Source organism: Castellaniella sp. (assembly GCF_034674885.1).
Classification (GTDB): domain Bacteria; phylum Pseudomonadota; class Gammaproteobacteria; order Burkholderiales; family Burkholderiaceae_B; genus Castellaniella.
Map to the genome: position 1 here is coordinate 1 of NZ_JAUCDS010000027.1, position 41,101 is coordinate 41,101.

Genomic DNA, 41,101 nt, shown 5'->3' on the forward strand with positions numbered 1-41,101 from the left:
CGTATGCTCTATCGGATGCCGGATGGGCTCAAGGTGCGTTCACCGGACAGATACGGCCTATCCCCCCTCACCCACGCCTTACCCTCTGACGAGGGCCGCCGCCAATGTCCCTTCGAAGCCCCTCTGGTGTCCCTTCGATGTCCCTGATCTTGCCGCCGGTGTCCTGCACCTGGGCATCCACAAAATCCGCCCACCATTGCAGCATGTCGCGCCGCTGGCTGGCGTACTGGGCCCGGTTGTAGACACCCAGCACGCCCTTCTGTTCATGCACCAGGCACTTTTCTACCCAGTCGGAATTGAAGCCCGCCTCATTCAGGCAGGTGGAGGCCGTGCGCCGGAAGTCGTGAATCACGAAGTCGCGCACGTCCACATCCAGGGACCGCACCGCTACATTCAGCGTGCTGTGCGCAATGGGGCGGTTCAGGTGGTGTGTGCTGGGGAACACATAGGCCGACCCGCTGGCCAGGCCCTGCAGTTCTTCCAGCATCGCCACCGCCTGCCGAGACAGGGGCACGAAATGGGAGCGGTCTTTCTTCATCCGTTCAGCGGGAATCGACCATTCAGCCTTCGCCAGGTCAAATTCATCCCATTGCGCCTCGATCAGTTCGGACTTGCGCACCATGCAGAGAATCAGCAAATGCAGGGCCAGTTTCTGCGCCCGCTTCATGCTGGATCGGTAGATGGCCTGCAGCAGTCGCCCCACCTCATCGGGGGTCAGCGCCATTTGATCTGCGCCTCAGTTCTTGATGCGATCGGTAATAACCAGCACATCAGTTACTGTGACCTCGGACATCAGCTTGTCCCCGATGGTCGGTATTACGTCCTTGTCTAGCACCCGGCGAATGCTGCGCGGGTTGCTGTTCGCCGGCTCCACCATCTCCAAATGCCAGACCTCAGCAAATGCCCGACTGTGCTGGCGGCCCGGGTCTTGGCTTCCTCTGCCCGTTCGCGGGCCATGACATCACCGCACCAAGCGGCCCGGAAAGCGCGCGCCATTTCCAAAACTGCCGGGGTGATGTCTGGCGGGGTGATGTCGCCGCGCCGTAGGGCCATGGGGGACAGGCCGCGCTGCACCAAGCCCCGGCAATCGTCACGCCATGCACGGGCATCAGCCAAGGGAAAATCTGGATAGTTGCCCAGCGTCACCTTTTCTTGCTTAGCCCCGCGCTCGCCGATCCTGTACCGATACTGCCATGTCTTGGTACCGCCAGGATGGATGACCAGCGACAGGCCGCCTTCATCAGCAGCCTAATAGATTTTGCTAGCAGGTTTCAGCGCCCGCAGCTTTGCATCAGATAGTGCCATGTCGCCGCCCCTGGGTAATAGCGGGTGTGCCCACTGCCTGCCTCAGGCAGCGGCATTTCCCCCCTATGGATGTGCCCACTCTGGCTCCCTATCGTGTGCCTTTCTGCGCCTTTGTGTGCCCATAAAATAGCCGTAAAACAGAGCACACAGGCGCAGAGGGCACACACATGGGCACACATTCCGCCTGATCTACGCGGAATCTATCAGAATCCCGCAGATCATAAATCCAGATTCTACGAGAGCTTCCGTGGGTTTTGTGGACTTCAGTGGAACATGACGGGAGTGTTCCTACTTTCCGATGCAAAACCGGGAAAAAATTTCGCCCAGCAGATCATCGCTGGTGAACTGTCCTGTGATTTCGCACAGGGCTTCGTGCGCCAGGCGCAGTTCTTCGGCGAACAGGTCCAGTACCTGATCGCTGTGCGACGCGTGTTCGCGGGCCAGCAGCAGGTGTTCGCGAGCAGCGTCCAGCGCCTGCACGTGGCGCTCTCGCGCCAGCCAGGGGGATTCCGCCCCCGGCGTCCAGCCGGCGATATGCAGCAGGCGGGCGCGCAAGGTGTCCAGGCCGGCGCCCGTGCGGGCCGAAATACGGATCTCCCCGTGGTCTCCGGGCACAGCTTCGCCCCCGCCAGACCCCGGCACAGCACCCTGGCCGCCCCCGCTGCCGCGGTCCGGTCGCACTGCTTCGCCGGACGTGAGATCCACCTTGTTCAGCACCCGCAGCACCGGCGTGCCCGCCGGCAGGCGGCGCACGATGTCCGCATCCAGCGGATCGTCCGGATGCCGCGCGTCCTGCAGATGCAGGATCACCTGGGCGCGGGCGATTTCCGCCCAGGTGCGCTCGATGCCGATCCGTTCCACCGTGTCGTCGGTGTCGCGCAACCCCGCCGTGTCCACGATGTGCAGCGGGATGCCGTCGATATGGATCTGCTGGATCACGCGGTCGCGGGTCGTCCCGGCGATCGGCGTCACGATGGCGACATCCTCGCCCGCCAGCGCATTCAGCAGACTGGATTTGCCCACGTTCGGCTGACCTGCCAGCACCACGTGCAGGCCCTCGCGCAGCACCAGCCCCTGGCGGGCCGTGCGCAACACCCCATCCAGCGTCGCCGTCACCGCATCCAGGCGCTCCGCCGCCTGGTATTTTTCCAGGAAGTCGATTTCTTCCTCTGGGAAATCCAGGGTCGCCTCGACCAGCATGCGCAACTGCACGATGCGTTCGCTCAGCGCATCGATCTCCGCCGAAAACACCCCAGACAGCGACGCCATCGCGCTGCGAGCCGCCGCCGTGGAACTGGCCTCGATCAGATCCGCGACGGCTTCCGCCTGTGCCAGGTCCAGCCGATCATTCAGAAACGCCCGCTGCGTGAATTCCCCCGGCTGCGCCAGCCGCAAGCCGATCGCCGCACCGCGCGCCAGACAATCGTCCAACACCCGCCGCAACACCGCCGGCCCGCCATGCCCCTGCAGTTCCAGCACGTCCTCGCCCGTATACGAATGCGGCCCCGGGAAAAACAGCGCCAGCCCCTCGTCCATCACATCGCCATCCCGATGGCGAAACGGCAGGTAATGCGCATGCCGAGACTGCAACGCCTGACCGCACAACGATTCCGCCCAGGCCCGCAGGTCCGGCCCCGACACCCGGATCACCCCGATCCCACCCCGCCCGGGGGCGGTGGCAATGGCGATGATGGGGTCGGAAGGTAGTGCGTTCATGGCGGGAAGGTCTGAAAATCTGGTGAACGGGGTGATGCGGCACGGTCAATGCGCCACAAAAGCAACTCATTCGCATGATATCGGGAAACCGATAGCAGGGAATCACGTGAGACAAGGCACAGCCATCACCGCCACCATCAAAAAAACTTGTAGCGCGCCAGGCCTGCTCCCACCGACATAGCCCTCAAGAACTCAAAACAAAACGGCGCCCCCAAAAGAGCGCCGCTTCATCATACCGACATCCGAAACATCAACTGGACGCCGACGCTGCCTTCTCGCGATCCAGGCGATTCATGATCACCCGCTGCTGAATGATCGACACCGTATTGTTCACGCACCAGTACAGCACCAGGCCCGCCGGGAACAGGAACATCATCCCGCCGAACACCAGCGGCATGATCATCATGATCCGCGCCTGCATCGGATCCGGAGGCGTCGGATTCAGCTTGATCTGCAGGAACATCGTCAGCATCATGAACGCCGGCAGAATGAACCACGGATCGCTCACCGACAGATCGTGGATCCACAACAGCCACGGCGCACCGCGCATCTCCACACTGCCCAGCAACACCCAGTACAGCGCGATGAACACCGGGATCTGCACCACCATCGGCAGACACCCGCCCAGCGGATTGATCTTTTCCGTGCGGTACATCTCCATCATCGCCGCATTCAGCTTCGCCTTGTCGTCGCCGAATTTTTCCTTCAGGTGCTTCATGCGCGGCGCGACCAGCTTCATCTTGGCCATCGAACGATAGCTGGCGGCCGACAGCGGATAGAACACCAGCTTGATCAGCAGCGTCAGCAGCACGATCGTCCAGCCCCAGTTGCCCACCAGGCTGTGCAGCCAGATCATGAACTTGAACATCGGCTTGGCGATGATCGTCACCCAGCCGTAGTCCACGACCAGATCCAGCCCGGGCGCAACCTCGCCCATCGCCCGCTGATCCTGGGGGCCGACCCACAGCTGGGAGTCCACGGACTTGCTGGCCCCCGGAGCGATCGAACCCAAGGATTCAATCGTGCGGATCGCAAACAGATTGCCCGGCAGCGCCAGCGCCTGGTTCGTGCGCACTACGCCTTGCTGCGGCACCCAGGCCGTTGCGAAGTAGTGCTGCACCATGCCAACCCAGCCATTGTCCGCCTGCTTGATGTAGCTGGCCTTGTTCTTGGTGATGTCCTCGAACGTCACCTTCTGGAACTTGTCTTCTGTCGAATAGACGGCCGGGCCCGTAAACGTGCTGTAGAAACCCGTCGTATTGGAAGGCTCGTGGCCATCGCGCGTCAGCTGCAGGTACAGCGACGGATCGATCGGCTGATCCCCCAGATTGGTGACGTCGTTGCGTACGCGGATATCGTAGCCGTCGTTCGACAACGTGTAGGTCTTGACCACCCGGACCTGGCCGGCCGTGGCTTCGAACGAGATCTCGGTCGTGTCACCCTTGACCACCGGCCCGTCGCCCACCAGAGCGAACGGCGTCAGGTGCGTCGGGTAGGTCTGCCCCTGCGGCGCGCCCACCAGCCCCGTCTGGGCCACGTACATGTCGCCCGGCTGATCGTTCAGCAGATACATGGCATCGCCCGCATCCTGCGGCGGCTTTTTCCCCATCAGCCCCTTGAACCAGGGGATGATCCCCGTCGTGGCTTCCTGGTTCTTGTAGTCCAGCAGTTCCGCGCGCACCAGTTGCGCACCCAGCGTGTCGAACGTCAGGTTGTACACACCGGTCTTCACGTGCACTGCCTGGCCCTCGGGCGCAGCATCGGATGCAGGAATCGTGGCCTGGCCGGCAGAGCCCTGTGCGGCAGCCGGTGGCACGTCCTTCGAACCTGTCGACGCAGCCGCATCAGCCGTCTTGGCCGTCTCTGCGGCCGGCGGCGTCATGGAAAACAGGGACGGCTGACCCTGATACACCTGCCAGTTGTTCCACAACAGCAGGAGCGAAAAAGAAAAGATCATCCAGAGGATGGTGCGTCGAATGTCCATTGGCGCCTGTTTTCGAATAGGGTCAGAGCAAAAAGCTCACCAGTTTAACGTAGGGTGGCTGACAGGGACTTGATCATATGCCCTTCGACCGTGCATTTCATCCATGACCGCCCGCCGGGTACCGTGCCGGCGGTACCGGATCGTGTCCGCCCGGACACCCGGGATGGCAGCGCGCAATGCGGCGCGCGCCCAGCCAGATGCCGCGCAGCACGCCGTGGGTCTCGATAGCCTCGATCGCATAGGCCGAACACGTCGGCGTGAAGCGGCATTGCTGCCCCACCCACGGGCTCAGAAAGTACCGATAGAACCGGATCGGCGCAATGAACAGGGATCGAATCAACATTTCTCGATCTTGCCCAGCAGTGCATCGGCCTCTGTGCGGACCTGGCGTTTCAGGGCCGTCAGGCTGGCCGGGGCGGGCCGGGTGACCAGTCGGAACACCAGGTCGCCCGCAGGCAAGGCAGACCGGCGCAGGCGAAAGGCCTCGCGCAGAACGCGTTTGATGGCATTGCGCGTCACCGCCAGGGGCGCGTGGCGCTTAGGCACGACCAGCCCCAGGCGAGCAGCCCCCGGAGCAGATTCCCGAGGACTGGAGACGATGAACAAAGCCCCTCGGGCGATACGCCGGCCCTTCAGGGCCGCCGCGTATTCCGAGGGGCGATGCAGCCGGGCCGCCGAAGGGAAATCGGTAGGCATGGCAGTCAATTCCGAAGCCGGCCAGAACCGGCGTGGGGACGACGAATCAGACGGCCAGGCGCTTGCGGCCCTTGGCGCGGCGGGCGCTGAGGACGGCACGGCCTGCACGCGTCTTCATGCGGACGCGAAACCCGTGGGTGCGCTTGCGGCGGGTAACAGAAGGCTGGAAGGTGCGTTTCATGGCGAATCCAAAAGAGCTCGGGTTGTGTTGAATTGTGGCTTATAAGGCTCGATCGCCTGGGCACCATCGACAGGCACATACGTAGCCAGTTCACCCAAAGCATCGAAAAGCCCATTATTTCAACAAATTTTTAACGTCCCGTCAATCACTTGTGGACTTATCCCCCGCAGCACCGCGCAAGCCGCCGGGCGGTCTGTGGATAACTCACCACAGGAAAGGGTAGAATCGAGGTTTCGCACGATGACCCTTATGAATGAATTCTGGCAGGCCTGTCTCCAGCAGCTGGAACAGGAACTTCCCCCCCAACAGATCAGCGCCTGGATCAAACCCCTGGTTCCGCTCGGCTACGACGAGGAACTCGCGATCCTGAGGCTTGGTGTGCCCAATCGCATGAAACTCGACTGGGTACGCAAGAACTATTCCACGCGCATCGAAACGCTGGCCAGCGACTGGTTCTCCCAGGCCGTGCAGGTGCAGCTCGAAATCCACGCCAGCCCGGCGCGATCCGCCCCGGCCGTGCGCGTGCCGGCGCCGCCCGCCCCGGCCGCCGGCCCGGCTGGCCAGGCGCCCGCTGCCGCACCGGCCCCGGCGCACGTCGCCGCCGACGAGGCCATGAAAGACCGGTCCCGACTGAACCTGGACCTGACCTTTGACAACTTCGTCATCGGCAAGGCCAACCAGCTGGCGCGCGCGGCCGCCTTGCAGGTCGCCGAAAACCCCGGCGTGTCCTATAACCCGCTGTTCCTGTACGGCGGCGTGGGCCTGGGCAAAACCCACCTGATCCACGCCATCGGCAACGCCCTGCTGACCGGCGGCAACAATCCGCGCATCCGCTACGTGCATGCCGACCAATACGTGTCCGACGTGGTCAAGGCCTACCAGCGCCGCGCCTTTGATGACTTCAAGCGCTACTACCATTCGCTGGATCTGCTGCTGATCGACGATATCCAGTTCTTCGCCGGCAAGAACCGCACCCAGGAAGAATTCTTCTACGCCTTCGAGGCCATGGTGGCCCAGCGCAAGCAGATCATCATCACGTCCGACACCTACCCGAAGGAACTGGCCAACATCGACAGCCGGCTGATCTCGCGCTTCGATTCGGGGCTGACGGTCGCCATCGAACCGCCCGAACTGGAAATGCGCGTGGCCATCCTGCTGCGCAAGGCCCAGACCGAAGGCATCACCATGCCCGAAGAGGTCGCGTTCTTCATCGCCAAACATCTGCGCAGCAACGTGCGCGAACTGGAAGGCGCCCTGCGCAAGGTTTCCGCCTACGCCCGCTTCCACGGCCGCGAAGTCCTGACCGTCGAGGTCTGCAAAGAAGCCCTGAAAGATCTGCTGTCGGTCTCCAACAGCCAGATCACGGTGGAAAACATCCAAAAAACCGTCGCCGACTTCTATAAAATCAAGGTCGCCGACATGTATTCGAAACGCCGGCCTGCCAATATTGCGCTGCCGCGTCAGATTGCCATGTATCTGGCAAAAGAACTGACCCAGAAGAGTCTGCCTGAAATCGGCGATCTGTTCGGCGGGCGCGATCACACCACGGTGCTGCACGCAGTCCGCAAGATCACCGATCTGCGGGGCAAACAGACCGAATTGAATCACGCACTTCACGTACTCGAGCAAACCCTCAAAGGATAATGACATGCTACTGATACAAGCAAGCCGCGATGCCATCCTCAAGCCCCTGACGACCGTGGTGGGGATCGTCGAACGGCGCAACACCTTGCCGATCCTGGCCAATGTCCTGATCCGCAAGCAAGGCAATCAGGTTGCTTTCCTGGCCAATGACCTGGAAGTCCAGATCACCACGCAGGCCGATTTCGGGGTGGGCGACGAAGCCCAATCCACCACCGTGGCAGCGCGCAAGTTCCTCGACATCCTGCGCGCCCTGCCGGATACCGGCGACGTCCGCCTGTCGCTGGACGACACGAAACTATCGGTCCAGGCGCGCCGCAGCCGTTTTGCCCTGCAGACGCTGAACGCCGCCGACTACCCCACCGTGTCCCAGGCAGACCAATGGACGGCATCGTTCTCCGTGCCCCAAAAGGCCCTGAAGCAGCTCTTCAATCAGGTGCACTTTTCCATGGCGCAACAGGACATCCGCTACTACCTGAACGGCTTGCTGATGGTGCTGGAACCCGGCCGGGTCCGTGCCGTGTCCACCGACGGCCACCGCCTGGCGCACGGCAGCATCGCCGTCGAGGGCCTGGAAGCCCAGATGGACGCCATCATCCCGCGCAAGACCGTGCACGAAATGCAGCGCCTGCTGGCCGATGATGAATCGCCGGTGGACATCGACCTGGCCGCCGGCCAGATCCGCTTCCGCTTCGACCAGATCGAATTGGTGTCCAAGCTCGTGGAAGGCAAATTCCCCGACTACAAACGCGTCATCCCGACCGGCTACACGCGCCATATCCTGATTCCCCGCGATGCCCTGCAGGCCAGCCTGCAACGCGCCGCCATCCTCACGACCGACAAACTGAAAGGCGTGCGGATGCAGCTGGGCGAGAACCTGCTGCGCATTTCCTCGTCGAACGCCGAACAGGAAGAAGCCCGCGAAGAACTCGAAGTCGACTATGCCCAGGAACCCCTGGACGTGGCCTTCAACGTCACCTACCTGCTCGATGTGCTGGCCAACATCAAGACCGAGAAGGTCTGCTGGTCGGTGCAGCCGGACGTCAACGCCTCAGTGCTGATCACGGTGCCCGAAGACGACGAATTCAAATACGTCGTCATGCCGATGCGCATCTGATCGCCACAGGCGCCCGACTGATTCAATCACAGGATTTCCATGTCAGAACCCACTACCCCGAACACGCCATCCACCGGTTACGGTGCCGACTCGATCAAGATGCTCAAGGGCCTGGAAGCCGTCCGCAAACGGCCAGGCATGTACATCGGCGACACCTCGGACGGCACCGGCCTGCACCACATGGTCTTCGAGGTGGTGGACAACGCCATCGACGAGGCCCTGGCCGGCTACTGCGACGACATCGTCGTGGCCATCCACGCCGACAACAGCATTTCGGTCACGGACAACGGCCGGGGCATCCCCACGGCCATCCACAAAGACGACGAACACCACCGCAGCGCGGCTGAAATCGTCATGACCGAACTGCACGCCGGCGGTAAGTTCGACCAGAATTCCTACAAGGTGTCCGGGGGCCTGCACGGCGTGGGCGTGTCCTGCGTCAACGCACTGTCCGAATGGCTGCGCCTGACCATCTGGCGCAACGGCCACGAACACCAGATGGAATTCCGCCGGGGCGAACGCGTGGCCCCGCTGGCCGTGGTCGGCGATGCCGATCGCACCGGCACCCGGGTGCAGTACCTGGCGGATTCGGAAATCTTCAGCAACATCGACTACACCTACGAAATCCTGGCGCGCCGGCTGCGCGAACTGTCCTTCCTGAACAACGGCGTGAAAATCCGCCTGGTGGATGAGCGCACCGGACAGGACGAAAACCTGGCCTTCCTGGGCGGGGTCAAGGGCTTCGTCCAGTACATCAACCGCGCCAAGACCGTCCTGCACGACAACATCTTCGCCGTGACGACCGAATCCGACGCCGGGGGCATGCGCGTGGGCGTCGAAGTCGCCATGCAATGGAACGACAGCTACGCCGAAACCGTGCTGTGCTTCACCAACAACATCCCGCAGCGCGACGGCGGCACCCACCTGACCGGCCTGCGCGCCGCCATGACCCGGGTGCTGAACAAATACATCACCGACAACGAACTGGCCAAGAAGGCCAAGGTCGACACCACCGGCGACGACATGCGCGAAGGCCTGGCCTGCGTGCTGTCGGTCAAGGTGCCGGAACCCAAGTTCAGCAGCCAGACCAAGGACAAGCTCGTCTCCAGCGAAGTCCGCCCCGCCGTCGAAGACGCCGTCAGCCGCACCCTGGAAACCTGGCTGCTGGAAAACCCCAACGACGCCCGCGCCCTGTGCTCCAAGATCGTCGAGGCCGCCCGCGCCCGCGAAGCCGCCCGCAAGGCGCGCGAAATGACACGCCGCAAGAGCATCCTGGAAGGCGCCGGCCTGCCGGGCAAGCTGGCGGACTGCCAGGAAAAAGACCCCGCCCTGTGCGAACTGTACATCGTGGAAGGGGACTCGGCCGGAGGTTCCGCCAAACAGGGCCGCGACCGCAAGTTCCAGGCGATCCTGCCGCTGCGCGGCAAGGTGCTGAACGTCGAAAAGGCCCGCTTCGACCGCCTGCTGTCCAGCGAGCAGATCACCACGCTGATCACGGCCCTGGGCACCAGCATCGGGCCGGATTTCAACATCGACAAGCTCCGCTATCACCGCATCATCATCATGACTGACGCGGACGTGGACGGCGCCCACATCCGTACCCTGCTGCTGACCCTGTTCTACCGCCAGATGCCGGCGCTGATCGAGAACGGCTACGTCTACATCGCCCAGCCGCCGCTCTACAAGGTCAAGGTCGGCCGCGAAGAACGCTACCTGAAGGATGACGGCGAAGAAGCCCAGTTCATGCTGCAGCTGGCCCTGAAGGACACCGAACTGGTGCCCCGCGCGGATGCCACCCCGATCCGCGACGACGCCCTGCTGGATCTGGCGCGCCAGTACGTCCTGGCCGACCACGTCATTGCCCGCCTGTCACGCATCATGGACGTCGAGGCCCTGTCAGCCATGGCCGAGGGCGTACAGATCAGCCTGATCGACGAAGCCGCCGCCCGCGCCAGCGCCACAGCCCTGGAACAGGCCTTGCACGATCCGGAAGCCCCCCAGGCCGTCCACGTCGAAGCCCAGTACGACGAAACCGAGGACGCCTGGCGCCTGGCCGTCATCCGCCCCCACTTTGGCAACCTGCGCGTCAGCCTGTTCGACCGCAGTTTCGTGCGCGGCGGCGACTACGCCGTCCTGTCCCGCGCAGCCAAGACCTTCCTGGGCCTGCTGGGCGCCGGCGCCGTCGTGCGTCGCGGCACCGGCGACAAGGCGAAGGAAAAATCCGTCTCCGACTTCCGCGAAGTCATGCAGTGGCTGCGCACCGAGGCCGAACGCGGCATCAGCAAACAGCGCTACAAGGGCCTGGGCGAGATGAACCCGGCACAGCTCTGGGAAACCACCATGGACCCGTCCGTGCGCCGCCTGCTGCGCGTGCAGATCGAAGACGCCATCGCCGCCGACGAGATCTTCGTCACCCTGATGGGCGACAACGTGGAACCGCGCCGCGCCTTCATCGAGGCCCATGCCCTGCAGGCGGGGAATATCGACGTCTGACGGTGTAGGATCTCGCGAAAGCTTAGATCCGTCTCATGTAAGTTAGATTTTCTTATTTGAGATTAGATCGGGGGGGCCACCGACAGATGGCCCTTTTTCTGCGGGCCAAAGTCATGCGAAAGCCAGTCGCCTTACACCACCTCGCCAATCATCCGTTGCGGCTGAGCGTCTGCTGGGCAGTAGCTTAGATAGGGTACCGATCATGTAGCGTCGTGCTATAAAGCAACATGGTTGGTTACACTCAGTCTCTAACTATTCGCGCGGCGTCCATGACGTTCCCGACTTCATACGCATCGGCCACGCCAGTACTTGATCCGCTCGAGTTTGCTCGCGGCGCGATTTGTGCCGCGACGTTCGTGGCCGCTGATACGGCGAGCGAAACGCACGTCACGAAGCTTCGCCTTTTATTCGAGCGAGCCGGCTTGGCGTCGTCAATGAAAGAAGCCCTCAAAACCATGCAACTCCTACGCGAGGCTGAGCCGCTGGGCGGCGGATATTGGACTGCTGCGCCCCTCCGTGTTGTTGAGTTGGGCCCTGAATGCCTCCTCTTGGTAGGCCCGCACCCGACATCGGAATTGCAACGGCACTTTGCCGGCGTGCTTCGGGCCGGAAAGGGGCGGGTGATGAGTCATGTCGGCACGACTGCGCTGCCCAGGCAATCACAAGCGGCTTGGCGAGGAAGCGACGGAAACGACGCACGCTCTTGGACCCAGAGCACTATCAATTCGGCAATGAAGACACTCGCGCCATCCTTTGTTGCTGATAACCTGCAAGTGTTCGCTGTCCGACAATCTGGCGAGCGGGGTCACGAAGCGGTTTGGCTTCCAGCGGGGAGCAATCTCGCATGTGAGTGGCGTGAAGTCGGGCTATTTCGTGCACGGCGCAGTACGACGTACTACCGCTATTTCCTTGGAAAGTACGAAGCAGGAAGAGAGTTTCTAGAGGGACCTCAGGTCTTCGATGCAGCCCGATTCCAATTCGGCCTTGCTGCCCTGCAGCATAAGCCGTTGGCGACCACCATCACAACCATTTCCGGTACGACTTCGATTTCTCTGGCCGTGGCGCCTCCTCCATCAATAAGGCGCTTACTCGTGGCGCTTTGTACAGAACATCCAAGATCGTTTGGACGCGTCTGGACGTGTTGTGCCCCGACCTGTCTGCCTGTGCTACTAGAATCGCTTCAAGAACTCAGTTGCGAGATAAAACACCATGAGTGACTCCAAGACCTACTCTGCACGCACTGTCTTTGATGGGATGAAGGGGACCCTGCATCGATATCTGGAAGCCCAATACCATATCTGGGATGAAAGCCTGATCGAAGGACGCAAACGGCTGTTGGAGTCCGAAGGCGTAACATTTCAAGAACCCCGTATCGAGGGGACGCCGTTCTATGTCGCAGGGAACACGTATGCCCAGATGAAAATTCCATCGGCAGCTAAGGCCGTGCTTGAGCTTGCTGCTGAGCAAGCTGGAACCGGAATTCCCAAGCGACCCTACAAACACCAGGCGGATGCGCTTGAGTCATTCCTTGGTCGTGGTGAGGAGGTCATCGTCGCCACCGGCACCGGCTCCGGCAAGACAGAGTGTTTCCTTATGCCGATCATCGGATCGCTCGCCATCGAGTCCTCCGAGCGGCCGGATTCTTGGCTAAACCCCGGCTGCCGGGCACTACTGCTGTACCCGATGAATGCGCTGGTCAACGATCAGCTTTCACGGCTGCGGCGCCTGATGGGCCAGCAAAATGTTGCTGAACACATCCGCGGCAGGCGACCTGGCCGCGCAACATTTGGGATGTACACAAGCCGAACGCCGTATCCCGGAGTGGCCAGCAAAGCACGTGATCAATCCCGTCTGCAACCATTAGTGCAACATGCCTATCTCGACCTTCCCGAAGAAGCCAGGGAGCGGCTCGATCGAGAAGGTAAGTGGCCGGCCAAGGATCTTGAGGCCTTCGTAGACTCCTCCTTCGTAACCGGCCCCAACGACTCTGAGCTGCTGTCACGCAGCGAGATGCAGGCACGTTGCCCTGACTTGCTCGTCACTAACTATTCGATGCTGGAATACATGCTGCTGCGGCCGATCGAACGAAGCATCTTCGATCAAACGGCGGCCTGGCTGGCTGCCGACCAATCAAACTATTTCACTGTCGTGCTTGATGAGGCCCACATGTATCGCGGCTCGGGGGGCGCCGAAGTTGCATACCTCCTCCGAAGGCTTCATGCACGCCTGGGGGTCAGCCGGGATCGAGTGCGGTACATTTTGACCAGTGCAAGCCTTGGCAAGACAGCCGAGGCTACTACACGTATGCAGGCTTTCGCTGCAGATCTAAGTGGCCTTACCAAGGGTCAACGCGAATTCACGCTCATCCGAGGCGAGCAACTGAAGAAGTCAGGGGAGAGACCCGCGACAAAGTCAGAGGCAGCCGCATTAGCTCGTTTCGACATCTCAGCACTGCACGAGTCTGCACTCGACCCGGACAAGGCCACAACCGAATTTAGTACGCTGCTAAAAGCGCTAGGCCAAAAATCAGACCGGAGTGCCGGATGTGATCAGGCTGCACTTCAACAGGCAGTCTATCAATGGCTTCAATCATTTGGTCCCGCAGCGCTCGTTGCGAACCTGGTGACGGAACATCCGCAAAAACTCCGTGCCATCGCAACTTTGGCCTTCCCTGGATCAGGCGATGCCGAGGCAGCAATGGAGGCAACCCTGGCACTCATGTCGTTCGCTAAGGAGCAGCATAGCGGACGCGTGTACGCACCAGTACGCTCGCATTTGTTCTTCCGCGGTATTACAGGCATCTACGCCTGCACCAATGCTAGTTGCAGTGCCAAAGACCCTTCAGTCCCTTCGGGGAGGCTTGGAAAGCTTTACTCGGAGCCGATGCTTCGATGCAAGTGCGGCGCACGCGTGTACGAAGTGCTGACGCATCGCGATTGCGGAACTGCATTCATACGAGGATACGTTGAGGATCAATTCGGAACGTTCCTCTGGCACCAGCCATCCAACGGCCTGTGGGGATCGGGCGGCCTGATGGAGGCGCATTTCCTGGTAGAGCTCGACCGTCGTGCGACCGAGGCCCATGGGCGGATGGAAGGCTCTCACGTTTGGCTCCACACAACCACAGGAAGACTTGTTGTTCAGGCACCGCCCGCTGCAGAGGAACTGGACCAATACCTCGCGCTTATCCGACCTGATAGTCCTGTGGCGATTTCAGGACAACAGACGCTGTCCTTCAAACAAGAGTGCCCCGTGTGCACACGGCGGTGGCAGGCCGGTTCGACCAAGATCATGGATTTGGCCACAAAGGGTGAAGCACCATTCGCCCAGTTAATCCGGACACAGGTCGAACTGCAACCCATTACGCAACAAAAAACAGACCGTTCCCCGAATGGCGGCCGTAAATCGCTACTCTTCTCCGACGGTCGCCAGAAAGCGGCACGTCTAGCAAGAGACATTCCGCGCGAGATTGAGAACGATGTCTTCCGACAATTATTACTCCTGGCTTCGAGAGAACTGCACGAACTCCAGCGCGAGGCCACACTCGGTGATCATATGTACGTTGCTTTGCTGCATGTGCTAGCAAAGAACGCCCTATTGCTGTTTGACGGCGCTGACCGGGAACGACTACAGCGAGATGTACTCGACCATCGCCGCCACTACCAGGGCGAATTGCGCGATGCGCTTGAAGAGTCGCCCCCAGCCAAACCGCCGCGGTTCTCCTCGCTCCTCCTCCGGCATCTAGGGTCGCCGTTTTACTCATTGAGCGCACTGACGCTGGCACACATTGAGCCTATACGGCGAGTGCGTCGACAAATTCTCGCGGAGTTGCCAGGCATCAACGAAACACATCTCCATGCTGTGTGGGTAGCATGGATTCAAAGCTTTGCCAGCAACTTTGCCGTAGATGCGGATTTGCCCCCTGGCGTCAGATTGCAAGCCGCCGGCTATCCCATCGGGGGAGGCCTGGACCGAAATGGCGGCTTTTCGGCAAGACAACAGGCGTTTTTGCGTGCTCGACTACCAGAACTGGAGCAGGTCTTCGAGACGCTGACTTCAGCCTTGTGCCAAAAACATCCAGGACGCTCTGGCTCTTTTATCGTCCCGGGTAGGCTCGCCCTAAAACTCGCATCAGATCAGCACGATTGGTACCAATGCGGGCAGTGCGCCACAGTGTCGCCGGTCGAATGGTGGGGACATTGTCCAAACTGCCTAGCTGACGGAGTGACTGCCGTTCGCCCTGGAGCGACACAGTACCTACGTGCCCGCAAGGCGTTCTTCCGAGATCCAGTCAACGACATACTGGAGGGAAAGACAAGCCCATTCAACCTATCGGTGGAAGAGCATACGGCCCAACTCACCTATCGAGACGTGGACGACTCTACAACAACGACCGAGGAATTCGAGCGCCGTTTCCGGGATATTCTGGTCGAACGAAACGACACATCGATTGATGTCCTCAGCAGCACGACAACAATGGAAGTCGGTATTGACATCGGCTCCCTAGTCGCCGTGGGGCTACGCAACGTACCACCGCTACGGCAAAACTACCAGCAGCGCGCCGGACGGGCCGGGCGACGAGGATCAGCCGTATCTACGGTCGTCACCTATGCTCAGAACAGTCCTCATGATAATCACTATTTCGAAAATCCAGAGCCAATAATTTCTGGTGAACCGACTCTACCCGGGGTTGATACGACGAATCCAAAGATCGTTGAACGACATATCCGTGCACAACTCATACAGGCGTACTTCCACTCTCAGCAGTTCAACGCAACGAGCGATGACATGTTCTCGGTACTGGGTGAGACGATGGACTTCTACGGTGGTACCGGTCCATTTAGTTTACCTGGATTTATCGAGTGGCTTTCCGGCTCTCAGGCCGCACAAGCCTGCTACACCACCATGGGTAGCTGGTTGCCCGCGTCGTTCAGCAAATCACCTGCCGAGGTAGCTAATGAGTTCGTTGCTGAGCTGGAACGCAAACGACCAAAGAGCGTATCTGAGTTGGATCCTGCTGAAGAAAAGCTTATCGAGTTTCTCTTCGCCAAGGGATTCCTGCCTTCCTACGCCTTTCCACGCGACCTGTGTGCACTACAGATTGAACAGCTAGAGAGACGCGGAAATTTCACGCGGCCAAAGATACTGCAGCGTCCTCAGCAGGGGTTAAACGTCGCACTATCTGAATACGCACCAGGCCGACTCGTCGTAGTCGATAAAAAGACCTATCGTGTTGGAACGGTTGCTGCCAACGGTTCGGCCGCCATTGTTGATCGAGCTGAGCGTCTTTTCGACGATCGCCGTTACTACATACATTGTCCAGAATGCGAATACACATCCGGATTCAGACGCGAAGCACCGAAAAATGAGCAGTGTCCACTTTGTCGTACAACCGTTTTGGAAGCTGCATCGGTTATCGAGCCACAGGTTGTCTTTCCCGAGGGGCGCGGGGAAGTCGATGAGTTCGACGATGAGCAGACCTTTACGAACGCAACAAGTGCACAACTGTCCGTACCTGCCGGAAGTCTCGCGTTCGACTTCCGGAGCCTGGGCGTTCACTGCGACATCGGATTCGCAAGAGATCAACAGCTTGTGATGGTCAACAAGGGCCAGGCTGACTCTGGACAATATTCGGGCTTTCTGATCTGTAATCGCTGCGGGAAGGCAGCATCTAATCCACAACACGTTGGCCCCCACGACCGAGATTACTATCTATCCACGCGCGGGACGGGACGCTGCAATGGTGAGTTCGAACAGGTATATCTGGGCTATAGCTTCTCATCCGACGTTCTCATTGTGCGACTTCCGTTGTCGATGCCTCTACGCTTCGACCCTTTGAAGACAACCGAACGAGAGCCTATTTCAAACGCGCTGCAATCGCTCGCAGAAGCATTCGTCTTGGGTTTAAGCCGAGAACTGGACATTGACATCCGTGAAATCAACGCAGGCTTCCGCTTCGTGCGCGTCGGTGAAGAACACTTCGCTGACATCTTCGTATATGACACGCTTTCTGGCGGTGCCGGCTATGCGACGCAAGCAGGAGAACACTTTGAGGCAGTCCTCGCACAGGCTGAGATTCTACTGAGTCGATGCTCGTGCTCGACCTCGTGCGACAAATGCCTGCGTCATTATGGAAATCGCTTCCATCACTCCATACTGGACCGTCACTTAGCGCTTGACCTGCTCCGCTATGCACGCGACGGTTACATACCAGCAGCGCCATCCTTCGATGAGCAGAGATCCACGCTGCAGCCGCTGAAAGACATGATGCTGCTCGCAGGCTGGTCAGAGGAACCGTCCGCCACAGCCCCCTACGTAGTCACGCATCAGGGAAGGCACGTGCAGCTCTTCTCCTTTCCATCGTTGGTCGATCCGACACACTATGGATTCACATCGGAGACAAATCGCCGTGCATTCTCCTCGTTTGAACTTGCGCGCGATTTGCCTGGTGCTTATAGAGAAGTCGAATGAAGACAGGCCTAGTCATAGCGCTACCGAGTGACGAAGCGCGCCTCAAGCGGAAAGTACGTACCCATTTTAAGCGACTCGGGTTCGTGAAGGCTCCTGACGGTACATTGATACCGCCTAACCTCGACAAGCAAAGTTACCGCGACATGCACGCGCATCAGCGAGACTCACGCCTCGCAGACAACCGTGCCTGGATTGCAGCGCGATCTAATCGCTTGATCCAGCACTTCGCATCTGGGGCCGAACTTGACGTCGAACGCATTTGTCCTCGCATAGAGCTCGTTCGCTCCGGCACCTGGCAAGGTGATCTTTTTAGATTTGCAAGCTACTACTGGAGAATACCAATCTCAGAAGGTTACGGCCGCCGCTTGCGATTCCTTGTGTGGGATGACTACCACGGCAAGCTCATGGGTCTGTTCGCTTTAGGAGACGCCGTATTCAACCTCCGCGCCCGAGATGATTTCATCGGATGGGACCATCATCGTCGAATGGACGCAATGGTTAACCTCATGGATGCCTACGCGCTTGGAGCTGTACCGCCATATAACATGTTGCTCGGAGGCAAGTTGATCGCGTCACTCATCCGTAGCCAGGATGTTGTTGACATCTTCCAGGCAAAGTATCACGACTCTGTTGGTGTGATCTCAGGCAAGTCAAAGCATGCCAAGCTCGTCGCGGTCACGACTACATCAGCGCTCGGGCGCTCGTCCTTGTACAACCGACTGAAGCTTAACGGTCAGCCGATCTTCCAGCCAATCGGCTCGACATCGGGCTGGGGGCATTTCCACGTTTCTGACGAGCTGTTCAATGAATTACGGGAATATCTCCGGTCAGTCGGTCATCACTACGCCGACTCTCACGGCTACGGTCAGGGGCCTAACTATCGGCTTCGACTGATACGTAAGGCGTTTGGTCTGCTGGGCCTGGACCCAGACATGGCAAAACATGGGCTCGTACGAGAGGTGTTCTTTTGCTCACTCGCAACCAACTCCCTCCAGTTTCTCCGGGGGGATCACAAGCACGTCAAGTACGATAACTTACCTACAGCGGCGCAGATGGGGGAAGCGGCCAAAGTGCGTTGGGTCATTCCACGAGCAAAACGAATGCCTGAGTTCCAGACTTGGCGTAGTGAGGAGTTTCTTCGAGAGCTTGACGGTACCAATGTACATATAAAACGCAAACACGGTGAGCGGGTCGCATAATGGACTGGGCACGCGATTACCTGGGCAATGATGTGCCGGCCTGGCAGGGCGGCATATCCGGATTCGGTTTGACGTGCCCATGCTGTGGCGAACGAGTGCTTCGGCGCGCAGGGGGAGAGCGACGGCCGCACTTTGCGCACTACAGCCGCCGTGCCAAGCCTGATTGCGAAAACTACTTCCCTTCTCAAGACAATGCCACCATGTCAGCACTGGGGACAGGCGTCAGGGGAGTGCCAGGTGGACGGCAAAGAGAATCGCTAAGCTGCGGACTTTTTCTGGCCGCAGCAGCGGGTCAGTCATCGCTAACACTGTGGCTACGAATTCCGCCGTGCGATCTTGAAGCACCTGCCACAGGTCGTCTAGAAATCCAGACGGGATTTGGGCTCCGTACCTACCAACTTGCCGAACTCTCCACCACTCGCCTCGTGTCTATGGCGCCGCAATTCCCGCTGGCAACTATCGCTGGGTTTGGAGGCCTTCTACCCTTGGCTGCTGAGCTAGCTGGACAGGTCAGCGCATTTTCCGCCGATAGGAACCTTTTCTACGCAGATGAGAAGGGTGGACGCTTCATCTTTAGCGACGAACCGTTGGAATGGGGAACACGGTATCGGCTTCTCTCGGCACAAGAGATTGCCCCACCGCAGGATCTCGACTCAGTACTACGTTGGAAACCAGAAGGAAGGTTTGGTGGCTGGTACAGCTACGAACTTGAGCTGCCCACCGCCTTTGCTGGATCGAAACCAAACCTTCCTCAAAAAATTTCCGATTTTTTGGAGCATCGCATTCGTAGCCCCCGACCGCGGCTCTATGTAGTTGACCCACTTCCACACCACATTGATTCCGATGGTACATATGTATACCCCGAGCCACCTGAGTCATTGCTTCTTCGCAGAAGCGGTAGCGGTGAGATCTCAGTGACGACAGCAGTTGACACCATAGGATCAGACATCCACGTATATGACGATGAATGGGTCCGAGTGAGTGGGCCGTGGACGAGCGGATACGAGTACGTCCTCGCGGTCGCCAGCGACGATCAAGTAATCTTCCGCATACAAACCTGCGAACTATTTTCCCCCGATGGAATCACTGTTAATAGCACCGATCTATCGTGGGACCTATGCACCGATGCACCGCTTGATGCGCAAGCCCTTGTGGCAACCACTATCGACATAGACTGTAGAAGTGTACGGATTGCGGCGCATCTAGCACGCCGAAACAATGGCTGGTTTCTTAAAGAAACACGGCTTTCGTTACCTAGTGGATTAGCAAAAAAACTGCGCGCTAGCAGCTTCGGGGAGCTTCGCAGCGATACCCCTACTTCGCTGCACTCATCTGAAGACAGCCGCGACGCTAGGCCTGGAGCACAGCAATCGCAAGCAATCGGCGTAAATCGCTGGATCGATTGGTTAGTGATCCGCGACTATGGCGCAGAAGGAGCCAGTAACGTCAAGCGCTACCTCTCTAACCCCAACACCGAAAACTTGTATCGGCTCGGCCCCATTATAACAAGCCGCCTGATGCCATACATCCAGGCAGTGCAGCATCAACAACGTAATCGGACGGGGGGAGGCAAAAACTTATGACTTATTCGGGGATCGAAAAGAAGCGATTCGCTCAGTTACTCGAATGGGGTACTGATGATGACGAGATTCGGCGTTTTTTTGCAGAGACCCGGATACAACTGATCCAGAAGGGAGCCAAAGTACAAAATCCCCCGCATGGCAGGCCCGCACGTATACGAATGCTGGTGCAGGGGATGCCTCAAGCGACCGACCAAGTGGTTCAAAAATGGTTCGGTGAACATCTGAAAATGCTCGACCCAACACCGGTCGGCGATCTGCTGGAAGAACTACGGCTGTACGAGGAAGCCGGTCAAAGCCCTCCAGCGGACGATGCGAAACAGCTCGCCCGTTCCTGCCTTGTACACCTTTTTTCCAGCGATCCCTCTGCCGATCTTTTATCATTTCTCCGTCCCATAAAAGCAGAAGAATCGGTCGAACTTCCCGAAACAAGGGAGGTATCACAGCCCACACCGACCGAGCAGAATTTCGACACTCTCCCGGAGGCTCTTGGCCGGACGATTATCGCGCTAGCCGAAGGACGGGATCCGGATGAATTTCTGTCGTCTTTACCCCCATCCATAGCCGCATTCGTAGCAGGCGTTCAGGCAATTTCCAATAGCCGCGATGACGACGCTCAGGTAGCGATGGAAGCTCTTGATCATCAGCAAGCAGCACGAACCTTACTTACCGAATACTCCACCTGGAAGGCCTCCGCACGATCCAGTGGAGTAGTGAGAGGTCTGCAGATGCTGAGCTTTTCACACCCTGATGATGTCCCTGCCTTCGATTTTGATCGAGATGAGGTTCTCGCGGTCTGCACGCGAGACTCCCCAGAGACGACTGTATTCTTGCATCCTTTCGCCATTCGGACGACAGACGGGTCATGGATCGATCTGTCAAACGACGAACATAGCAAAAAGCTCTTCTATTCTTCCGGCGACCTGATCGCCTTTCCTGGCGGGCGGGATACGCCACGACAACCTAATCGAGGAGAGATTGGCATCTGGCGGGTCGCTGAAAACGAGGGATCGAATACAGGACACCGCACAAACTTTCACATTGCATCTGACAAGACCTTAGTCTATGAGGTACGTGATGTGCCGTTCGACTCCACCAATCACGACGCCATTCGAGAGTACATAAAACACGCAATTGGAGAGCGTAGGACAAACGTCATGCCGCTACTCTTCTTGCTACGTGACCAATTAATCGTTGGTTCTCCCCCAGGCAAGGATTTGTCCCGGAACGAAGGGTTTGACGCCGGATTACCAGCATGGCACATGCTAACAGCATTTCGGCGCGAGGGCCGATCATTTGTTCCAGGACCGCTACCGCCACCACCTGAGATATATGAATGCGAAACACTTGCCTCAAGTCTACGGAAGCTATTTTCTGGTGAATATTGGGATACCGAAAAGCCCACAAAGGCGTTAACGAGAAAGCTGCAGGATTTGATAGCATCGGGCGAGTCCAAACTTAGTGCCAAGCGCGCGGCACGATTGCAAGCAGAACTCAAAACTATCGATGAACATGAAGAGGCGATGTCCGCATTACTGGACGAAGTTATGCGCACCCCTCAGATCAGCGTACGGATTGACAACCTCGTAAAAGAGAAGGCGAGTCTACTCGCTGAGCAGAAGGAGCAACTCCACAAGAGCATTCAGGAGTTGGAGCAAAAGCAGACCGAGTTTCTGGAAACACAGCGGCAAGCAGAAAAGGAACAGAAAGCCGTTGCCCCAGCGATTGCTAAAGCGATTCGCGGGGCTTTCGATCAGGCAAAAGCTGACGCACTAGGAACGCTCGGCGAAGTAGCTGTATTCAAGACACTCATAGACGAACTGATCGAGCGGCCAGGACCGGTGGTCGGAACGTACGAACATCAGCTAGGACCGATGGACTCCCGAGGGGGAACATCCAACATTCGTTCGTCAGTTGTAGTCGGCCAACCAATTGTGAATACGTTACGAGCATTAGAGGTAACGCCGAAGGCCGCATCCGCGATTGAAGCCGTTGGCACGATGGCGCGTGAATGCGGACTCATGTTGATCGTCGAAGGTCTTGCAGGAAGAGTTGCCGCCGAGGCATGGCTGCACGAAGGAGATACGTCTGGCGTAGTGTTTGAGTGCGGCTTTGGAGAAACTGATGACCGTGTAATTCGGGCTGCTCTTGGAGATACACCAGTTTCCCTTGCAATTCTAGATGCAAATCTTTCCCCGTTCGATGTTTATGCGAGACCTCTCATCGATGCCATGCTGCGGCGTTTGGCAGGAATTCAGGATCCATTATTCGAAACCAGAGTGTTACTGTCGACAGTAGAGGGTTCAGCAGCGTTGCCGCTTCCTACCGTGGCTGAATCGTTGTCGTTACGGGTTTACCTCGACCACATCCCCGTTTTTCTTCAAGAGAGCGAGGCTGAAGCCTGGCTCGAAGAGATTGAGGATATGGAAGAACCAACTGAATGGTTTGCTAAACTCTGGAAACCTGCAAAAAACAAAGTACTCAACTACTTAAGGTCGTTGCCAGTAGAAGAAACGGCAACCATCTTGGCTGCGCTTGAAGTAGGAAAATCTAACTAGGTCGAGACTCATTTTTTAATGTTTCTCATACAACGTATGTAACTTATTGATATCTTACTTACCCATGATGGGAAGAAGTGAGATCCTACAGAGTCGTCCCTGAAGAATTTATTTCGCCCACATCATGCCGGATTTCCGGCGATCTGAGGCCACGACTTCTGGCGGGGTAGCTCACCCCACAGGGATAGTTTCTGGATCCGCTGCCAGATCCAGGCCAAAAAATAATGGGTAAAAAAAGGGCGGATGCCCTTTTGGGCAATCTGACGCAGCAGCCATTTCATATTGAAGCCTGCCGCGCACAGCACCGCGTGGATGGCGTCTCCAATTTGCCCTTTCAAATGACAGCGATTCATGCCGTGATCGCTTTTCAGGTGTCCGATGACCGGTTCGATCGCCTGGCGCCGTTTCAGCAACTGCTGCTCTTTGGGCGTCAGGCGTTTGAATTTGCCACGATGCTTCAGGGCGTATTCCGGGATCTCCGCATCGACGCCTCGATACCCCAGATCAGCATAGACTGTCTTGGGTTTGACGCCGGTATCCTGCAGCAGAATGCTGGATTGCTCCAAGGCTTCAACCAGCGTGTGGCCATCGTACGGATTGCCTGGAAAGCTGCGCACGCCCACGATGAGATTTCCCCTCAAGGTGGTGACGATACCCACCTTCACCCCGAACTCATATGGGGTGCGGGCCTTGCCTTTGCCGATGCACTCGACTTCCGGCGCATGCCAGCTGTAGATCTTGTCGCGCCCCTTGGTGGTCTTCTTGCGACGGCTTTGCTCCGCGATCCAATGGGCTCGGGATAGCAACGGATCCAGAGTCTGCTGGATGCTTTGGGCCAGCACCGTCTTGCTGCGTTCGATGTCGCGCGCCAGGCGGCCCAGAATCGTACGCTGGCGGCGGATCGTCTTGTGCATGCGCCGGTACTGCTTGGCGTGCGCATACCGTCCCGCCTTCCTGGCCAGATCCCGGCCCTCCTTCGCATAGCTTTGTTTCAAGCAAATGCCATGGGCCTTTGCCGCTGCGGCCAGCTTCTCCCGGGCGGCCTCCAGCAGGCGACTGTCGGTGGGGTGCGCCACCGCCTTGCTCTGCACCGTGCTGTCCACAATCACCGTTTCCAGCGCCCGGCGCTCGATCAGCCCCAGCTTCATGCCCACCATGATGGTCTGCACCAGCAATTCTTCGACACCCTCCTCACCCAATAAACCCCGGAAGCGGCTGATGGCGCTGGGGTCGCACGGCAGGCGGTCCTCGAAATATTCCTGGCCGGAAAAGTATTGCCAGACCGGCGTCTCGCTCCAGCGTTCGCACACGCCTTCGTCGCTTTCGTTGAAAGTGTGCTTCAGATACAGCAGCGAGATCATCAGCCGCATCGGCAGGCGTGGCCGCCCCGCGTTTGAAATCACGCCACCCACGACAGCCACGGTCGGGCCAAACAAATCAACGTCAGCAATTTCCTTTCCCGTGCGCACTTGGCGAGCAAATCGGTGGGCCACCGAGGCCTCCAGTTCTTGCCAGGGAATATGCGTCGCGAGCACCGCAAGCGGTTTGCGCAGATCGATCATCTGGTCCAGGCGGCTGCGGAAAAAATCGTCGATTTGGTTCATGGGGTATCTGGCATTTCTCCCAGAAAATGACCCGCATCAGAGGTGTTTCTGGGAGATTCATTGGCTTGTATTTCCGATATTATTTCATAATATCAACATGTTATTGATATTTCAGGGCCGACTACAGACGGGTGTTAGTTTTCAGATAAGTTTGAATCGGCCCACGCCTCACTGAACTGCACCCGGGCAAGTCACTGCGTGCGATCCAGCACCAGCAAGGGATCAATACGCATCTCGAACCATGTCATGCCCCAGTGCAGGTGTGGTCCGGTCGCACGCCCGGTCGCGCCCGCCAGCCCAATGACCTGACGCGACCTGCCTGAACGCTACGGAGCCCCATCCATCAATTTCCGGGCAAGCAGGCCGGCATGCGGGGTCAGAGTAGAGAAATCGGATGCGCACAGGTAGATCCGTCGGGTCGCCCAGGCGTCGGACAGCGGCAACATGACCAGTTCGCGGTGCAGCGTTCGAGCCAATCCCTCCGAGAGGATCGAAATTCCGATGCCCGCTTCAACATGCATGGCCACGTGCTCGGTATTCCGCAACTGGATACGGTAGTCGAGCTGGCGGCCCAGCCGCGACGCGCGTTCCGCGAGATGCGCCTCCAACGCCGTGTCTACCGTGCCCACGACCGGTTCATCCAGAAGATCGGCAAAAGCCACATGCGTCTGTCCGGCCGCCCAGTGCGAACGGCCGACGATCACGACGAGCTGGTCGCTTGCGATCAAGTGCGACTGCAGCGCACCAAGATCCGCGATGTCCGCGACGACACCCAGGTCGGCGCGCCTGTCTCCCAAGGCCTGGACGATGTCCGCACTGGTTCGCTCTTCCAGGTCGATGGACAAATCTCGATGAAGCGCCAGAAACTGACAAAGCTGCGCCGGCAGGAACGCGACCATGGCGGCGGTGTTGGACAGCAGCCGGATACGGCCTTTCAGGCCTGTCGCATACGTTCGCAACTCTCCGCGCATCTGCTCGACCTGCCCCAGGATCGAACGAGCATGCCGGACCAAGGCCTCACCCGCAGCGGTGGCGCTTACCCCGCGACGGTTCCGCTCGAGCAGCTGTGCACCCAATGCCGCCTCCATGCCGGCGATGCGTTCACTGACCGATGCCAACGCCAGATGAATCGCCTGGGCGCCCTGCGTCAGGCTGCCACACTCCACCACGGACAGAAAAACCCGCATATCGGTCAGATCGAAGCGCATCGCCCTTCCTCCCCCTTATTCGGAATTTCCGAAGTCTAGCACCGGAACTTCCAGATTGCCGGGGTCCAGGCGGATGACTAACATCACTTCCATGGATATGATAATTCTGGTTTTCTGCGCTGGAATAGTGGCTGGAGGGATGAATGCCCTGGCCGGCGGCGGCTCATTCATCAGCCTGCCAGCATTGATCGCCGCAGGCGTCCCTCCGGTTCAGGCGAACACATCCAGCACGGTTGCGCTGTTCCCGGGCGGGCTGGCCAGCGCCTGGGCCTACAAAGATGGATTGCGGTCAGTCGGCGCCGTGCAGTTGCCTGCCTTGCTGGCGACGACGCTATGCGGCGGCCTGGTCGGCGCGCTGCTGTTGCTGCGCACCTCATCCGCAGCATTCACGTTCGTATTGCCGTGGTTGCTGCTGGTCGCCTCCATCGCGCTCGCATTTGGACGGCGCATTGGCGAAGCCTTGCGCGCACGCTGGCGCATCCATATGCATGCGGTGCTGGCCGTCCAGTTCGCGCTGGGCATCTACGGCGGCTACTTCGGCGGTGCGGTCGGAATCATGATGATCGCAATGTGGAGCTTGCTCGACAACTGCGACCTGAAGAGCCTGAACGCGCCGCGCACACTGCTGGTCAGTGCCGCCAACGTGGTCGCGGTGCTCGCCTTCATCGTGGCCGACGCGGTGAGCTGGCCCGAGACGCTGACCATGCTGACGGGCGCGCTCGTCGGCGGATATGGCGGCGCCTGTATCGGACGGCGCGCGCCGCCGGGCATCATCCGCGCCCTCACACTGCTCGCCACCTCCGGCATCACCTTGGCATTCTTCGTAAAAACTTATGCTCCCGCGCTGGCGGGCCATTGATGAATGGCTCCAGGCCAATTCATTCAAGTACACTGAACACCCATTACATCGCATCGCGCGAAAGCGGCGGCCGCTCCCTCCAGAGCAACATCTTCCTGTGGGTCCGACAACAGCATCCACTGCTTCGCGGCGCCCCATGTCCCGCTCTTCCTCCCCGCCCTTCGTCGTCCTCGATGCCTGCGTGCTGATGTCCACGGTGCAGCGCCGATTGCTGCTGCGCGTGGCCGACCTGGGCGTATTCCAGCCGATCTGGACCGAACGCATCGGCGAGGAATGGCGCCGCAACGCGGCGCGTCTGTGGCAGATTCCGCCTGAAACGCTGGCGGAACAATGGGACGCCATGAACCAGCGCTTCCCCGGCGCCATGGAGGCCAACACCGCCCCCTACGAAGCCGGGTTGCGCTACAGCGACCCGAAGGATTTCCACGTGATCGCTGCCGGCCTGGCGCGAAAAGCGCGCTGCGGCTTGCAGCGCCCCCCCGCCGTGCAGGTGATGACATGGAACCTGAAGGATTTCAATCGATCCGAATTGCGGCGCCAGGGGCTGGATGCGTATTCCCCCGATCAATTGCTGGCCAGCTGGTGGCAAGCAGGATCATCGCGCCTGGACGCGGCCGTGCAGGCCGTGGCCGCCGACGCGGTCGCGCTGGGTCGCGACCCCGAACCGCTGGCCGATACCCTGCAGCGCGAACGGTTGCATCACCTCAGGCGTCTGTCGATCGAGCCTTAGCATCCACGACGGCTTCGCCGTCTTCCTTGTTGAACGCGCCGCGCTGCGGCTGCGGCAGAATGTCCAGCACAGCTTCCGAAGGACGGCACAGGCGCGCGCCCAGCGGGGTGACCACGATCGGCCGGTTCATCAGGATGGGATGCTGCAGCATGAAATCGATCAGTTGATCGTCGCTCCATTTCGGGTCGCTCAGACCCAGCTCGGCGTAAGGCGTGCCCTTTTCGCGCAGCACCGAGCGCACCGGAACCCCCATCGCCGCAATCAGCGCAGTCAGCGTGCTGCGGTCAGGCGGCGTCTTCAAGTATTCGATGATCGTGGGCTCTTCACCACTATTGCGGATCAGCGCGAGCACGTTGCGCGAAGTGCCGCAAGCCGGGTTGTGATAGATGGTGATGGGACTCATAAAACCTCCAGAGACAAAATTCAAAAATCCAATAGCCGTTTTCCTCTGATCACGGCCCGTCGAGCCAGGTCACTTCCAACCGGTCCAGGCTTTCGCGATCCGCCACGGCCTCGATGCGGGCAATACGGTCGCCCTTCAAGGTGACGCGCAGGACCAGCAACATTCGGCCCTCTGCTTCCGGCACCGCGATGCCCAGCGCGCCGTCGAGCATGGCTGGCAAGTTTACGGGTTGCGCCGGTCGTGCGCCCGATGATCGCCGAACCGCCACAGTTCCGGCACCACTTCGCCCTGATGCCGACTCCGGACGAAGGCTGATTGAACAATCCGGTTTATCCTTGCATGAAAAGCACAGGAGTTCCCGATGCGCGTACTGCTGGTCGAAGACGACCCCATGATCGGCCAGGCGATCCACGGCGCCCTGTTGGACGCCGCCTACGCCGCCGACTGGGTGCAGAACGGACAGACCGCGCTCGACACCCTGGCTACGCAGCACTATGACCTGGCTTTGCTGGACCTGGGCCTGCCTGGAAAAGACGGTCTGCAAGTGCTGGACGCCCTGCGCGCACGAGGAAACCCCATCCCCATCCTGATCATTACCGCCCGGGACGCCCTGCACGACCGCCTGCAAGGCCTGGACGCCGGCGCAGACGACTATATCCTCAAGCCTTTCGACATGGCCGAATTGCTGGCCAGAATGCGGGCCGTGGTGCGGCGCCACAACGGACAGACCCAGCCCGTTCTGAGCAATGGCGTGGTGACGCTGGACCCCGCCACGAAACAGGCCAGCGGACCGGACGGCATGCCGGCGCAGCTCTCCAGCCGCGAATTCTCCCTGCTTCAGGCCTTGCTGATCCGACCCGGAGCCATCCTGTCGCGATCCGAACTGGAAGACCGGTTGTATGGCTGGGGCGAGGAAGTCGAAAGCAATGCCGTCGAATTCCTGATTCACGCCCTGCGGCGAAAACTCGGACACGATGTGATCCGCAATGTCAGGGGGGTTGGATGGATGGTCTCAAAAAGCGGCTGAACACCTCGCTGCAGTTCCGCCTGTCCTTCGCACTGTCGATCGCCATCATCGCCGTCGCCGGCATCGCGGGCATCTTTTCCTTTCTCTCGGCCCTGGAAGAAGCCCACGAACTGCAGGACGACGTGCTCTATCAGATCGCCGAACTGATGGATCAACAACACCTGGTGCTGGCGCCGGGCGATACGGCCACCCACCTGGCCGACGGCGACGATGATTCCTACATCATCATCCAGCGCCTGGCGTCATCCACCGCCGGATACCACTCACCACGCGCCGACGGCATCCTGTCGCTGCCCGATGGCCTGGCCGAGGGGCTGCACACCCTGAAGTCGAACGACCACGCGTACCGGGTGCTGATCAAGAGCCGCCCGTCCGGCGAGCGCGTCGCCATTGCCCAGGAAACCGATTTTCGCGACAAGATCGCACACGAAAGCGCCATGCGCACTCTGATGCCTTTCCTGATCCTGGTGCCGATCCTGTTGCTGATCGTCACTCGCCTGGTGCGCACGATGTTCCAACCGATCGCCGGGCTCTCCAGTGAAATCGACCGGCGCTCGTTCGAAGATCTGCGCCCCGTGCGGGATCATCACCTGCCTACGGAAGTGCGCCCCTTCGTCATCGCCATCAACCGCTTGCTGGCCCGGCTGGCGCGTTCGCGTGAAACCCAGCGTCGTTTCGTCGCCGATGCCGCGCACGAACTGCGCTCGCCGATGACCGCGCTGTCGCTGCAGGCCGAACGCCTGAATGAATCCGACCTGCCCGAGGCGGCGCGGGAACGGCTGTCCGCCCTGCGCCAGGGTATCCAGAGGGGTCGCAATCTGCTGGACCAGCTGCTCAGCCTGGCCAGGGCCCAATCGGCCTCGGAGCCAGCGACAAGCCCGGTTTCCATCCCCATGCTGTACCGCCGCGTGCTGGAAGACCTGATTCCGCAAGCCCAGGCAAAATCAGTGGATCTGGGCGTGACTCAGGTGCCCGACATCCAGATCCAGGTCAACGAACTGGATCTGAGCACACTGATCAGGAACCTGGTGGACAACGCCATCCGCTACACACCCGCCGGCGGCCGGGTCGACCTGTCCGCCTACGAACTGGAAGACATTATCGAACTCTGTGTCTCCGATACCGGTCCTGGCATTCCCATCCAGGAAAGAAAGCGGGTATTCGACCCGTTCTACCGGGTGCTGGGCACGGAACAGCTTGGGTCCGGGCTAGGTCTGGCCATCGTCAAGACTATCGTCACCCGCCTGGGAGCCGACATGGATCTGGATTTTTCGGATGCCGGCGCCAGGACGGGGCTGAAGGTCACGATCCGCCTGAAGCGAACGGCACTCGCCTGAAGGTACGCACCCGAGCGGGCGGCATGTTCCTCCAGACGTAGCGACAGGGGGCTTCGGCGAAGCCGGCAAACAGGTCGGTGTTGCGCCCCCACAAGGCATAGGTGAACTGCACCAGACAGCCATCCACCGCAAGGCACCGCCGCCATTGATCGAAAACGGCGCCGACCACATCGTCGGGCAGCGAGCGCAGCGGCAGGCTGGACACCACGGTGTCCACCTTTTTATTGGCCGGCAGCAAGGATTCGAGATCGACCGCATCGCCCCCCACCACGGTCAGCGCCGGAAACCGGTACCGCAGGTGCTGCACAAACGCAGGGGATCGTTCCACGATCCACAAGCGCCGGGCAGGAATGCCGCGATCCAGCAGAGCCTGCGTCACCGCGCCGGTGCCTGCGCCCAATTCCACGATCAGGCCATCCCCCGACAGGGGAACCTGCGCCGCCATCTGGCGGGCCAAGTGCCTGGAACTGGGCCAGACGGCCCCCACCGAACCGGGGCGAGCCACCCATTCCCGCAGAAAAAGCCCTGGCGAGACGGTTTGCACCAGTCCCGCCAGTCTGTGGATGTCCGCCTGATAGCGGGCTTGATACTGACGCAGATTCTGCACCAGTGGAATAGCTCCTGTGTTTCTATTCTTCAGCATGCAGGTCTCCAGTGCCTGGCGATCAAGAGACTACTCGAGCAAACTTGGATACGACGTGAGGTCAGTACAGAAAAAAGTATACATGGACCCATCCTGCTTGTTGAGCCACTTCAATGGCTTCAAAGACAGGAATCGAAAGAAAATACGGCAAGGCGTCACGCACGGTTTTCCAGACGCCTTGCAGATCCACCGTGACGTGCTGGGGCGATTGCCACAAGGACAGCTTGGGCAGAAACCGGGGAGTCCGCTTGCAATACGCATCGTAGCTGGCGCCAAATACCTGACGCAGCAGGACTTCTTCCTCGCTGACGATCCAGTTGAATATCAGGCTGGCCACCGCCGCCAGCACCAATCCGATCACCAGGCTGGCGGTCTGCAGCCCCATGCCGAAGACGGCCAGAATGGAAAATACATACAGGGGGTTACGACTGATGGAGTAGGGTCCTTCGGCCACCAGGTCGGCACCCTTGCGCCCGCCCAGGTACAACATGCAGGCGCAACGCCCAAATATCGCCAGAATCAGCAAAGCCAGTCCCACCCACTCCAGGCCTTCATTCACCCAGCCGGTTTCGGGCCAGGCGGAACTCAGCCAGGGCAGCAGGCAAACGGCAATGACCGCCAGAACTCCCAGCGCCCGACGGCGTCGCACCTGTGCCCGGGCCAGATGTTCCCAGGTTGCATCCAAGGTTGTCGCGTTCCCGATGGGGGCGGCCCTGTCACCGGCCGGATTGTGCACCATGACCAATATCCTGTTCAAACAGTTCTGTAACAACTTAACTGGGCGACAATACACCGCATAACTTAGTCAAGACTTAGGACGTCCCAGATCACATGCCCGATGTGCCATATTGCCTGACAAGCGCCGACTTACCGAGAATCAACGAGATCCAGGCGAACTGCTATCCCGCCGCCATGATCGAGTCTGATTCCGTCATGGCCGCCCGCCTGGCCGCCTCTCCAGGTTGGATCTGGGGCATTCGCGATGATTTCGGCCTGTGCGCCTACCTGTTCTGCCATCCCTGCCATCAGGGGTATCTGGGTCGCCTGAACGCCGCAGCCAGCCCCGTCGCAGGCGGCGATACGCTGTACCTGCACGATCTGGCCATCCACCCGCGAGCCCGTGGACGAAAACTCGCGCAGATCCTGGTCCACCAAGCCTGGGATCGGGCGCGAGCAACCGGACTCGCGCATTCGGCGCTGGTCTCGGTCCAGGGTTCCCAGGCATTCTGGGCGCAGCTGGGATACAGGACCTGCAGCAAGCTCACCCCGGACCAGACCGCCTGCCTGGCCGACTACCCACCGACAGCGCACTACATGGTGCGAATGCTGGATGCCTGAAAGATGTCTCGAAATCCCCGCATCCAAACACCCTGAATACCAAATTTCCATCTGAAATCAGGGGCTTCAAGGCAATGCGCAGTATAATGAAGCATGCTTTCCAGCACCCTTCCAATTCCTGATCTGCTCACTACGGCGCCCGCCGTAGATTTGCGCCGCATCATCCGGGCCGTCGCCAGTTCCACGGCCATCGAAACCGGCCAGGCAATCCAGGAACTCGAAAACCAACTGCAGGCCGACAGCCGTTTCCCCACGCTGGAACTGGCTGGTTCCACCCTGGCCTGATCAGGTGTCATCATCGGGCACGACGCGCCCGACCCATATTTTCATCGGCTGGTAATCCCCCATCAGTCCCATCTGGATCGCCTGAATGTACTCGGACCGATGCGATTCCCATGGGCTGTAGTCCAGCGGGCCCAGACCAGCCTGCACGGCCATCACGTCCGCCAGCAGGCGCGCAATCCGGCCATTACCCTCGCGAAACGGATGGATCAGGATGAATTCCACGTGCGTCAGGGCGACGGCCTCGATCAGGTCCTTGCGCAGTATGCCAAAACACGGCGTGTAGCGCGCCAGGCAGCGCCGGTCGTAGTCATCCAGCAAGGCCGGTATCCGGTCGGCTGCGGCAAAGGGAAACCCGCCCTTGCTCATGTTGACCGAACGTTCGTAGCCCGCCCAGGCATATACATTGCCCAGCCAGCGGCGGTGCCACTCGCGGATCAGGCGCACTGTGACGGGCCCCTGGGGCAGTTGCCCCAGGACATCTACGTACAGCTTGCGCAACAGCATCAATTCAGCATGGTCCATGTCGTCGCGCGTGACGATACCCAGCTTGTTCTTCAGGACGTCACCGTCCGACCCTTCCTGATAGCTGTTCTGCCACCCGCTGACGTGATATCGGCTCATCAGACAGTCTCCCGCAAAACCCACCCCCGGATTCCTCCCATTGTCCTCAATCCCGACAGGAAGGAGAATAGGGGCATGAACCCAACTCTTGTCCACACCCTGCCCGAACAGCCCTTGGCCATCATCGGCGACATCCACGGCGAAATCCAGGCGCTTGACGCCCTGCTGGACCGACTCGATCGCCACCCCGAACTGAAAGACAGAAAGCTGATCTTCATCGGCGACCTCTGCGACCGGGGGCCCGACAGCGTGGCCGTCGTCCACCGTGTACGCGAACTGATCGACCGGGGGCGGGCGCTGGCCATTCTGGGCAATCACGAGATCAATCTGCTGGCCCACGACGCCAAGGACGGTTCGGGCTGGTTCTTCGACAGCCGCGAGGCCTCCGATACCCCGCATTACGCGCCATTCACCCGAGCTTCGGCCACCCAGCGCCCGGAAATCCGCGACTTCTTCTGCGCCCTGCCCCTGGCGATCCGCATGCCGGGCCTCAGGATCGTTCACGCCGCCTGGGACCAGGTCGCCGTGGACGCCGTCTCGCAGGCGCCTCTGGGAAGCATCCTGGAACTGATTCACGAATGGGACCTGCGCATCCAGAAACTGGCGGAAAAAAACGATCTTCGCGCACGCTATATCGCCGAACGCGAACGCTGGGCCCGCGAACTGGAAGACCCAGACAATCCCCCTCCTTATCTGGATGCCGTCGCAGACTTCGAATCCCTGCAGCAGCGTTTCAACCCGATCAAGCGCATGACGTCCGGCATCGAAGCCCGCAGCGCACAGCCCTTCTATTCCGGTCATCGATGGCGCTATTCGGACCGCATCGCATGGTGGGATCAGGACCCTGACCCCACTCCCGTAGTCATCGGCCACTACTGGCGTCTGTTCCAGCCACCCGCCAGCCCGGATGCGTGGCGCTACAGCCGTTTGTTCCAGAACATCGCCCCCACGGCCTGGCATGGATCGCAGCGGCAGGCCTATTGCATCGACTATTCCGTTGGCGCCCGCTGGAGCGAACGCCGCAAACAGGGCCAGCCCGACCCCACCCGCTACCGCCTGGCCGCCCTGATGTGGCCCGAACGGGAACTGGTCTTCGACGATGGCCAGCGACTGGCCACCATGTAGGTCCGCCTGTGGACAAATACGGGGCATCCCGCCCGTGCATTTCCTGGGGATAGCTTGTCAATAAGTCGCCAATTCAACAGGCGACCGGAAAACATCCACAATCCGTCCTCGTCTCGTCCCCACGATAGGCCACAGGGAAAAATCTGCTATGAATTTGAGTTATATGGGATTTTTCACTTGTCCCAGTTACCCACAGGCACCCATCAACTATCTTATAGATTAATAGAAGATTGTTAGAAGAAGATGGGGGTCTTCCGGATGCTGCAGTTTTCTGCCGTCTCTGTGCCACATGCTGATGCAATACCCGGACCGGGCCCTGTGGACAAGCAGAGGGAACCAGGGTTGTGTATTCGCTGTGGATGAGTTCTGCATAAGGCGGCCTGTTTTGTCATCAGGAAAATATGTCCCCAAACAGCCCTACGAAGAGACACAGAGTATTCCACCAGGAAAGTCTTATTAAACCGATGATTTATAACGACAAACCGACTTATTCCACTTATCCACAGTCTTCCATTAGTCTTATCAGTTAGATATAAAAGATAAGAACAAACAGAAGCCCCTGACCTGTCACGACCGACTTGAAGGACTACCTTACAGGTTCGCCAGTTTTTCAATGGCGTCATCCAATGTCGCGTCCTGCTTGGCAAAGCACAGTCGCAGCAGTTGGTGGTTGGCTGCTGGCGCAGCGGGATCGGCGTAGAACGCCGAAACGGGGATGGTTGCGACACCGGCTTCTCGCGTCAGCCGGATGGCCAGGTCTTTTTCCGGCCCCTGCCCCAGTGCTCTGGTATCGACCAGCAGGAAAAACGTACCTTCGGAATGCAGCGGCTGTAGCCTGCTTGCTTTCAAGCCCTGCACCAGGCGATCGCGCTTGCGTTGGTAAAAGGCAGACAGCCCGTGTATGGCCTGGGTCTGTTTCAGATAGCTTGCGATGCCGGTTTGCATGGGGGTGCTCACTGAGTACACGGTAAACTGGTGAACCTTGCGGACCTCTTGCGAAATTGAACTGGGTGCGCAGCAGTAACCAATCTTCCAGCCGGTGGCATGAAACGTCTTTGCAAAGGACGACACCAGTATGCAACGCGAAGCCAAGGCTGGTCTGGACACCGGACTGACGTGGGGGTTTCCGTCGAAAACGATATGCTCGTAGGCTTCATCCGACAGAATCAGGAAATCGTGATGGGCTGCAATGTGTTCCAGCGCATCCAGGTCCTCTTCGCGCAGCGTCAGTCCGCTGGGGTTATGAGGGAAATTCAACATCAGCAGACGTGTTTTCGGCGTGACCGCGTGCGCGATGGCGTCCCAATCCAAAGAAAATCTCGGGGTATCTGCTGTGGGCGGATTCATTGCGACGCGAACCGTCAGACCGCCGGCCAGTGTCACGACGGGGGCATAGAGGTCATAAGACGGGTCGATCAGAATGACTTCATCGCCGGCCTGCACCAGGGCCAGGATGCTGGAGGTCAATGCTTCCGTTGCTCCGGATGTCACAGTGATGTCCGCGTCTGGATCATAGGCGTGACCTTGGTGAGCAATGGTTTTGTCACGGATCGCCTGGCGCAATGCCGGTACCCCGATCATGGGGGCATATTGATTGGGGCCTTGCTGGATTGCCTGGCAGACTGCATTCAGCAATTCGGTATCGGGTTGGTAATCCGGGAATCCCTGCCCCAGGTTGATGGCATTCAGTTGCTGTGCCAGCGTACTCATTTCGCTGAAAATCGTATCGCCTACCAAAGGCAGTTTTGACTTTAGATTGATCATGGATTCGAGAATGTTGGATTTGGAATACGGTCTAGGGAAATTCAACAATTATTTCTGCAGAATGAGGCCTGCACGGATACAATTCTGATTAGGGAAAACTATGATTTGACTTTTAATCAAGCGTGGTTATTCTCCTTGTTGCAATGCAATTCAAGCAGCACGCACGTTTCGCAGTAGGCCTGGCCTGTCGGTCATCGCACTTAGGCACGATCTGTTCCGTTTCAGCGTTCTTGATTCATTGTTGTTATCTTTCTTTTATTAGGACGTACCTGATCATGGCTCAAACGGGCAAAGTCAAATGGTTCAATGCTGAAAAGGGTTTCGGCTTCATCACTCCGGACGCCGGTGGTTCTGACGTGTTTGCGCACTTCTCCGCTATCGAAGGTCGCGGTTATCGCAGCCTGAACGAAGGGCAAGAAGTTCAGTTCGAAGTCAAGGACGGCCCCAAGGGCCCCCAGGCTGCTGAAATCCGCCCGCTGTAAGTTCTAGCGGTTGGTTTCCAAAGGCACCTCCGGGTGCCTTTTTGATTTCCGGCCCAAATAGTTGTACGCGGTTTTCCCGATCTTGTCCACAGCCTTATCCCCAGCCGATATTTTCGGGTGATGTTTCACGTGGAACATCCGACCCGGCGACGTATCGCGAGGCTGTTGGTATGTTTCACGTGAAACATCCATTCAGTTGATCTGATCTTGTTTCACGTGAAACAAGGCTAGATTGTCGAATCGGAGGACGTATAATGTCGCGAACCCCTCCTATCTTTTCCCATGAATTATTCCGAAGAATTTGATGTTCTCGTCATTGGTGGCGGCCATGCGGGAACGGAAGCGGCATTGGCTGCAGCCCGAATGGGGGCGACGACGTTACTGTTGACCCATAATATGGATACCCTGGGTCAGATGTCGTGCAACCCATCGATTGGCGGCATAGGCAAAGGACATCTAGTCAAGGAAGTAGACGCCCTGGGGGGCGCCATGGCCTGGGCAACGGATCTCGCCGGCATACAGTTCCGAATTCTGAATCGCTCCAAAGGCCCGGCAGTCCGCGCGACCCGTGCCCAAGCAGATCGCTCTCTTTATCGACGAGCCATCCGCATGATGTTGCAGACTCAGCAGAACTTGATGGTCTTTCAACAATCCGTCGATGACTTGATTCTGGAAGGGGATCGGGTCGTCGGGGCGAAGACCCAGATCGGTCTGATCTTTCGTGCCAGGACTGTGGTGTTGACTGCCGGCACCTTTTTGAATGGACTGATGCATGTGGGTCTGTCGCACTATGCAGCGGGGCGTGCGGGGGATCCTCCCGCCACCAGCTTGGGACAACGGTTAAAGGAACTGAAGCTACCTCAGGGGCGCCTGAAGACGGGAACACCGCCTCGGATCGATGCAAAGACGATCGATTTCTCAAAGACGGAAGTTCAGCCTGGTGATCTGGATCCCGTTCCCGTGTTCTCGTTCATGGGGCAGGCTGACATGCACCCCGAGCAGGTTCCTTGCTGGATCACGCACACGACAGAGAGATCCCACGAGATCGTTCGTTCAGGCCTGGATCGATCGCCACTGTACAGTGACCAGGGGACCATTGAAGGCGTGGGGCCCCGGTACTGTCCATCCATCGAAGACAAAATCCATCGGTTTGCCGATAAAACCAGTCATCAGGTATTTTTGGAGCCGGAAGGCGAGTCCTCGTGCGAGATCTATCCGAACGGCATTTCCACCAGCCTTCCTTTCGATATCCAGTATGCGTTGGTCCAAAGCCTGCCAGGATTGGAAAATGCCCGAATCATGCGGCCTGGCTATGCGATCGAGTATGACTATTTTGATCCTCGGCATTTGCATGCCTGGCTGGAAACAAAGGCGATTCGAAATCTGTTCTTTGCAGGCCAGATCAATGGCACGACAGGCTACGAAGAGGCAGCCGCGCAGGGCCTGATGGCGGGCGCCAATGCTGCGCTGCGCTGCAGGGGGCAGGATCCCTGGGTCGTTCCGCGCCAGGAAGCCTATCTTGGTGTCCTGGTAGATGATCTTGTAACAAAAGGCGTTACTGAACCTTACAGAATGTTTACGTCACGAGCTGAATACCGCTTGAGCCTGCGTGAGGACAACGCCGATCAACGTCTGACAGAGACCGGCCGGCGCCTGGGGCTGGTGGATGACGCGCGTTGGGATGCCTTCAGCCGCAAACGCGATGCCGTTGCGGCCGAGATTCAGCGTCTGCAAGATACCCGGATCAACCCGGCGGTCCTGAATGCGCATGACCGCGAGCGTCTTTCCTTGCAGCACCAGGACCGCCATCCCAGCCTGCTGGATCTGTTGAAGCGCCCTGACGTGGATTACACGCAGCTGATGGCGCTGCGCGACCTGGACGATGCTCCACTGATCGGCGCAGGCCTGACGCAGGCCGATCAGGTCGAACAACTAGGCATTCAGGTCAAATATGCCGGCTATGTCGAACGCCAGCGCCTGGAAATCGAGCGCCAGCGCGCCCAGGAAGGCCACGCCATCCCCGACGATTTCGACTACGGACATGTCCCGGGGCTGTCCACCGAGGTCCGTCAGCGGCTGGAATCCGCCCGACCGGCGACGATCGGCCAGGCTGGCCGGATTTCCGGTGTGACGCCGGCAGCCATTTCCCTGTTGCTGGTGCATCTGAAAAGGCTCCAGAGAGGGCGAAAAGCCGCATGAGCCGAGATTTCTCCTCGTTCCGCGAACCTTTGGGTGCGGCCCTGCGGTCTCTCGGGATGGCGCAGGATCTGGGCCGCATGGATCAGCTGCTGGCCTACCTGCAGCAGCTTCATCACTGGAACAGGGCCTACAACCTGACGGCCGTGCGCGAACCCGCCGACATGCTGGTGCAGCACGTATTCGACAGCCTGGCCGTCGTGCAGCCGGTGCGCGGCATTCGGGCCGGGCGCGACACCCGGGTCGCGGATATGGGTTCCGGGGCGGGTTTACCGGGTATCATTCTGGGCATCTGCCAGCCCGATTGGACCGTTTTTTGCGTGGATGCAGTAGGCAAGAAAACAGCCTTCGTCCGCCAGGCGGCCGGTGTGCTGGGACTGAAGAACGTGCAGGCCGTTCATGGCCGCATCGAGTCCCTGGACAGCCTGCAGGCCGACGTGGTGATTTCCCGCGCCTTTGCGTCGCTCAGCGATTTCGTCCAGGTCGCGGGACATCACCGGTCGCCCGATGGGGCGATGCTGGCCATGAAAGGCCAGTTCCCAGACGATGAATGCCGGGCGCTGGAATCGGCGACCGACTGGACAGTGAAATCGTGGCAGACTTTGCACGTACCGGACATGGACGCGCACCGCTGCCTGTTGGAACTCGGATTGAAGGAACCTCATGACTGCCGATAGCCCGAAGCCTGCCGCCCGCGTGTTCTGCATCGCCAACCAGAAGGGCGGGGTGGGCAAGACCACCACCGCCATCAATCTGTCGGCCGCCCTGGCGTTGCATGGCCAAAGGGTTCTGCTGGTGGACCTGGATCCGCAAGGCAATGCCACGATGGGCAGCGGCATCGACAAGAACGGCGCTACCGTCAATCTGTATCAGGTGCTGATCGGAGAGGCCCGCGTGGCGGATGCGCGGATCCGCTCGGAATCCGGCGGCTACGACGTGCTGCCCTCCAACCGGGAACTTTCCGGCGCCGAGATCGATCTGGTCGGTATGGAAAACCGTGAAACCCAGCTGAAACTGGCGCTGGAACAGATCAGCACGGACTACGATTTCATCCTGATCGATTGCCCTCCGACCTTGTCCCTGCTGACGCTCAATGGCCTGGCGGGCGCCCATGGCGTGATCATCCCCATGCAGTGCGAATACTTCGCCCTGGAAGGCCTGTCCGATCTGGTCAACACCATCAAACGCGTCTACCGCAACCTGAATCCGGGATTGGAATTGATCGGACTGCTGCGTGTCATGTTTGACACCCGGGTCACGTTGCAGCAGCAGGTGTCCGAACAGCTTGAATCGCACTTCGGCGACAAGGTCTTCAAATCCGTCGTGCCGCGCAACGTCCGCCTGGCCGAAGCCCCCAGCCACGGCATGCCGGGGGTGATCTACGACAAATCTTCACGCGGAGCCAAGGCCTATCTCGCTTTTGGCGAAGAACTGATCCGCCGCGTAGGCGGTGGCATCCGTCGACGCGCCGCCTGATTGCGCTCCGCACCACTGACAAGGACTTTTCCCGATGGCAACTCGAAAAAAAGGACTGGGCCGTGGCCTGGATGCCCTGTTGGGGGCAGATCACGGCGCCCTGGATGCCGTGGGCAATGCCCCGGCATCAGACGCTCCGCACCAGCTGCCGGTCGCCGTTCTGCGGGCCGGCCGCTATCAGCCGCGCACCCGGATGGACGAAGGCGCCCTCAATGATCTGGCTGATTCGATCCGCGCCCAGGGGATCATGCAACCGATCCTGGTGCGCCCGTTGGAATCGGATCCCAGCCAGTATGAGATCATCGCGGGCGAACGTCGTTTTCGGGCGGCCCAGATCGCGGGTCTGAAAGACGTCCCCGTGCTGGTGCGTCAGGTGGCCGACGAGAACGCCGCTGCCATGGCCCTGATCGAGAATATCCAGCGCGAGGATCTCAATCCCCTGGAAGAAGCCCATGGTGTGCGCCGCCTGCTGGATGAATTCGGGTTGACGCACGAACAGGCCGCCACGGCAATCGGGCGGTCGCGATCGGCCACCAGCAATCTGCTGCGGCTGCTGAACCTGGCCGAACCCGTGCAGACCATGCTGCTCGCGGGCGACATCGACATGGGACATGCCCGCGCCTTGCTGGCGACCGATGCCGCGCGTCAGATACTGCTGGCCCACGAGGTCGTCGCTCGCCGCCTGTCCGTGCGTGAAACCGAGAAGCGCGTCGCCCGCGCTCTGCGCGATGAAGACCAGGCGGTCCTGACGCCATCGGGCCGGGTGGCCCGAGTGGACCCCAAGCCCGGCACGGGCGATCTGGGCCGGCTGGAAAAAGCCCTGTCGGATCACCTGGCGACCCGTGTGCGGATCAAGTCCGGCGCGCGCAAGGGCGGCCAGCTGGTGATCGATTTTTCTGATTGGGCGCATCTGGACGCCTTGCTGGAACGCCAGGGACTGGGCCAGGTCCTGGCCCGACAAGACCAGGGCGCTTGACAGGCAAAAAAAATATCTTCATAATCCGTGGTTCGCTTCGGTGGGGTGCCCGAGTGGTTAAAGGGGGCAGACTGTAAATCTGTTGG

Annotated in this window: 33 protein-coding genes and 1 pseudogene; 19 read left to right on the forward strand and 15 right to left on the reverse strand. The window is 59.5% G+C overall.

Going from position 1 to position 41,101, the window contains the following annotated elements; translation table 11 throughout:
• Positions 1-67 precede the first annotated feature (67 nt).
• The 7 genes and pseudogenes from VDP74_RS12865 to rpmH all read right to left on the reverse strand — a co-directional run bounded on the left by VDP74_RS12865 (position 68) and on the right by rpmH (position 5,882).
• Positions 68-724: a site-specific integrase gene (locus VDP74_RS12865; RefSeq protein WP_323000040.1), complete on the reverse strand. Its 657-nt coding sequence runs from the start codon at positions 722-724 to the stop codon at positions 68-70.
• 104 nt (positions 725-828) lie between these two features.
• Positions 829-1,233, reverse strand: a pseudogene (locus VDP74_RS12870) (Arm DNA-binding domain-containing protein); the annotation flags it as partial.
• Between the two features lie 360 nt (positions 1,234-1,593).
• Complete coding sequence (gene mnmE, locus VDP74_RS12875; protein ID WP_323000041.1) at positions 1,594-3,021, reverse strand: tRNA uridine-5-carboxymethylaminomethyl(34) synthesis GTPase MnmE; 1,428 nt, start codon at positions 3,019-3,021, stop codon at positions 1,594-1,596.
• Positions 3,022-3,271: 250 nt separating this feature from the next.
• Positions 3,272-5,005, reverse strand: a complete 1,734-nt coding sequence (gene yidC, locus VDP74_RS12880) for a membrane protein insertase YidC (RefSeq protein ID WP_323000042.1) — start codon at positions 5,003-5,005, stop codon at positions 3,272-3,274.
• Between the two features lie 97 nt (positions 5,006-5,102).
• Positions 5,103-5,345 carry a membrane protein insertion efficiency factor YidD gene (yidD, locus tag VDP74_RS12885; RefSeq protein ID WP_323000070.1) on the reverse strand — a complete coding sequence of 81 codons (243 nt, stop codon included), beginning with the start codon at positions 5,343-5,345 and terminating at the stop codon, positions 5,103-5,105.
• Positions 5,342-5,701 (reverse strand): ribonuclease P protein component, encoded by a 360-nt coding sequence (locus VDP74_RS12890; RefSeq protein WP_323000043.1) that lies wholly within the window; start codon positions 5,699-5,701, stop codon positions 5,342-5,344. Before VDP74_RS12890 ends, yidD begins: the two co-directional genes overlap by 4 nt.
• A gap of 46 nt (positions 5,702-5,747) precedes the next feature.
• The gene (gene rpmH, locus VDP74_RS12895; protein ID WP_043679136.1) at positions 5,748-5,882 is read right to left on the reverse strand and encodes a 50S ribosomal protein L34; all 135 of its coding nucleotides are present in this window, start codon (positions 5,880-5,882) and stop codon (positions 5,748-5,750) included.
• Between the two features lie 249 nt (positions 5,883-6,131).
• Here rpmH and dnaA point away from each other — a divergent pair, with 249 nt between their 5' ends.
• The 7 genes from dnaA to VDP74_RS12930 all read left to right on the forward strand — a co-directional run bounded on the left by dnaA (position 6,132) and on the right by VDP74_RS12930 (position 22,941).
• On the forward strand, positions 6,132-7,526 hold the full coding sequence (gene dnaA, locus VDP74_RS12900) for a chromosomal replication initiator protein DnaA (RefSeq protein ID WP_323000044.1): 1,395 nt from the start codon (positions 6,132-6,134) through the stop codon (positions 7,524-7,526).
• 4 nt (positions 7,527-7,530) lie between these two features.
• On the forward strand, positions 7,531-8,640 hold the full coding sequence (gene dnaN / locus VDP74_RS12905) for a DNA polymerase III subunit beta (protein ID WP_323000045.1): 1,110 nt from the start codon (positions 7,531-7,533) through the stop codon (positions 8,638-8,640).
• Positions 8,641-8,679: 39 nt separating this feature from the next.
• Positions 8,680-11,133 (forward strand): DNA topoisomerase (ATP-hydrolyzing) subunit B, encoded by a 2,454-nt coding sequence (gene gyrB, locus VDP74_RS12910; RefSeq protein WP_416232989.1) that lies wholly within the window; start codon positions 8,680-8,682, stop codon positions 11,131-11,133.
• A 1,209-nt stretch (positions 11,134-12,342) separates the two neighbouring features.
• Positions 12,343-17,604, forward strand: coding sequence for a DEAD/DEAH box helicase (locus tag VDP74_RS12915; RefSeq protein WP_323000046.1), 5,262 nt, complete (start codon positions 12,343-12,345; stop codon positions 17,602-17,604).
• A complete protein-coding gene (locus VDP74_RS12920) occupies positions 17,601-18,803 on the forward strand; it encodes a Druantia anti-phage system protein DruA (protein ID WP_323000047.1) in 1,203 nt (400 codons plus the stop codon). Before VDP74_RS12915 ends, VDP74_RS12920 begins: the two co-directional genes overlap by 4 nt.
• Before the next feature lie 485 nt (positions 18,804-19,288).
• On the forward strand, positions 19,289-20,386 hold the full coding sequence (locus VDP74_RS12925; protein WP_323000048.1) for a hypothetical protein: 1,098 nt from the start codon (positions 19,289-19,291) through the stop codon (positions 20,384-20,386).
• Positions 20,383-22,941, forward strand: a complete 2,559-nt coding sequence (locus VDP74_RS12930) for a hypothetical protein (protein WP_323000049.1) — start codon at positions 20,383-20,385, stop codon at positions 22,939-22,941. The genes VDP74_RS12925 and VDP74_RS12930 overlap by 4 nt, the downstream gene beginning before the upstream one ends.
• 122 nt (positions 22,942-23,063) lie before the next feature.
• On the opposite strand, the gene VDP74_RS12935 is transcribed toward VDP74_RS12930, so the two are convergent.
• Positions 23,064-24,545 carry an IS5 family transposase gene (locus VDP74_RS12935; RefSeq protein WP_323000050.1) on the reverse strand — a complete coding sequence of 494 codons (1,482 nt, stop codon included), beginning with the start codon at positions 24,543-24,545 and terminating at the stop codon, positions 23,064-23,066.
• 326 nt (positions 24,546-24,871) lie between these two features.
• The gene (locus tag VDP74_RS12940; protein WP_323000051.1) at positions 24,872-25,753 is read right to left on the reverse strand and encodes a LysR family transcriptional regulator; all 882 of its coding nucleotides are present in this window, start codon (positions 25,751-25,753) and stop codon (positions 24,872-24,874) included.
• Positions 25,754-25,844: 91 nt separating this feature from the next.
• Here VDP74_RS12940 and VDP74_RS12945 point away from each other — a divergent pair, with 91 nt between their 5' ends.
• Entirely contained in the window at positions 25,845-26,612 is a 768-nt protein-coding gene (locus VDP74_RS12945) for a sulfite exporter TauE/SafE family protein (protein WP_323000072.1), read from the forward strand.
• A 136-nt stretch (positions 26,613-26,748) separates the two neighbouring features.
• Positions 26,749-27,342, forward strand: coding sequence for a PIN domain-containing protein (locus VDP74_RS12950; protein WP_323000052.1), 594 nt, complete (start codon positions 26,749-26,751; stop codon positions 27,340-27,342).
• Here the strand turns inward: VDP74_RS12950 and arsC are convergent.
• Together arsC and VDP74_RS12960 are read right to left on the reverse strand one after the other, a co-directional pair.
• Positions 27,317-27,745 carry an arsenate reductase (glutaredoxin) gene (gene arsC / locus VDP74_RS12955; RefSeq protein WP_323000053.1) on the reverse strand — a complete coding sequence of 143 codons (429 nt, stop codon included), beginning with the start codon at positions 27,743-27,745 and terminating at the stop codon, positions 27,317-27,319. The two genes, VDP74_RS12950 and arsC, sit on opposite strands and share 26 nt — an antisense overlap.
• Before the next feature lie 49 nt (positions 27,746-27,794).
• On the reverse strand, positions 27,795-27,956 hold the full coding sequence (locus VDP74_RS12960; RefSeq protein WP_323000054.1) for a hypothetical protein: 162 nt from the start codon (positions 27,954-27,956) through the stop codon (positions 27,795-27,797).
• A 150-nt stretch (positions 27,957-28,106) separates the two neighbouring features.
• Here VDP74_RS12960 and VDP74_RS12965 point away from each other — a divergent pair, with 150 nt between their 5' ends.
• On the forward strand, positions 28,107-28,772 hold the full coding sequence (locus tag VDP74_RS12965) for a response regulator transcription factor (protein WP_323000055.1): 666 nt from the start codon (positions 28,107-28,109) through the stop codon (positions 28,770-28,772).
• A complete protein-coding gene (locus tag VDP74_RS12970) occupies positions 28,748-30,109 on the forward strand; it encodes an ATP-binding protein (protein ID WP_323000056.1) in 1,362 nt (453 codons plus the stop codon). The genes VDP74_RS12965 and VDP74_RS12970 overlap by 25 nt, the downstream gene beginning before the upstream one ends.
• On the opposite strand, the gene VDP74_RS12975 is transcribed toward VDP74_RS12970, so the two are convergent.
• The gene (locus VDP74_RS12975; protein WP_323000057.1) at positions 30,075-30,752 is read right to left on the reverse strand and encodes a class I SAM-dependent methyltransferase; all 678 of its coding nucleotides are present in this window, start codon (positions 30,750-30,752) and stop codon (positions 30,075-30,077) included. The two genes, VDP74_RS12970 and VDP74_RS12975, sit on opposite strands and share 35 nt — an antisense overlap.
• A gap of 61 nt (positions 30,753-30,813) precedes the next feature.
• Positions 30,814-31,437, reverse strand: coding sequence for an isoprenylcysteine carboxylmethyltransferase family protein (locus VDP74_RS12980; protein WP_323000058.1), 624 nt, complete (start codon positions 31,435-31,437; stop codon positions 30,814-30,816).
• Between the two features lie 146 nt (positions 31,438-31,583).
• Here VDP74_RS12980 and VDP74_RS12985 point away from each other — a divergent pair, with 146 nt between their 5' ends.
• On the forward strand, positions 31,584-32,090 hold the full coding sequence (locus VDP74_RS12985) for a GNAT family N-acetyltransferase (RefSeq protein ID WP_323000059.1): 507 nt from the start codon (positions 31,584-31,586) through the stop codon (positions 32,088-32,090).
• A 93-nt stretch (positions 32,091-32,183) separates the two neighbouring features.
• Positions 32,184-32,375, forward strand: coding sequence for a hypothetical protein (locus VDP74_RS12990; RefSeq protein ID WP_323000060.1), 192 nt, complete (start codon positions 32,184-32,186; stop codon positions 32,373-32,375).
• On the opposite strand, the gene VDP74_RS12995 is transcribed toward VDP74_RS12990, so the two are convergent.
• On the reverse strand, positions 32,376-32,996 hold the full coding sequence (locus VDP74_RS12995; protein ID WP_323000061.1) for a Fic/DOC family protein: 621 nt from the start codon (positions 32,994-32,996) through the stop codon (positions 32,376-32,378).
• 75 nt (positions 32,997-33,071) lie between these two features.
• Between VDP74_RS12995 and VDP74_RS13000 the strand changes: the two genes are divergently transcribed.
• Entirely contained in the window at positions 33,072-34,121 is a 1,050-nt protein-coding gene (locus tag VDP74_RS13000) for a metallophosphoesterase (RefSeq protein ID WP_323000062.1), read from the forward strand.
• A 591-nt stretch (positions 34,122-34,712) separates the two neighbouring features.
• On the opposite strand, the gene VDP74_RS13005 is transcribed toward VDP74_RS13000, so the two are convergent.
• Positions 34,713-35,885, reverse strand: coding sequence for a methionine aminotransferase (locus tag VDP74_RS13005; protein ID WP_323000063.1), 1,173 nt, complete (start codon positions 35,883-35,885; stop codon positions 34,713-34,715).
• A gap of 275 nt (positions 35,886-36,160) precedes the next feature.
• Here VDP74_RS13005 and VDP74_RS13010 point away from each other — a divergent pair, with 275 nt between their 5' ends.
• From VDP74_RS13010 to VDP74_RS13030, 5 genes are all read left to right on the forward strand, one after another.
• Positions 36,161-36,367, forward strand: coding sequence for a cold-shock protein (locus tag VDP74_RS13010; RefSeq protein ID WP_323000064.1), 207 nt, complete (start codon positions 36,161-36,163; stop codon positions 36,365-36,367).
• A 282-nt stretch (positions 36,368-36,649) separates the two neighbouring features.
• The gene (gene mnmG / locus VDP74_RS13015) at positions 36,650-38,566 is read left to right on the forward strand and encodes a tRNA uridine-5-carboxymethylaminomethyl(34) synthesis enzyme MnmG (protein WP_323000065.1); all 1,917 of its coding nucleotides are present in this window, start codon (positions 36,650-36,652) and stop codon (positions 38,564-38,566) included.
• Entirely contained in the window at positions 38,563-39,240 is a 678-nt protein-coding gene (gene rsmG, locus VDP74_RS13020; protein ID WP_323000066.1) for a 16S rRNA (guanine(527)-N(7))-methyltransferase RsmG, read from the forward strand. Before mnmG ends, rsmG begins: the two co-directional genes overlap by 4 nt.
• Positions 39,227-40,039: an AAA family ATPase gene (locus VDP74_RS13025; RefSeq protein ID WP_323000067.1), complete on the forward strand. Its 813-nt coding sequence runs from the start codon at positions 39,227-39,229 to the stop codon at positions 40,037-40,039. Before rsmG ends, VDP74_RS13025 begins: the two co-directional genes overlap by 14 nt.
• Before the next feature lie 34 nt (positions 40,040-40,073).
• On the forward strand, positions 40,074-41,015 hold the full coding sequence (locus VDP74_RS13030; RefSeq protein ID WP_323000068.1) for a ParB/RepB/Spo0J family partition protein: 942 nt from the start codon (positions 40,074-40,076) through the stop codon (positions 41,013-41,015).
• The last annotated feature ends 86 nt before the right edge of the window (positions 41,016-41,101 follow it).

Coding starts and splice junctions, on each gene's coding strand:
- VDP74_RS12865 (WP_323000040.1), bottom strand. CDS start 724: ATGGCGCTGACCCCCGATGAGGTGGGGCGACTGCTGCAGGCCATCTAC.
- mnmE (WP_323000041.1), bottom strand. CDS start 3,021: ATGAACGCACTACCTTCCGACCCCATCATCGCCATTGCCACCGCCCCC.
- yidC (WP_323000042.1), bottom strand. CDS start 5,005: ATGGACATTCGACGCACCATCCTCTGGATGATCTTTTCTTTTTCGCTC.
- VDP74_RS12890 (WP_323000043.1), bottom strand. CDS start 5,701: ATGCCTACCGATTTCCCTTCGGCGGCCCGGCTGCATCGCCCCTCGGAA.
- rpmH (WP_043679136.1), bottom strand. CDS start 5,882: ATGAAACGCACCTTCCAGCCTTCTGTTACCCGCCGCAAGCGCACCCAC.
- dnaA (WP_323000044.1), top strand. CDS start 6,132: ATGAATGAATTCTGGCAGGCCTGTCTCCAGCAGCTGGAACAGGAACTT.
- dnaN (WP_323000045.1), top strand. CDS start 7,531: ATGCTACTGATACAAGCAAGCCGCGATGCCATCCTCAAGCCCCTGACG.
- gyrB (WP_416232989.1), top strand. CDS start 8,680: ATGTCAGAACCCACTACCCCGAACACGCCATCCACCGGTTACGGTGCC.
- VDP74_RS12915 (WP_323000046.1), top strand. CDS start 12,343: ATGAGTGACTCCAAGACCTACTCTGCACGCACTGTCTTTGATGGGATG.
- VDP74_RS12920 (WP_323000047.1), top strand. CDS start 17,601: ATGAAGACAGGCCTAGTCATAGCGCTACCGAGTGACGAAGCGCGCCTC.
- VDP74_RS12930 (WP_323000049.1), top strand. CDS start 20,383: ATGACTTATTCGGGGATCGAAAAGAAGCGATTCGCTCAGTTACTCGAA.
- VDP74_RS12935 (WP_323000050.1), bottom strand. CDS start 24,545: ATGAACCAAATCGACGATTTTTTCCGCAGCCGCCTGGACCAGATGATC.
- VDP74_RS12940 (WP_323000051.1), bottom strand. CDS start 25,753: ATGCGCTTCGATCTGACCGATATGCGGGTTTTTCTGTCCGTGGTGGAG.
- VDP74_RS12945 (WP_323000072.1), top strand. CDS start 25,845: ATGGATATGATAATTCTGGTTTTCTGCGCTGGAATAGTGGCTGGAGGG.
- VDP74_RS12950 (WP_323000052.1), top strand. CDS start 26,749: ATGTCCCGCTCTTCCTCCCCGCCCTTCGTCGTCCTCGATGCCTGCGTG.
- arsC (WP_323000053.1), bottom strand. CDS start 27,745: ATGAGTCCCATCACCATCTATCACAACCCGGCTTGCGGCACTTCGCGC.
- VDP74_RS12960 (WP_323000054.1), bottom strand. CDS start 27,956: ATGCTCGACGGCGCGCTGGGCATCGCGGTGCCGGAAGCAGAGGGCCGA.
- VDP74_RS12965 (WP_323000055.1), top strand. CDS start 28,107: ATGCGCGTACTGCTGGTCGAAGACGACCCCATGATCGGCCAGGCGATC.
- VDP74_RS12970 (WP_323000056.1), top strand. CDS start 28,748: ATGGATGGTCTCAAAAAGCGGCTGAACACCTCGCTGCAGTTCCGCCTG.
- VDP74_RS12975 (WP_323000057.1), bottom strand. CDS start 30,752: ATGCTGAAGAATAGAAACACAGGAGCTATTCCACTGGTGCAGAATCTG.
- VDP74_RS12985 (WP_323000059.1), top strand. CDS start 31,584: ATGCCCGATGTGCCATATTGCCTGACAAGCGCCGACTTACCGAGAATC.
- VDP74_RS12990 (WP_323000060.1), top strand. CDS start 32,184: ATGCTTTCCAGCACCCTTCCAATTCCTGATCTGCTCACTACGGCGCCC.
- VDP74_RS12995 (WP_323000061.1), bottom strand. CDS start 32,996: ATGAGCCGATATCACGTCAGCGGGTGGCAGAACAGCTATCAGGAAGGG.
- VDP74_RS13000 (WP_323000062.1), top strand. CDS start 33,072: ATGAACCCAACTCTTGTCCACACCCTGCCCGAACAGCCCTTGGCCATC.
- VDP74_RS13005 (WP_323000063.1), bottom strand. CDS start 35,885: ATGATCAATCTAAAGTCAAAACTGCCTTTGGTAGGCGATACGATTTTC.
- VDP74_RS13010 (WP_323000064.1), top strand. CDS start 36,161: ATGGCTCAAACGGGCAAAGTCAAATGGTTCAATGCTGAAAAGGGTTTC.
- mnmG (WP_323000065.1), top strand. CDS start 36,650: ATGAATTATTCCGAAGAATTTGATGTTCTCGTCATTGGTGGCGGCCAT.
- rsmG (WP_323000066.1), top strand. CDS start 38,563: ATGAGCCGAGATTTCTCCTCGTTCCGCGAACCTTTGGGTGCGGCCCTG.
- VDP74_RS13025 (WP_323000067.1), top strand. CDS start 39,227: ATGACTGCCGATAGCCCGAAGCCTGCCGCCCGCGTGTTCTGCATCGCC.
- VDP74_RS13030 (WP_323000068.1), top strand. CDS start 40,074: ATGGCAACTCGAAAAAAAGGACTGGGCCGTGGCCTGGATGCCCTGTTG.